This window comes from Paenalicyclobacillus macrosporangiidus, assembly GCF_900116805.1.
Classification (GTDB): Bacteria; Bacillota; Bacilli; order Alicyclobacillales; family Alicyclobacillaceae; genus Alicyclobacillus_H; species Alicyclobacillus_H macrosporangiidus.
Genome location: NZ_FPBV01000018.1, coordinates 1 through 57671, shown reverse-complemented (window position 1 = coordinate 57671; position 57671 = coordinate 1). Strand labels below are relative to the sequence as shown.

Here is a 57671-nt window from a genome sequence, read left to right as displayed (position 1 = left end):
CGGATGGAGAGGGTCAGGGCCGAGACCGCCTGTGCGGATTCCCGCAGGGCCACCATCCTGGCGTACAGCGGGGCCCCGAACCACATCAGGATGGCCAGAATCACCCCGAGCCGAACGACCGTCCGAACCGTGATGCGGTAAAGTCCCTCGACTTCTCCGTACCGGCGCAGGGCCAGCCGTTCCGACACCAGCTTCCCCATCGCGGTCGGGAATCCGGCCGTCGCCAAGGTCAACAGGATGACGTACAGGGCGTAGGCGTTTGAGTAGATGCCGATGCCTTCGTCGTGGATCAGGCGGGTGAGCGGGAACAGGTAGATGAGGCCGAGGAGTTTGGCCGCCGTCACGCTGGCCACCATGACGGACGCACCCCGGGTCAAGCTGGACGTCTTCCTCCCTTGCACGCCGTCCCCTCCTCGTTCCCGCATTCCGCCTCGCACGAAGGCCCTCTCTGGAAGCAAGAGCATTATAGCACGGAAACCCCCAAGCCGGCCGGACCGAAACAGCGACGAGCCGTGGCTCATAAGGTGTAAAGAGTCCACGGGGGGTGGAGCCGGATGGGTTCGACCGTTCTGACCATCTGCGCCATTGCGCTGGCGGCCAACCTCGACAATGCGAGCTTTGGCATCGTCTACGGAATCCGCAACATCCACATCTCGTGGTGGGCCAACGCCATCATCGCCCTCATCTCGGGGGTGGCGACGTTGGTGGCGGGCTGGATGGGCGCGGCCATCACGCGCTACGTCCCGCCCCATCTCGCGGCCTGGACCGGAGCGGCGGTGATGTGGCTGGTCGGCCTGTGGGTCCTCACCGAGCCCCTGCACGGCCGCCGCGAGATGCAGCCGGGAGAGGGGAACGTGGTCAAGCGGATCCTGCGCGATCCCGCCGCTGCCGACTTCGACCATTCGCACACCCTCAACCTGGGTGAGGCGGTGATCCTCGGCGTGGCAGCGGCTCTCAATGCGCTGGCGGGCGGCTTCGACGCCGGTGTCGTGCACATCGGCATCGTCTGGACGGCCGCCGCGGTGGCGGTCACGAGCTTTGTGCTGCTGGGCGCCGCGGCGTACGTGGGACGGCGCTACATCGCCAAGCGGCTGGGGAACTGGGCCACGTGTGTCGCTGGGTTGGTGATGATTGCCATCGGGATGCACCAAATTTGGTAGGTATGATTGCGAGCGGGGCAAGCCATACTGGCTGTTGGAGGCACCGGACGACGCGCGGCTTGGCGGCCGACGCTACGACCGGGGCTGCGGATGGGACGGGTGATAGGATTGGACGGAAAGCAGGCACCACAGTGCATCGTGTGTCAGCAGGAGAAGGCGGACGGCATCACGGTGTGCGGACAGTTCATCTGCACGGACTGCGAGCGGGCCATCGTCTCCACGGACGTCTCTGACGTCCGTTACAAACATTACGTGGATTGCATGAAGCGCATTTGGTGGCGGGTGTGTCCGTGACCGCTCCTGAGCCCGGCCGGGTACGGGCCGTCGTGCTGGACACCGTGGCACCGTGGGGGCGGTCCGCAGCCCGCGGCAGGCCGCCGAGAGCGGAGGCGCCGGCCTGTGCCGGCGCCGGATGCCTGGGCTTCAGTACGAGGGCACCGCGTGTTCGCGCCGCGCGACGCCGGTGCGGACCGCGGCCTCGGCGACCGCCCGGCTGACGGCCTTGACGACCGCTTCGTTAAACACGGACGGAATGATGTACTGTTCGTTCAACTGATGCTCCGGTACACAGGCCGCAATCGCTTCCGCCGCGGCCAGTTTCATCTCCTCGTTGATCTCCCGCGCACGCACGCGCAGCGCCCCGCGGAAGATACCCGGGAAGCAGAGGACGTTGTTGATCTGGTTCGGGTAGTCGGAACGCCCCGTGGCCAGGATGCGCACGTAGGGTTCGGCTTCCTCCGGCAGGATCTCGGGAATCGGATTGGCCATCGCGAACACAATCGGATCGCGCGCCATCGCCTGGAGGTGCTCCGGTTTGAGCACACCCGGTCCGGACACGCCGATGAACACGTCCGCCCCGGTGATGGCGGCCATCAAATCGCCCCGGCGGCCCTCCGGATTGGTGTGGCGTGCATACCAGTTCCAGATGGGATTCTCATAGGCGCGATCCCGTTCGATGATGCCGGCGCGATCGACGCCAATGACGTTCTTGACTCCCGCCGACAGCAGGATTTTCGTGCAGGCGACGCCGGCCGCCCCGATGCCGCACACGACCACCCGCAGGTCGGGCAACCGTTTGCCGACCAGTTTGACGGCGTTGAGCAGGCCCGCCAGGATCACCACCGCGGTGCCGTGTTGGTCATCGTGGAACACGGGGATGTCGAGCTCTTCGCGCAACCGTTGTTCAATTTCGAAGCAGCGCGGGGACGAGATGTCCTCCAGGTTGATGCCGCCGAAGCCGGGCGCGATGGCTTTGACGATGGCGACGATTTCGTCGGTGTCCTTGGTGTTCAGGCAGATGGGAAAGGCGTCGACGCCGGCGAACTGCTTGAACAGCATGGCCTTGCCTTCCATCACCGGCAGGGCCGCCTCCGGCCCGATGTCACCCAACCCCAAGACGGCCGTCCCGTCGGTGACGACGGCGACCGTGTTGCGCTTGATGGTCAGCTGAAATGCTTTCGAAGGGTCTTCGTGGATGGCTTGGCAAACGCGGGCCACTCCCGGGGTGTACACGCGGGAGAGGTCATCGCGGTTCTTGACCGGGGTCTTGGCCTGGACCTCAATCTTACCGCCCAAGTGGACCAAGAACGTGCGGTCGGAGACGTTGATCACTTCGATTCCGGGGCGCTGGGCGAGTGACTCGACGACGCGCTCGCGGTGGGCATCGTTGTGCACGTTCACGGTCACGTCGCGGATGACGTAGTCTTTCTCGACGTGGATCACGTCGACGGCAATGATGTCCCCGCCGGCTTCCCCGATGGCCGTCGCAACCTGGCTGAACGCGGCGTCCGTGCTGATCTTCAGGCGCAGGATGAGACTGAGCCCGTTTGTCTGTTGGATGGCCACCCTGATTCCTCCTCAGACTTCCTAGCAGCTTGATGTCCAACATTGTATCATAGGGGGCAGTCAATGCCGTGGACGGGAGGGTGACGATTGACCGGAACCGTTGACACGGACGGGAAGCCCGGGTGGGACGAGGCGGAAGCGCCGATTTTGGCGGCGCTGGTCCGGACGGCAGGCCGCATCCGGCTGCCGCTGTTCGTCCCGGGCCACAAACAGGGCCGGCTTTTGCCCGGGGTGCTGTCTTCGTGGCTGGGGGCAGCGGCGAAGATCGATTTGACGGAACTGCCCGGTTTGGACAACCTCCACCGCGCCGAGGGGTGCATCTTGCGCTCCGAGGCCTTGGCGGCGGCGCACTACGGGGCGGAGTGGTGTCTGTTCAGCGTCAACGGATCGACCGCCGGGGTGATGGCCGCCTTGCTCGCCGCGGCACCGGGCGGCAAGGTGGTGTTCGCGGGCCCCTTCCACGAGAGCGCGTGGCGGGGTCTCGTCGTCGCAGGGGCCGAACCGGTGTTGATCCCGGGCACGTGGGACGCCGAACGTCAGGTGGTTCGCCCGCCGGCTCCGGCCGAGGTGGCGCGGATGTTGGCGGACGCGCGGGGGATCCGGGCGGTGTACGTCACGTCGCCCACCTACGCGGGGGTGCGCGCCCCGGTGCGTGAGCTGGCGGAGGTGGCGCACCGACACGGGGTGCCGCTGATTGTGGACGAGGCGCACGGGGCGCACTTCGGGCTGGTGCCGGAACTGCCGCCGCACAGCATCCAAGAAGGTGCGGATGTGGTGGTGCAGAGCGTGCACAAGATGTTGCCCGGGTTGACGCAGACGGCTTGGGTGCTCGGCCAGGGCGGGCGGGTGGACCGCGCGGCCGTGGTGGAGGCGCTCTCCATGCTGCAGACCACGAGCCCGTCGTATCTGCTGCTGGCTTCCCTGGACGCGGCCCAGCTGTGGTTGCGCACCGAGGGGGCGGACGCGGCCGCCCGCGCGGTGGCGGCGATGGATGCCGTGTGGCAGGCGTATCCGCATCATCGCCTGGACGATCCGCTGCGCCACTTCCTGCCGACCGGCGGCATGGCGGCGAGCCGCCGCGTGCAATCCGCGTTGCAGGAGGCGGGCATCTGGGTGGAATACGCCGATCCGCTGGGGGTGCTCAGCGTGTTCGGATTGGCGGCCGAACCCACAGGGGTCGGCCGGTACCTCGACGCACTCACCGGGGTGGCGCCGCCGGTTGCCGGAGGGCCGGCTGCGGGTTCGGCCGCCGGCCTGGCATCGCCGCTGGTCCGGCTGACGGCGCACAGCGCCGCTCCGGTGGCCGCCGCGCCGCGCGAGGTGTTTCTCGCGCCCCGGACGTGGGTGCCCGCGGGTTCGGCCGCGGGACGTGTGGCGGCGGGGCTCATCACCCCGTATCCGCCGGGGGTGCCCGTGGTCCTGCCGGGGCAAACGCTCGACGAAGGGCTGTGTGCCGCCCTGTCGGAGCTGCTGGAGACGGGGTACGAGGTGCACGGCGTGGACGCGGCGGGGAGGATCCCCGTGATGCAGGAAGGAGGGGCCGCAGGTGTTCATCACGTTTGAAGGATTGGATGGCGCCGGGAAGAGCACGCAGATTGAACGCTTGCGCGCCCGTTTGGAAGGGTCCGGCCGGCGGGTGGTGTGCACCCGGGAACCGGGGGGGACGCCGCTCGGGGATTCGCTGCGGGCGCTTCTGCTCGATCCCGCCCGGCGGGACATTGCCCCGCGCACCGAGGCCCTGCTGTACGCGGCCTCGCGGGCGCAGCTGCTGTGGGAACGGGTGGGGCCGGCGCTGGCGCGGGGGGACGTGGTGCTCTGCGACCGGTACGTCGATGCCAGTCTGGCGTACCAGGGCGAAGGGCTCGGCCTCGGGATGGACGCGGTGGCTGCCGTTAACCGGTTCGCCACAGGCGGGCTGACGCCGGACCTGACGTTTCTGCTCGACGTGCCGGTGGCGGTCAGCCGCGGGCGCGTGCGGACGGGACGCGGACAGGCGGATCGCATCGAACAGCGCGGAGATGAATACTTTAGTCGTGTCAGGGACGCGTTTTTGCGCATCGCGACGGCGGAACCGGAGCGCGTCGTGGTCCTGGACGGCACCCTGGACGCGCAGGCCCTGGAGCAGGAGATCTGGTCCCGCGTGGAGAAGAGACTGTAATCGCGAATGGTCAACCCATGCGCGGAAAAAGGTGGTGTGTGGGATGAAGATGGTCATGGCGGTCGTCCAGGACAAGGACAGCCCGCGCCTTGCCCAGAATCTCGTCAAGGCCGGGGTGCGCGCCACCAAATTGGCGAGCACCGGCGGGTTTTTGCACGCAGGCAACACCACGTTCATGATCGGCACCGAAGAGGACCGGCTGGAAGAGGTGTTGGACATCATCCGCCAGAGTTGCCGGTCGCGCGAGCAGGTCGTGACGCCGATGGCGCCGATGGGCAATCAGATGGAGTCGTTCATCCCGTACCCGGTCAGCGTGCAGGTCGGCGGGGCCACCGTGTTTGTGTTGGATGTGGAGCGCTTTGAACACTTCTGAAGCGGGCGCCACACGCCGGGTTGCCCCATTGTCTGAGTGGCCGATTCAGACCGACCTGCTGGGCCGGCTGCGGGAGGACATCGCGTCGGGACGGGTGCCGCACGCCATGCTGTTCGTGGGGGAAGCGAGTCAGAACCGTAGATTTGTGAATTTTCTGTCTCAATTGCTCCTGTGCACCGGGGAGCCCGCCCCCTGCGGCCGGTGCGCCGCATGCGCCCAATTCGAGTCGGGCAACCATCCTGATTTGTATGTGCTCGATCGCGAGGGCACCGCGGTCAAAACCGGCCAGGTGGAGGCATTGCAGGAGCGGCTGAAACTGCGCGCCCACGCGGGCGGGCGCGTGGTCTACGTCGTGCACGGCGTGGACGAGATGACGCCGGTGGCGGCGAACCGGCTGCTGAAGACGCTGGAGGAACCGTGGCCCTCCGTGATCGCCCTGCTGACCGCAGGGAGCGTCCGGCGGGTGCTGCCCACCGTTCGATCCCGCTGTTTCCTTTTCCCCCTGCCGCAGGCCGGTTCGGCCCCTTGGGACGATGCCATGCCGGAGGAGAGGGGCGCGGAGCCGGAGGGAGATCCCTGGTTTGCCAGCCTGATTGAGCCGGTGATACAATGGACGGAGATCCTGTTGAAGGGCGCCGAGCCGGCCGTCATCCTGGCCGACCGGCTTGTTCGGGCGGCGGAGGATGCGGAATTCTCCGACGTGTTGTATGTCCTGGCGATGTGGCTGCGAGACCTGATGCACACGAGCGCGGGGGACAGCCGGCACATTCGGTTCGGCGAATACCGTGCGCAGTTGAAAGAGCAGTCGAGCATGACAAACGTGGCCGAACTGGCCAAGGCCGTCGCGGTGGTGCTGGAGACGAGAGTGCGGACACGCTCGCACGTCGCCGCTACGCTCAACGCGGAGCGCATGTGTGTTCGACTCCAGGAGGTTTTTGCCAGTGTATACGGTCATCGGCGTCCGCTTTAAGACGGCGGGCAAGATATATTACTTTGATCCGGGTCCTCTGACCCTCCGGCGCGGGGATCATGTCATCGTGGAGACAGCGCGGGGCATTGAGTACGGTGAGGTGGTGGTGGGCAACAAGTCCGTGGCGGAGGAGGACGTGGTGCTGCCGCTGAAGCAGGTCATCCGCGTCGCGGACACCAAGGATGCCGAGACCGTCGCCGAGAACCGCCGCCGCGCCAAAGCCGCGATGCAGGTGTTCCGCGACAAGGTGGCGTCCCACCAGCTGGAGATGAAACTGGTCGACGCCGAGTATACGTTCGACCGCAACAAGCTGATCTTCTACTTCACCGCCGAGGGGCGGGTGGATTTTCGGGAGTTGGTCCGGGACCTTGCCTCGGTGTTCCGGGTCCGCATTGAGTTGCGCCAGATCGGCGTCCGGGACGAGGCCAAGATCCTCGGCGGAATCGGGCCCTGCGGCCGCCTGTTGTGCTGCAGCACGTGGATGGGCGAGTTCGATCCGGTGTCCATCCGCATGGCCAAGGATCAGAGCCTGTCCCTCAATCCGACGAAAATCTCCGGTCTGTGCGGAAGGTTGATGTGCTGCCTGAAGTTCGAGAACGACACCTACCAGGACCAGGGGGTCGCCTCATCGCACTGAGGCGGCCCCGGGCGGTGGACCGGGAGAACGCGTATGGACAAACACTCGCTGTTCGTGCAGGTGGCGAACCTGGAAGAGCGAATCGGGGAACTCTATGAGGAACTGGGTGTCCTGCGCCAGAAGATCCTCGAACTGATAGAGGAAAATCAGCGCCTGTCCCAGGAGAACGCCCGCTTGCGTGAAGCGGGGAATTCTCCGGAGGAAGGGTATGACAATCTGCTGCGCATCTACCAGGAAGGCTTTCACATCTGCAATGTGAAGTACGGCAGCCTTCGAACCGAAGGCGAGTGTCTGTTCTGCATGTCGATTCTGGAGAAATGAGGACCCAGGGGCCCGTCCCGCAGCCGGGGGCGGGCTTTTGCGCACCTTGCGTACCTGCGGGCGGAAGGAGGGGATGGCGTGCAGATCCGAAGGAGCTTTACCGGGGAGGGACCCAGGTTGTACGTGTGCAGCACGCCCATCGGCAACCTGGCGGACGCCAGTTTCCGCCTGGTGGAGACGCTGCGGTCCGCCGACGTGATTGCGGCGGAGGACACCCGTCACACCCGCAAGCTGTTGTCGCACTACGACATCCACCCTCGCCGGTTGGTCAGCTATCATGAACACAACCGGCGCCGGCGGGCGGACGACCTGATCCGCTGGTGGCAAGAGGGCAAGACGGTGGCGCTCGTCACGGATGCCGGGACCCCGGGCGTCTCCGACCCAGGGGACGACGCCGTCGCGCTGGCCATCGAGCACGGCGTGCCGGTCATCCCGGTGCCGGGGGCCAGCGCGGTTCTGGCTGCGCTGACGGGGAGCGGATTCCCGGTGCAGCCGTTCACGTTCCTCGGCTTTTTGCCGCGCGGACGCACCCAGGCGCTCGACGTGCTGAGTCCCTACGCCGGCACGCCGGGGGCCCTGGTGCTGTACGAAGCGCCCCACCGGTTGGTGAAGACGCTTCGCCTGTTGGACGAATTGTGGCCGGAGCGCCGGGTGGTCCTGGCGAAGGAGCTGACGAAGCGCCACGAGTCGTTTCTCACGGGCATGCCGGGAGAGCTCGCCCGGCATCTGGAGGAGGAACCGCCGCTCGGCGAGTACGTGCTGGTCCTCGAGCCTGCGCGGACCGGCTCGGGGTGGCGCTCCCCCTTGCTGGACACCGTTCGGGCGAGCGGCGCGACGGCGTCTTCCGCCGGCGCATCGGCAGAGGCCGGTTCGTCTGCGGTCGCGGGCGGCCTCGGGCCGGACGGGGCAGCGCCGGCCGATCCGCTGGAGAACGCCATCGCCCTCGTCCGGCAGGCGATGGCGGAGGGGATGTCGCATGCCGACGCGGTCCGGGCCGTTTCCCGGCAGACGGGCGTCCGGCGGAAAGAGCTGTATCATGCGACCCTTGAAGGCGGATGCACAAGGGCTGGTCCGTGACGGACCAGCCCGCGTTGTCGAATCTCGTTGTTGAACTCGAATTCCCCTTGCCCCTGGCGCGGTCAGCCGCGCACGGCTGTCGTCAGGACTTCATCTCGGCGATACAGGCGGGACAGATGTTCTTCCCCTTGAAATGGATGATCTCGTCGGCATTGCCGCAGAAGATGCACGCCGGCTCATACTTCTTGAGGATGATCCGGTCGCCGTCCACGTAGATCTCCAACGCGTCCTTCTCGCCAATACCCAACGTCCGGCGCAGTTCGATGGGAATCACAACGCGTCCCAGCTCGTCCACCTTGCGCACAATCCCTGTAGATTTCACTGCACAGCACCCCCGCGATAAAAATGGATGTTTTTTTTCTTTGTTGTTCCCGCGCGAAGGCGGGCTTTGCATGCTGGCATGATAGGGAGTCGCTATCATCGCATGCAAAAACTTGAATTTTATCTAACTATACACGATCAGGCGGTTTTTGCAAGAGGCATGGTTGAGTTTGTTGTGATTTGGGCAAAATTCTCTTTTCCGCGTCCCGCGCACGAGTCGGACGCATTTGACCGGGCTGGTTACGGTATCCTGTTGTGTTCGTGAGTGGTTTTATATAAACTGTGAAAGCGGATTCGGTTGTCAATTCAGGGATGATTGGGGGGTTACACGTGAAGAAGGGGACGATGTTGGCGGCGCTGTTGTTGGCCGGCGCGACGCTCGCCGGATGCGGTGCGGGCGGCGGAAACGCGGCGAACTCGGCGGACAACGGCACCCAGAACGCGACGGCGGGTCAAGGTTCGCAACAGGAGACGATTCTCGTGGGCGCGGACACCACCTTCCCTCCGTTCGAGTCCATGCAGGGCGGCCAGGTGCAGGGGTTTGACATCGAGCTGGTCCAGGATATCGCTCAGGTGGAGAACCTGAAGATTGAGCAGATCAAGACGATGCCGTTCGAAGGCTTGATCCCCGCTCTGCAGACGGACCAGGTGGACGTGGCGGTGGCCGGGTTCACCATCAAGAAGAGCCGCCTGGAGAAGGTCAACTTCTCGAACGCCTACTACAAGTCCGGTCTTTCCATCTTGGTGAAGAAAGGATCCAACATCAAGGGCTTGGACGACCTGAAGAGCAAGGTGGTCGCCACTAAGAAGGGCACCTCTTCCGTCGACCTGCTGAAGAAAAACGGGATCACGAACATCAAGCAGTTCGACAACATCGACCAGGCTTACAGCGCGCTGGAGTCGGGCGGCGCGGACGCCGTGGTGTTCGATAACCCGGTCAACATCAACTTCAAGAACCAGCATGACGACGTAGAGATCGTCGGCGGCCTCCTCACCGGCGAGTACTACGGCATCGCGGTCACCAAGCAGAAGCCCGAGCTCCTGCAGAAAATCAATGATGGCCTGCAGAAGCTGCAGCAGGACGGCACCTATGAGAAGCTGTTCGACAAGTACCTCGGCGGCGACAAGTCGGGCTTGGTCGAAGGCGTGAAGGCGCCGGACGATGTCGCGCTCGACAGCTGAGCCAACGCTTCGTACAGCAACACGACCACACGGGGTGGCGTAGCAGGGCTCCGGCTACGCCACCTTTCTGCAGGAGGTGCAGGGAATGAGCCACATCTGGGAGCAGTGGCCGCAGATCTGGGCCGGTTTCCTGAGCACAGTTGAGTTTTCCGTGATCGCCATTCTCTTGGGTACCGTGATTGGTCTCATCGCCGCGCTGATGAAACTGGCCCGGTTCGCGCCGGCGCGTTGGCTCGCGACCGTCTACGTCGAGCTGTTCCGAGGCACGCCGCTGTTGGTGCAGCTGTTTTTCATCGCGCTCGGTCTGCCCGCCGTGCTGCCCTTGAACAAATGGTTCGGCCCCCAGACGTATCCGCTGGTGGCCGGTGCCGTCGGCCTCGCGCTCAACGAAGGGGCGTATATCACCGAGATCATCCGCGCCGGTATCCTCGGCGTCGACCGCGGGCAGTGGGAGGCGGCGGCCAGCATCGGCATGTCCCGCTACCAGACCATGCGCTACATCATCCTTCCGCAGGCGTTCAAGCGCATGATTCCGCCGCTTGTCAACCAGTTTGCGCAGACGGTGAAAGACACCTCCCTGTTGGCGCCCATTGCCATCACGGAGTTGGTCTACTCCGCGCAAGAGGTCATCTCGGTCTATTTCAACGCGTTCTCCATGTGGCTGATTGTCGCCCTGATGTACTTCGTGGTGATCTTCCTCATCACGCGGCTGGCCGCGTACCTGGAGAGGAGGTTGCAGATTGATAAGCGTTGAGAATCTGCACAAGTCGTTCGGCCGCCTGGACGTGTTGAAGGGTGTCACCACCCATGTGGATCCACAGGAGGTCGTGGTGGTCATCGGCCCCTCCGGCAGCGGCAAGAGCACGTTTCTCCGCTGTTTGAACGGATTGGAGACAGTGACCAGCGGCCGCATCGTGATCGACGGGGTGGAGCTGACCGATCCCAAGGTGGACATCACCAAGCTGCGCCAGCACGTCGGCATGGTGTTCCAACGGTTCAACCTGTTCCACCACCTGTCGGTGCTCGACAACATCACCATCGGGCCGCGCAAGGTGCTCAAACGTTCCCGGGAGGAGAGCGAACAACTGGCGTACGAACTGCTGGACAAGGTGGGGTTGCGCGATAAGGCGCACAGCTTCCCCGACGAGCTGTCGGGCGGCCAGCAGCAGCGCGTCGCCATCGCGCGGGCGCTCGCGATGAAACCGTCGGTGATGCTGTTCGACGAGCCCACGTCGGCGCTCGATCCGGAGATGGTCGGCGAGGTCCTGCAGGTGATGAAGGATTTGGCGCGCGAGGGCATGACGATGGTCGTCGTGACGCATGAAATGGGATTCGCCCGCGAGGTGGGCGACCGGGTCCTGTTCATGGACGGCGGCGTCATTGTCGAGGAGGGCAAGCCGCAGGAACTGTTCGCGAATCCGAAGGAGGAACGGACGCAGGCGTTTCTCAGCAAAATCCTGTAGCGAGTTGACACCCCCGGACGGAGTTGCTATATTGAAGCAAAGTTTCCGGGCAGCGGATCACACGTGCAGGCGGCGCTCGCCCCGAAAGGGGCGAGTTTTTTGGCGTTTGGCGTTGCGCGGGCATTTCACTCCGTTTGTGCTGCGCAAGTCACTTCGTGAAATGCCCGCGCAACGGGCGAGAGCGTGAATGCGGCGCCTACAGCACTCGCCGGGGCCTTGCGGATGGAGGGACTGTCGTGGGCGTTCGTGCTGACGCACGAACTACTCCGTTTGTGCTGCGCAAGTCACTTCGTGAAACGCCCACGCAACCGGCGAGGGAGTGAATCCGGCGCCTTTTTGGACACGCACTCGCTGGGGCCTGCTGAGGGGGGACTGTCATGGCGAAACCGACGTTTTATATCACGACGCCGATCTACTATCCGAACGACAAGCTGCACATCGGCCACTCCTACACCACCGTGGCGGCCGACGCGCTGGCTCGGTACAAGCGCCTGCGCGGGTACGATGTGATGTACCTGACGGGCACCGACGAGCACGGACAGAAGATCCAGCTGCGCGCTCAGGACGCGGGCAAGCCCGTCATGCAGTTCTTGGACGAGATCATCGCGTGGATCAAAGACCTGTGGTACAAGCTCGACATCTCGTACGACGATTTCATCCGCACCACCGAACCGAGGCACACCAAGGTGGTCGAGGAGATCTTCGAGCGGCTGATTGATCAGGGGGACATCTACCTGAGTGATTACGAGGGCTGGTACTGCACCCCGTGCGAGTCGTTCTGGGCCGAGCGCGAGCTGGTGGACGGCAAGTGCCCGGACTGCGGCCGCGAGGTGCAGTTCGTCTCGGAGGAGAGCTACTTCTTCCGGATGAGCAAGTACGTCGACCGCCTGCTGCAGTTCTACGAGGAGCACCCGGATTTCATCCAGCCGGAATCGCGCAAGAACGAGATGATCAACAACTTCATCAAGCCCGGTCTGAAGGACCTGTGCGTGTCGCGCACGTCGTTCGACTGGGGCATTCCGGTGCGGCGCGATCCGAAGCACGTGGTCTACGTGTGGCTCGACGCCCTGACCAACTACATCACCGCCATCGGCTACGGTTCGGACGATCCGGCGCAGCGCGCGAAGTTCGAGAAGTACTGGCCGGCCGACGTGCACTTCGTCGGCAAGGAGATTGTCCGCTTCCATGTCATCTACTGGCCCATCATCCTGATGGCGCTCGGCCTGCCGCTGCCGAAGAAGGTGTACGGCCACGGGTTCCTGCTCATGAAAGACGGCAAGATGAGCAAGTCGAAGGGCAACGTGATTGATCCGAAGTTGCTCATCGACCGCTACGGCAGCGACGCCATCCGCTACTTCCTGCTGCGGGAGATCCCGTTCGGGCAGGACGGCGTGTTTACGCCGGAGGCGCTGGTGGAGCGGCTGAATTTCGATCTCGCCAACGACTTCGGCAACCTCGTGCACCGCACGGCGGCGATGCTGCACCGCTTCCTCGGCGGCCGCATCCCCCAGCCCGGCCCGCGCACCCAGGCGGAGCTGGAGCTCGCGGAGCTGGCTGAGCAGACGGTGCGCGACGTGGAGCAACACATGGACGAAATGCAGTTCTCCGTGGCGCTGGCCGACATCTGGCGGCTCGTGCGGGCGGCCAACAAGTACATCGACGACATGGCGCCGTGGGCCCTGCACAAACAGGGCGACGAGGAGCGGCTGCGCACGGTGATGTACACGGTGGCGGAGACCATCCGGCTGGTCAGCGTGTGGGTGCAGCCGTTCATTCCGCGCGCGGGCGCACAGGTTCTGGATCAATATGGGATCTCGCCGGAGCACCGCACGTGGGACAGCACGCATCGGTTCGGCGCCGAGATTGGAGGCAGCGCTGTTGAGCAACGGCCGCCGTTGTTCCCGCGCCTCGACGTCGAGCAGGAGCTGGAGGCCTTGGCCGGCTTGACGCGCGGGCCGGCCCCGGCCGCGAAAGAACAGACCGAACCCCGGGCGGATGCGGGGGCCGGCGAAGACCGGCGGGAGAACGCAGGGCAGGAGGGACAAACGGTGGAGACGCAAGCCCCGGCGGGGGTTCAGACGAAAGACACCATCGGAATTGACGTGTTTGATCAGGTGGAGCTGCGGGTCGGCCAGATTCGAGCGGCCGAGCGGATTCCGAATGCCGACAAATTGCTGCGCCTGGAGGTGGACCTGGGGGCGGAGACACGCCAGATTGTCTCCGGCATCGCCAAACACTTCCAACCGGAGGAGTTGGTCGGCAAGAAGGTGGTGGTCGTGGTCAACCTGAAGCCGGTGAAACTGCGCGGGGTGGAGTCCTCCGGGATGATCCTCGCCGCCTCGACGGAGGATCAACTGCAGTTGGTGACGGTGCCCGACTTCATGCCCAACGGAGCCGTGGTGAAGTGATGCTGTTCGACACCCACTGCCATCTGTTTGACGAGCGGTTCCAGGACGACCTGGATGAGGTGGTGGCGCGCGCCCGCACGGCGGGTGTGCGCCACTTCGTCGTCCCCGGGGTCGACGTGGAGACCAGCCGGGCGGCCATCGCCCTGGCCGAGCGGTATGACGGGGTGTACGCGGCGGTCGGCGTGCATCCCGAGTCGTTGGCCGAATACCGGCCGGAGATGCTCGACGACATTCGGCGGTTGGCCGCGCATCCGAAGGTCGTGGCCATCGGCGAGATCGGGCTTGACTATTACTGGGACGTGGCGCCGCGCGAGGTGCAGAAGCAGGTGTTCCAGGCGCAGATGGACCTGGCGCGCGAATTGGGGCTGCCGGTCGTCGTCCACAACCGGGACGCCACCGAGGACGTGGTCCGCATCCTCGAGACGGGCGCGGCCGGGGTCACCGGCGTCATGCACTGTTTCACAGGGGACCTGGAGACGGCGATGCGGTGTGTGCGCTGCGGCTTTTTGATCTCGTACGGAGGCCCGCTGACGTTCAAGAACGCGGAGGGCGTTCGGCAGGCGGCGGCCGGGGTGCCGCTGGACGCGCTGGTGGTGGAGACGGACTCGCCTTACCTGTCGCCCCATCCCTTCCGCGGCAAGCGCAACGAACCGGAGCGCGTGCGCCTCGTCGCCGAGAAGCTGGCGGAGATCCGCGGCCTCCCGCTGGAGGAGCTGGCGGCCATCACGACGCAAAATGCCCTTCGCCTGTTCAGGCGGGTACCGGAATGACGCGGCGAGGCGAAGGCACGTCCGCCGCCGCGGAGCGGGTGCGCATCCGCGAGATCGTCGTCGTCGAGGGGTGGCACGACAAACAGGCGGTGGACCGGGCGCTCGAGGCCGACGTGTGGGTGCTCGGCGGCGATCGCGTCGCCCGGCGGACGCTGGCGGAGCTGCGCAGGGCCAGCCAGCACCGCGGCGTCATTCTCCTCACCGACCCGGACGGTCCCGGGGAGCGCATTCGCAGGAGGGTCGCCGAGGCGGTGCCGGGGTGCAAACACGCGCACCTGCCCCGTTCGAAGGCCCTCGGGCGCGGTCGCGTCGGCGTGGAGCACGCCGATCCCGCTGCCATCCGCGACGCGGTGCTGGCGGCGCGCCCTGAACGCGCCGGCGCGTTGCCGGAACCGGTGTTCCATCTCGTGGACCTGGCGGACGCAGGGCTGGCCCAGCACCCCCGGGCCGCGTTGCGGCGCCGGCGGGTCGGGGAGATGCTCGGCATCGGCTACGCCAATGCCAGGTCGTTTCTGAAAAAGCTCAACGCGTTGGGCGTCACCCGCGCCGAGTGGGATGCCGCCCTGGCGGCGTTGGCGTCGGAGGAGGACGGGCATGGAGACCCGCGTGGACGCGGCGAAGCCCGGTGAGTTGAAGGCGCTGTTGGCCGAACACGGGTTTCGGTTCAAGAAACAACTGGGACAGAATTTTTTGATTGACGAACGGGTGCTGCAGCGGATCGTCGACGCGGCGGAGGTGGGGGCCTCCGACGGCGCCTTCGAGATCGGACCGGGCGCGGGCGTCGTCACGCAGCGGCTGGCCGCGCGCGTCCACCGCGTGTTGTGCGTGGAGAAGGACGAGCGGCTTGGCGCGGTGTTGGCGCGCACCCTGGCGGGGTGGGACAACGTCGAGGTGCGCTTCGCCGACGTGCTCGAATTGGACCTGCAGGACGTGTGGCACCGCTTCGACGACTGCGCCCGGGTCGCCGTGGTCGCCAACCTGCCGTACTACGTCACCACGCCCATCCTGTTTCACGTCCTGGAATCGGGGGTGCGCTTCGACACCATGGTCATCATGGTGCAGCGCGAGGTGGCGGACCGGCTCTCCGCCCAGCCTGGCGGCAAGGCGTACGGGGCGCTGACCCTCGCCGTCCAGTACCGGGCCACCGTGGAGCCGGTCTGCCGGGTCGGTCCCGGGGCGTTCCTGCCGCCCCCCAATGTCGAGTCCACGGTCGTCCGGCTGCGCCGCCGTCCCAGGCCGGCGGTCGAAGTCCGGGACGAGCGGCTGTTCTTCCGGGTGATCCGAGCCGCCTTCGCCACCCGCCGAAAGACACTCCTCAACGCCCTGACCGGGCAGCTCTCGCTGCAGCGGGAAGCCTGCCTCGCGGCGCTGGCGGAGGCGGGCATTGATCCGGGGCGGCGCGGGGAGACGCTCAGCCTGGAGGAGTTCGCCCGGTTGGCGGAAGCCGTCGCCGTCGTCCCCGCAGGCCGCGGGGATGGGTGAATCCCGGCGGTCCGCCGCGCGCCCGGGGAGGCGGAAACGCGGCGGACGGTATATACTGATAGCCAAGCGATACGCAAGCGGTTCTGGCAAAGGAGCTGTGATCCATGTGGACGTTTGACAGCCCGAGCCGCGGCACCCTGACGCTGGACGAGGTCACGGAGGATGTTCGGTCGCTGGTGGCCCAATATCCCCAGGACGAGTTCCGGGTGATGGTGGGCACCGACTCCCAGCCCAAACCGGGGCGGCGCCATGTGACCTTCGTCACCGCCGTCATTATCCACCATGTCGGCAAGGGGGCCCGCTATTACATCCATCGGGAGCAACAGGAGCACATCTATTCCTTGCGCCAGCGCATGTTCACGGAGGCGTCGTACTCACTCCAGGTCGGCGGCTTGCTGTCGGAACAGTTGAACAAGCTGGGCGGGGACTGCCGGTTGGAGGTGCACCTCGACGTCGGGGAGCGGGGGCCCACCAAGCAGTGGGTGCGGGAAATCGTCGCGTGGATCACGCAGAACGGATATGACGCGCGCATCAAACCCGATGCGTTCGGCGCGTCCAAGGTCGCCGACCGATACACCAAGCATTGACGGGTTCATGACCCGTCCGGGTTCCATGAGGCACTGACGCGGCGGAGGATGTCCACGCGCCGCTGGGAGTGGTACCCGTCCCACCACACCCCCTGCCAGCGGCGCGTCGGCCGCCGTCCCGTCAGCAGGCAGCAGCCTTCCATCGCGTCCCCCCACAGCGTCTCCTGCATCCGCTTGGCGTGCTGGCGATCCCGCGTGCGATTCCCGGTGAGCCGGGCGTCCCAACCGCGCATGACGGCCAGGCGCAGGTCCGGACCGGCCGCGAGCACGCAACGCGCGAACCACTGGCCGGGATGGTGCAGCCAGAACGGAGAGAGATCGAGAAACGCGCGCCGGTGGATCAACCACGGACCCTCCGCGGGAGACACGTCCGTCCACTGGGGCCAGCGGACCCTCAGCACCCGGTGCCACAGCCACAGATCCGGCCGTGTGGCGGGCGGGGTGCGCCGTTCCGCCATCCGTGCGGCCGCCGGCCGCCCGACAAATACCATGTGGGCGCGGCTTCCCGTGGCACGAGCCAGCCACTCCTGCAGCATCGGGCCAAACCCACCGCCCCAATCCCCGTCCACGTGCAAAAACCAAGCGGTATCCGGAAAGGTCCGCATCGCCGCGTAGGTGCCGATGGCGCGCGGGACATCCGGGCCGAGGGCGGGTTTCCATTCCATCACCCGGGCTTCCCAGCGCAGCCGTCTCAGCGCCGTCTTCGCGGCGTCTGCACTCCCGTCCCGGCTCCCGTTGACGACCAGGATGGCTCTCCGGACGCCCGCCCGGTGCATCTGGGCCAGGGCGTTGCCGATGCGGTCGGCCTCGTTTCGAACCGGCACAATGGCGCACAATGGCAAGGCCATCTCTATCCCCCTTGAGCTTCCCGGCACGCGGGCTGGGCGGTCGTCCCGGTCCCCGTCACGCCCCTCTCCGGCGGGACGTATGCTATGGGAGCGACGAATGTCTCGAGGAGGGGCGCGCCTTGTGGAAACCCGGTGACATTGTGACCCGAAAGTCCTACGGACACGACCTGTGTTTCGTGATCGTCGAGGTGGATGAACCGTCGGCCACCGCCATTTTGAAAGGGCTTGACATCCGTCTGATGGCTGACGCGCCGTTCGACGACCTGGATGCGGTTTCCGAAGAGGAGATGAAGCGGTTTGAGGCCAACCGCAACCGGGTGGAGAGCGAGTGTCTCCGCCTCGTCCAGTCGCGGCGCGCGATGGAGTGGGAAAAGCGCGCACTCCGCAGAGAAGCCCGGTTTGAATCGAATCCCGATTTTTTTGAGCGGCCCGGGCGGGTTCTTCATTTGGACGGAGATGGCACATACCTTCAGAAGTGTCTCCACATGTACAGAGAACTCGGGATCCGGGCGATTGGGCAACATGTGCCGGAGTCGCAGATGCCGAACGTGATCGCCGGATTGTTGGAGAAGTACGCCCCCGACATCCTCATCATCACCGGTCACGACGGCGTGATCAAAAAGGGCAAGGACTGGTCGGATCTGTACAACTACCGGAATTCATGCCATTTCGTCAAGGCGGTCGAGGGCGCCCGCCGTTGCGTGCGCAGCATGGACGATCTCATCGTGATTGCGGGCGCCTGCCAATCCCACTTTGAAGCCATTCTGGAGGCGGGGGCGAATTTTGCGAGTTCACCGCAACGCATCATGATCCATGCGCTCGATCCGGTGTTCATCGCGGAAAAGATCGCCTACACCCCGATCAACGAGACGGTCAATGTCTATGATGTGGTCCGGTCCACCTACACGGGAACCGACGGCATCGGCGGCCTCGAATCACGCGGAAAATACCGTCTGGGGCTGCCGAAATCATTGTATTAGACCGCGGGGCGCCCTATGACGCGGCATGTTCGCCGGGCAGGCGGATGCCCAACCGTTAGGGATACCCATTGACAACGAAAAACATGCGTTGTTATAATTATAAACCTTTATTGACACCTCACCTTTCCGCGTGGTACAATACCGGGTGGAAAGAGGTGGTGTGTGTTGGCACGGAATGCGCTCCACGAGATCAAGCGCAGCCTGGACGGCCTGATTGGCGAAAGGGTGTTATTGAGGGCCAACGGTGGCCGCCGAAAGACCATTGAGCGGACGGGGGTTTTGGAAGAGACATACCCGTCTGTATTCGTGGTGAAATTGGACCCGCCCGACGGTTCTTTTAAACGGGTGTCCTACAGTTATGCGGACGTCTTGACGGAATCCGTCGAATTGATGGTGTACCGCAACGGAGACCAGGTCCGCGTGACCTACACACAGTCATAATTCCATGAAGAGTGAATCTCTGGACGGCCTTGCGGCCGTCTTTCTGTTTTTTATGGTGCGGGCGTGGTTACCGTTGGGCGCGTTCGTGCTGACGCACGAACTGCTCCGCTTCTTGCGCTAAAGCGAGACGCTTCGCGCAACGCACCCAACGTCAAAGAAGGGTGTGGCATGAGTCGTGCGGGCGTGTCGCGGAATGGCTCGCGTCAGCGGAGGAGTGGAGCGACACGCCCGCACACGTATGCCAACCATCCCCTGTGTGGACAGTGCTCAGGGCGCGCAACCTGTACATGGGCCGCAGAACGCGAGGAGGCGGTTTGCGATGGCGAGACGTGGAGGCACCATGTCGGAAGCGATGAAGATGGAGCTGGCGAAAGAGCTGGGGTTTTACGACACCGTCCAGCGCGAGGGATGGGGCGGCATCACCACGCGCGACGCCGGCAACATGGTGAAACGCGCGATCGAAATTGCAGAACGTGCCTTGGCGCAACAGGGAACGGACCGTTCTTAGGCGGACGATCACTGAGCTGCGGCCCCGGCCGGGGAGACCCCCGGCCGTTTTTGCGTGGGGTGCGTCGCGGCGCTCCGCTTCTGCCTCGCAAGCCGCTTCGCGCCGTGCCTCACCCCCCGCCGTCAGGTTCGCGGGCGTTTCGCGAAGTGTCTTGCGCAGCACAGACGTGGCGAAACCCCCGCGCAGCCCCTCCGAATAACCCGTCTGGGCCTGACGCATGATAAGGACGGTTTTTTCCATCCTCCGGAAAACGGAGAGAACGCCTGCCGCTGCGTCGCGCGGCCGCGGGTAGGGGGGACGGTTTTGCGCCGGAGATCCGGCACGCTCGTCATCATCGGCGGCAACGAGGATAAACAAGGCGAGTGCAAAATCCTGCGCGAGGTGATCCGGCTTGGCGGCGGCACGGAGGCGCGCGTGCTCGTGATCACGGTGGCCACCGAGTTGCCGATTGAGGTCGGGATGGATTACGTGGAGGTATTCAAGCGCCTCGGCGCCCGCGACGTGCGGACGTTCGACGTCTCCGACCGCAAATCTGCGAACCGCGACAGCGCGGTCGAGATGATTCGGGAGGCGACGTGCATCTTTTTCACGGGCGGCGATCAGATGCGCATCACCAAGCTGCTCGGCGGGACGCGCATCGATGCGGTCCTTCACGACGCGCTGGGCGGGGGGACGGTGCTGGCAGGCACCAGCGCAGGCGCGTCCATGATGTCCAGCACGATGATCGTCGACGGGGAGCCTCAGACCAATCCCCGCATCAGCGTCGTTCAGATGGCTCCCGGAATGGAGTTTCTGGATGGTGTCGTCATCGACCAACATTTCGCCCAACGGGGGCGTTTGGGGCGCCTGCTGTCCGCGGTCTCCCAGTACCCGCATCACCTGGGACTGGGCATCGACGAGGACACGGCCATCGTCGTCGAGGGCCAAGCGTTCCGGGTGCTCGGAAGGGGGGCCGTCAGCGTCGTCGACGCCGGGGCGCTGACGCACTCCAACCTGGACAGGGTCCGGTTCGACGACGCGTTGGCGCTGTGCGGGGTGAAGCTGCACATTCTTCCCGAAGGATACGGGTTCCACCTGCGGACGCGGGAACCCATCGTTCACTGGGAGCAGTGGCAGTCGAACCAGGGCAAGGAGTTGACGGAATGAACATCGTCTCGGTACGCCACTTGGATGGCCCGAACATCTATATCTACAAACCGGTCATGGTGGCCCGTGTGGACCTGGAAGGGTTGACAGAACGGGAGAGTTACGAGTTTCCGGGGTTTCCGGACCGGCTGTTGCGCACCCTGCCGGGGCTGCGGGAGCACCACTGCGCGAAGGGCGCGCCGGGCGGCTTCGTGGAACGGCTGTACGGCGGGACGTACTTCGGCCACATCGTGGAGCACGTGGCCATTGAATTCGCCTGCCTGGCCGGCGTCGATGTACACTTCGGCCGCACGGTGTACGCCGGCAGACCCGGGCTGTACGACATCGTGATGGAATGCAAGGCGTATCCCTGCCAGCGCTATCTCTTGCAGGCGGCCATCGGGCTGGTGGAGGACCTGCTGGAGGGGGTGTCGCCCTCCCTGGACGCCGTGCTGGCTGAGGCGGAGCGCATCCTGGCCGGGACGGAACTGGGGCCGAGCACCCGGGCCATCGCGGAGGCGGCGAGCCGGCGCAACATCCCGGTCCGCCGGTTGAACGAGGGCAGCCTCATTCAACTCGGTTACGGCAAGCATCGGAAACTGGTGGAGGCGACGGTCACGGAGCGGACCTCGGCGGTCTCGGTGGACATCGCCTGCGACAAGGAGCTGACGAAGCGCCTGCTGGCCGAGGCGGGCATCCCCGTCCCGGACGGAGAGGTGGCGGACGATGCCGAGGGCGCCGTGGCGGCCCTGCGGCGGATGGGCCCTCCCGTGGTCGTCAAACCGTTCAATGGAAACCAGGGGCGCGGGGTGAGCCTGGACCTCCATTCGGAACAAGAGGTGCGGGAGGCGTACGACATCGCCAGCGCCATTTCGCCGCGCGTCCTCGTCGAGCGGTACGTGCAGGGGCGGAACATCCGCTTCCTGGTGGTCGACGGACGATTCGCCGCCGCCAGCGAGCGCATTCCGGCCCGGGTGTTCGGCGACGGTGTGCACACGGTCCGGGAGTTGATTGAACGGGCCAACGCCGACCCCCTTCGCGGGATGGGGCACGAAAAGCCGCTGACGCGCATCCAGGTGGACGCCGTGGTGACCTCGACCCTGCGCCGGCAGCGCCTGTCCCTGTCCTCCGTCCCCGCGGCGGGGCAGGAGGTGTTGCTGCGCGCCAGCGCCAACCTGTCCACCGGGGGCGAGGCCATCGACGTGACGGGCGACGTGCACGAATCCTACGTCCGGCTGGCCGAACGCATCGCCCGCATCATCGGGCTGGACGTGTGCGGCATCGACATGGTCGTCGCCCGCCCGGAAGCCCCCTGGGACCGAAACGGGTGCACGGTTATCGAGGTGAACGCCGCGCCCGGCATTCGCATGCATGAGCACCCTTCCTACGGATTGCCCCGGGCCGTCGGGGAACGCATCGTCGAATCTTTGTTCCCAAACGGGGCCGACGGCCGCATCCCCATCGTGTCCATCACCGGCACCAACGGAAAGACGACGACGACCCGCCTCATCGCCCATGTTCTGGCGGCCACGGGCCGGACGGTGGGGATGACGACGACCAGCGGGGTCTGGATCGGCGGAGAACGGGTTCTGGAGGGGGACACGACGGGCCCGAACAGCGCCCGGGTGGTGCTCTCCGATCCCGCGGTCGAGGTGGCTGTCCTGGAGACGGCGCGGGGGGGCATCGTGCGCGGCGGGCTGGCGTACGATCGCGCGAACGTCGCCGTCATCACCAACATCCGCGTGGACCACTTGGGTCAGGACGGCGTGGAGACCCTCGAGGATCTGGTCCACATCAAGTCCCTCGTCGGCGAGTGCGTCTGGGAAGACGGCACCGTCGTCCTCAACGCCGACGACGAACACCTCGTCGAATTGGCGCCGCGGCTCCCTGCCCAAGTCGCTTACTTCTCGATGTCGGATCAAAACCCGGTGTTGAAGCGGCACCTGGCGTGCGGCGGCGTCGGGTATTACGTGTCGCGCGGATGGATTGTGGAAGGGCGCGGGAACCTCACCTGGGAGGTCGCGCCGGTCCGCGACATCCCGTTGACCATGCAGGGGCTGGCCCGGTTTCACACCGAGAACTGCCTGGCCGCCGTGGCCGCCCTGCGCGCCCTCGGATGCACACGCCAGCAGGTGGCCAGCGGCCTGACCACCTTCCTGCCGAGTGAACACAACCCTGGCCGGTGCATGCTCTACCGGCTCCCCGGCGGCGCGTACGCCGTCCTCGATTACGGCCACAACCCGGATGGCTTTCAGCGGATGGGGGAGTGGCTGAAGCAGGTCCCGCACCGCCGTCTGATTGGGGTGGTGGGCGTGCCGGGGGACCGGATGGACTCGGTGATCCGGCAGAGCGGCCGGCAGGCGGCCGAGATCTTCGACGCTTTTGTGGTCAAGGAGGATGCGGACAAACGCGGCCGACGGGACGGGGAGGTGGCGGCCCTCCTGGCGGAGGAGATCCAGGCGCTGGCGCCGGGGAAGCCGTGCACCGTGATCGCCCGTGAACCCGAGGCGCTGCGGTTCGCGCTGTCTCAAGCGGTGGCCGGGGACGTGGTGGTGATGTTTTTCGAACAACTGGCGCCGGCGCAAGAGGTGGTGCGGGCGTTCGACGGTGTGCCCGTGGCCGGCTTCGACGTGACGCCGGCGCAGCCGTTCGCCGCCATACCGCTGTGACTTGACTCCCCCGCCCCGCTCCAGCATGCTAGAGGGTGTTGTGGGGTGGGCGCATTGTTGGTCGAGCACGCGTTTGCGAAAATCAATCTCACCTTGGATGTGTTGGGACGGCGGGACGACGGGTATCACGAGGTCGACATGGTGATGCAGACGGTCGATCTCGCCGACGTCCTGACGCTGGAAGACGACCCTGGCGGGGACATCACCATCGACGCCAGCGTCTCCACCGTCCCTTTGGACGAGCGCAACCTGGCCCACACCGCCGCGCGCGTGTTTCGGATGCGCAGCGGTGTGGAGCGCGGGGTCAGGATCCATATCGACAAGCAGATTCCGGTGGCGGCGGGGCTGGCCGGCGGATCGGCCGATGCGGCGGCTGTGCTGCGCGGCCTGAACCGGCTCTGGGCGGCCGGCCGCCCGCTCGCGGAGTTGGCGGAGTGGGGGGCGTCCGTCGGCTCGGACGTGCCGTTCTGCGTGTGGCGCGGCTGCGCTGTGGCCCGGGGGCGGGGGGAGCGCATTGAACCGGTCCGGCATACCATGAACGCCTGGGTGGTGCTGGTGAGGCCGCCCGTCTTTGTCTCGACGGGAGACGTGTACGCCGCCCTGACGCGCGCGGACTACAGCGGGGCGCCCCGCAGCCCGTTGATGAAGGCCGCCCTGGTGGCGGGCGATTTTGAGGCTGTGCGGGCGAATGTGTTCAACGCGCTGGCTCCGGTGACGTTCCGCCTGTATCCGGAGGTCAGACGGGTGGCACAGCGCGTGCAGCAGGTGGCGCAGGTCCCGGTGTACATGTCGGGCAGCGGGCCCACCCTGTACTGCCTCCTGCCCACGCGCGGTGCGGCCCAGCGGGTGTACCACGCACTCCGGGGATTCATGCGCGAGGTCTATCTGTGCCGGTTCCTCACGGCGGCGCCCCTGCCGGCCCCGGCGGCCGGCGCCCTCCCTTGATCACGGCGCGCTTTTCCTGGTGGAGGCGGTGTGCTATATTCGCTTCGGACCTGCCCGCATCCCTGGGGCGGGGCCCGCGAGGAGGATGGATGTGCGCCGTTCGGAACGCTTGATTCGCATCACCAAAGACCTGCTGGATCACCCCAACCGCGCCTTGTCGCTGTCCGATTTGGCGGAACGCCTGGAGGCGGCGAAATCGTCCATCAGCGAGGACGTGGCCCTGGTGAGGGGCGTGCTCGAACGGGATGGCAGCGGCGTCGTGTGGTCCATCGCGGGCGCTGCGGGGGGTGTGAAGTACCAGGTCCGTGTGCCGCCCGCCCAGCGCGAGGCGTTCCAGCAGAACATCGTGGCCCGGTTGTCCGATCCCTCCCGCATCCTGCCGGGGGGATTTCTCTACATGTCCGACGTCCTCGGCGATCCGGACGTGTTGGACCTGGCCGGGCGCCTGTTCGCCGAAGCCTTCGCGGACCGGGACATCCAGGTGGTGGTGACGGTGGAAACCAAGGGCATCCCGCTCGCGGTGTCGGCCGCGCGCTACCTGCACGTGCCGGTGGCGGTAGTGCGCCGGGATCACCGAGTGACGGAGGGCGCGTCGGTGAGCATCCACTACATCTCCGGCTCCGAGCGGCGGATCCAGACCATGTCGATTTCGAAGCGCGCCATGCCGCAGCGTGCGCGGGCGTTGGTGGTGGACGACTTCATGAAGGCCGGCGCCACCGCCAAGGGCGTGGTCAACCTGCTCGCGGAGTTTGAGGCGCAGGTCGCAGGGGTCGCGGTGTTTGTGGCGACCCAGGAGCCGGCTGAAAAACTGGTTCCCGAGTACGTGTCTCTGTTCACCCTCGGCCCTCTGCAGGAAGGCGCGGGGGTTATCCTGGCGCCGGCGCTGCCGGTGCAATCGTGAAGGAGGTCTTCGCATGGACGAGATTTCAACCCAGCAGGCTCCTGCGGCCATCGGGCCCTACGCGCAGGCCGTTTCGGCAGGCCCCTACGTGTTCACCTCCGGTCAGATCCCGCTGCGGCCCGACGGGACGTTCGTCGACGGATCGGTGGACGAACAGGTGCAGCAGGTGTTGGCCAACCTGGACGCCATCCTGACGGCGGCCGGCGTGACGCGCAAGGACGTGGTGAAGGCGACGATTTACCTGACCGACCTGGCGAACTTCGAACGGGTGAACCAAGCCTACGGGGCGTATTTCGGGGATCACCGTCCGGCGCGATCGACCGTGCAGGTGGCGGCCCTGCCGCGGGGGGCGGCCGTGGAGATTGAGTTCATCGCGCTGCGCCCCTGACCCTTTCGGGTCCCCAACATGATTTTTTGAAAATTTGTACGTGACAAGCAGGAATTCGGCCACCCGCCGCGAATAGGGTAATCCAGGATCATTCGCGGACAACAAGGGTGGTGAAACAGGTGCAGATCACGGATGTCCGCCTTCGCAGAGTCAATGGCGAAGGCCGTATGAAAGCCATCGCGTCCATCACCATCGACAGTGAGTTCGTCGTCCACGACATCCGCGTCATCGACGGGAACAACGGCATGTTCGTGGCGATGCCGAGCAAGAAGACGCCGGATGGGGAGTTCCGCGACATTGCACACCCGATTTCTTCGGCGACTCGGCAAAAGATCCAGGAAGCGGTGTTGGCGGAGTACTACCGTACGGATGTGGCCCAGCCCACCGCGTGACGTTGTCCGTTCCTCTGCGTCAAGCAGGGATGGGGGACCCCAACGAACGTTGGGGTTTTTTGTTTGTCTTCTGAATTCGTTTCCAGACCGATGCGGCCCGTGCCGCGTAAATTGAAATCGCGGCGAGGCTTCAGGTACACTGGGATGGATAGCGGGGATGGAGGCGATGGTGTGGGCAGAGCGGCGATAGTGTTGGCAGCGGGACACGGCACGCGCATGAAGTCCAAGCGCCACAAAGTGCTTCACCCCGTCTGCGGCAAGCCGATGATTTTGCACATCCTCAGTCAGTTGGAACGCCTGCGGCTGGACCAAGTGGTGGTCGTGGTCGGGCAACACCGCGAGGCCGTGGAGGCCGCGGTGGCAGGGCGTGCAGACGTGGTGGTCCAGGAGGCGCAGCTCGGGACGGGACATGCCGTACAGGTGGCCTTGCCCGCGCTGGCCGGCGGAATCGACACCGTGGTGGTACTGTACGGGGATGCCCCGTTGATAGAGGCGGAGACGGTGGAGCGGCTGCTCTCGGAGCGCGAGGCGCGCGGGGCGGCCGCCTGCGTGCTGACCGCCGAGGTGCCGGATCCTACCGGGCTTGGACGCGTGGAACTGGGCCCGGACGGACAGGTGACGCGCATCGTTGAGGAGAAAGACGCGTCGCCCGAACAGCGGCGCAACCGGCTGATCAACACGGGCATCTACGCCTTTGCGCGGGCGGAGTTGGAACCCGTGCTGGCCCAGGTGCGCCCGGACAACGTCCAGGGCGAATACTACCTGACGGACACGGTCGCCATCCTGCGCGCGGCAGGCAAGGCGGTGTACGCGGTGCAGGCGGCGGATCCGGACGAGGTGGCGAGCGTCAACGACCGCTGGCAACTGGCGGAGGTGGAGCGCATCCTGCGCAGGCGCATCAACCGGCGCTGGGCTCGCGAAGGGGTGACGTTCATCGATCCGGATCACACGTACATCGGCACAGATGTCGAGATTGGGCCGGACACGGTGATCTACCCGGGCTGCGTCCTCGAGGGGGCCACGCGCATCGGTTCGGATTGCGTCATTGGGCCCAATACGCGGTTGGTGGACAGCGTGGTCGGGGACGGCGCCGTGGTGGAGCAGTCGGTGGTGCTGAACAGCGAGATCGGCCCTCGGGCGTCGGTCGGGCCTTTTGCGTACGTCCGGCCCGGCAGCCGGGTGGGGGCCGGCGTGAAGATCGGCGACTTCGTGGAGATCAAGAACAGCGTCATCGGCGAAGGGACCAAGGTCAGCCACTTGGCGTACGTCGGCGACGCGGACGTCGGCCGCCGGGTCAACGTCGGCTGCGGCGTCATCACGGTCAACTACGATGGGGAGAAGAAACACCGCACGGTGATTGGGGACGACGCGTTCGTGGGGTCGAATGTCAACCTGATTGCCCCCGTCACCGTCGGGGATGGTGCGTACTTGTGCGCGGGATCGACCATCACGGACGACGTGCCCGCGGACGGATTCGCCATCTCCCGCCCCCGCCAGGTGACCAAGCCCGGTTACGTGCGGGCGTGGAAAGAGAAACGACAAGCCAGGGTGCAAACGGAAGGGAGAACCGGGGATGCAGAAGGACGGTGACCTGAAGATCTTCACGGGCAACGCCAATCCGGCGTTGGCCCAGGAGATCGCAGACTACGTCGGGGTGGCCCTCGGCGACTGCGTGGTCGGCCGGTTTTCGGACGGCGAGGTGCGCATCAAGTTGGGGGAGAGCGTGCGCGGCTGCAACGTGTTCGTGGTGCAGCCCACGTCGGCGCCCGTCAACGAGCATCTGATGGAATTGCTGATCATGATCGACGCCCTCAAGCGGGCCTCGGCGCGGGCGGTCAACGTGGTCATCCCGTATTACGGATATGCCCGCCAGGACCGCAAGGCGCGCGCCCGCGATCCCATCACCGCCAAGCTCGTCGCCAATCTGCTGGAGAAGGCGGGGGCCAACCGGGTCATCTGCATGGACCTGCACGCTGGCCAGATCCAGGGCTTTTTCGACATTCCGCTCGATCATCTCGTCGGGCTGCCCATCCTGGCGAACTACTTCCTCGAGAAGGACATCCGCGATCCGGTGGTGGTCTCGCCCGACATGGGCGGGGTCACCCGCGCCCGCCAACTGGCGGAGCGCCTCGGGGCGCCCTTGGCCATCATCGACAAGCGGCGGCCGGACGCGAATGTGGCCGAGGTGATGAACATCATCGGCCAAATCGAAGGGAAAACAGCTATCCTGGTCGACGACATGATTGACACCGCGGGCACCATCACGCTCGGGGCGAAGGCCCTCTTGGAGCGGGGGGCGCGGGAGGTGTACGCCTGCTGCATCCACCCGGTGCTGTCGGGGGATGGCGTGGACAAGCTCCGCCGTTCGGAGATCCGCGAGATTGTCGTCACCAACACCATCGCGCTTCCGCCGGAGAAACAGTTGGACAAGATCACGGTGCTCTCGGTGGCGGAACTGATTGCCGAGGCCATCATCCGCGTGCACACCCAGCGGTCCATCAGCCAGTTGTTCGACTGATGGACGGGTGGAATGGAGGCGTTCGATGAAGGTCATCGTCGGTTTGGGCAATCCGGGGGCGATGTATGAAAAGACGAGGCACAACGTCGGCTTCTGGGTGGTGGACGAGCTGGCGCGCCGCCTCGGCGCCTCGTGGGGAAAGGTGAAGTGGCGCGCACACGTCGCCGAAGGCCGCGCGGGCGGGGAAAAGGTCCTCCTCGTCAAGCCGCAGACGTACATGAACGCCAGCGGCGAATCGGTGCGCGAACTGTTCGACTTTCACCGGGAGTTGGATGCGGCGCGGGATCTCATCCTGGTCTACGACGACATGGACTTCCCGCCCGGACAGATCCGCCTGCGCGAGCGCGGCAGCGGCGGCGGGCACAACGGGGTGAAATCGGTGATCCAACACCTCGGCAGCGAGGTGTTTCCGCGCGTGCGCGTCGGCATCGGGCGGCCGTCCGGGGACGTCCGGGTGGTCGACTACGTCCTCAGCCCGTTTTCCGCGGCGGATCTGGCGCCGGTTCAGGAGGCCGTGGCCCGGGCGGCGGACGCCCTGGAATGCGCGCTGGAACAGGGCTTTGCGGCCGCGATGAACCGTTTCAATGTGCGCCACGGGTGATCCCGCACTTGGCATGCGCATGATATGGGAGGGTTGGGCGAAGCGGCTCGCTTTAGCGCAGAAGCGAAGCCCAACCCTCCCATCGCTCAGCACGTATGGCTTTCCTCCCCCGCTTCCATACTAGTAGTGCGAACCGGCCGGCTGTTCACCGGCGGCACGGGGCGCAGAAGCGGAGGGATGGGCGTGCGCATCGAGTATTGGTGCGGTCACTGCAAGCATCTGATTGGGCAGGTGAACCGCCCGGAGTGGACGCTGGAGCAAGCGGAGTGGTTCTGTGGCTTGCACACCCTGTCACCCGTGGAACATTCCGAGTGGGTGGCGTATGATAAAAACAATGGGGTTCTGTCGGTACAGACGGTTTGCGATTATTGCCAGAGTGCGATAGAACGAAACCCAGAGTTGTTGGTAGAGGGCAAGCTGCTCCAGTAGGTCGATGCCAGCCAATGGTCATGGACGCTGTCAATCGCCTTGGCAGATGTGCTAAGGCGATTTTCAGATTGTCCGGGGTGTTGGGCTGCGAGGAGGGGTAACGTGATTGATCTGGTTCGCTACATCGCCGCCGACGCCGAGTTCCGCCGGACGTTCACGAGCCTGACACCGACCGGATTGGACGGTTTGGTCACGGGGACCAGCGGCAGCGCGCGGCATCTGTACTACGCTGCCTTGCACACCCTGCGCAAGGAGGGCAATCCCGGCGCTTCCACCGTGATTGTCACGCACAGCCAGTCCCAGGCGGGGCAGATTGCCGATGACTTGCGGGAGTTCCTGCCCGGCGAAGCGGTCTTCCTGTTCCCGGAACGGGAGTGGTCGCTCGTCGACGCGCTGGCCTACAGCCGGGAAGCGGTGGCGGACCGGATGCACGTGCTGCAGCACCTGGCGCAGGGCCGCCCGGCCGTGGTGGTGGCGACCATCCAATCGGCCGTTCAGCCCGTGATGACGCGGGATGTCCTGCGCAGTCTGCAGTGGGTCGTCAAGCCCGGCGATGTGGCGGACCTGGAGCAAGTGCAGCGGAACCTGGTCCAGAGCGGATACGAGCGGGTCGACATGGTGGAGACGAAGGGGCAGTTCGCCGTGCGCGGCGGCATCTTGGACGTGTTTCCGCTCACCGAAGAGATGCCGGTGCGCATCGAACTGTTTGACGACGAGGTGGATTCCATCCGCCGGTTCGATCCCGATACCCAGCGCTCCCAGGCCAATCTCGAGCAGGCCGTGATTGGGCCGGTGCTCGATTTCCTCGTGCCCGCCGCCCGCATGCAGGAGGCTTCCGAGCGCCTGCAGAAGGCGCTTGAGGAACGCGTGCGCCTCGCCACGGACCTCGAGGTCCGGGAGCGGCTGCAGACGGTCGTCGGGGAGGACATCCGGAGGCTCGCCGAAGGGCAACCCTTCGCCGGTCTGCTGCGCTACGACGCCCTGTTCCCGGGGGCCGTGCACACCCTGTTTGACTACCTTCCGTTCGGGACGTTGGCCTGTCTGGACGAGCCGACACGCCTGCAGGAGCGCCAGAAGGGGTTGGAACGGGAATTCCAGGAATGGCTCTCCAACGGGTTGTTGCGGGGCGAGTTGTTGTCGGGGACGCAGCGTCCGCCGCAGTACCAGTTGGTGTGGGAACACCGCGGCATGGCCGGGGTGGAGTTCTCCATGTTCGCCCGCAGCGGCGGGCATCGCCACCGGTTCGTGTGGAATGTGGCGGCCAAGCCCATGCAGCAGTTCCACGGCCAGATGAACGTGCTGAAAAGCGAGGTGCAGCGCTGGCAGCGCAGCGGGACGCACGTGGTGCTGACGGCTGCGACCGAGGAGCGGGCCGACCGGTTGGAGCGGGTGCTGGCCGATTACCGCATCGAGGCGGTGCGCGCCACCGCCTTCACGCCGTCGCGCACGCCGCAGATCCTCGTCGCGAGCCTCTCCTCCGGGTTTGAGCTGCCGATGCAGCGGCTGGCGATCATCGTCGAGACGGAGGTGTTCCCGTCCCGCAAGAAAGCGCGCCGGGTCCGCCGGGAGATGACCGACGCGGAGCGCATCCGCAGCTATCAGGAGCTGCACGTCGGCGATTACGTGGTGCACGTCAACCACGGCATCGGGAAGTACCTCGGCATCCGCACGCTCGAGATCGACGGCCGCCACCAGGACTATCTGCACCTGCAGTACGCCGGCAACGACAGCCTGTACGTCCCGGTGGACCAGATTGATCAGGTGCAGCGGTACATCGGCGCCGAGGACAAGGAGCCGAAGCTGTACCACCTGGGCGGCGGCGAGTGGAACCGCGTCAAGCAGAAGGTGTCCCGGTCGGTCCGGGACATCGCCGAGGACCTGGTCAAATTGTACGCCGCGCGGCAGGCCTCGCGCGGCCACGCCTTCTCTCCGGATACGCCGTGGCAGAAGGACTTTGAAGCCATGTTCCCGTACGAGGAGACCCCGGACCAGCTGCGCGCCATCGAGGAGATCAAGCGGGACATGGAAAAGCCGACGCCCATGGACCGGTTGTTGTGCGGCGATGTCGGCTACGGCAAGACCGAGGTGGCCATCCGGGCCGCCTTCAAGGCGGTGATGGACGGCAAGCAGGTGGCGGTGTTGGTGCCGACCACCATTCTGGCGCATCAGCACTATGAGACGTTCAAGGAGCGATTCGCCGGGTTTCCGGTGACCATCGAGGTGCTGAGCCGGTTTCGGACGAAGTCGGAGGCCAGCGCGGTCATCAAGGGGCTTAAGGACGGCAGTATCGACATCGTCATCGGCACGCACCGGTTGTTGCAAAAATCGGTGCAATTCAAGGACCTGGGGCTGCTCATTGTCGACGAGGAGCAGCGCTTCGGCGTCACGCACAAGGAGCGGCTCAAACAACTGAAGACCAACGTCGACTGCCTGACCCTGACCGCCACGCCCATCCCGCGCACGCTGCACATGTCCTTGCTCGGCGTGCGCGACCTGTCCGTCATCGAAACGCCGCCCGAGAATCGCTTCCCGGTACAGACGTACGTGGTGGAGTTTCACGAGGACCTCGTCCGCGAGGCCATAGAGCGCGAGCTCAACCGCGGCGGCCAGGTGTATTTCGTGTACAATCAGGTGCAGAACATCCACGCCATGGCGGAACGCGTTCAGCGCCTCGTCCCGGACGCGCGCATCGCGGTGGCGCACGGTCAGATGGCGGAGGACCAGTTGGAACGGGTGATGCTCGATTTCCTGGAAGGGGAGATCGACGTACTCGTCACCACCACCATCATCGAGACCGGGCTCGACATTCCCAATGTGAACACGCTGATTGTCTATGACGCCGACCGTTTGGGGTTGGCGCAGCTGTACCAACTGCGCGGCCGCGTGGGCCGCTCCAACCGCATCGCCTACGCGTACTTCACGTATCAGCGCGACAAGGTGCTGACGGAGGTGGCGGAAAAGCGGCTGCAGGCCATCAAGGAGTTCACGGAACTCGGCAGCGGCTTCAAGATTGCGATGCGCGATCTCGCCATCCGCGGCGCCGGAAATCTGCTCGGTGCCGAACAGCACGGCTTCATCAATTCGGTCGGTTTCGACCTGTACAACGACATGCTCGCCAAGGCGGTCAAGGAGATCCGGGGCGAACAGGAACAGGAGGTCCCCGAGCCGGTCATCGACCTCGGCATCGAGGCGTACATCCCGGACACCTACATCTCGGATCCCGCCCAGAAGATCGCCATGTACAAGAAATTCAAGTACGTGCGCAGCACGGAGGCCGCCGAGGAACTGGAGGAGGAGCTCATCGACCGCTACGGCGATCTGCCGGAGCCGGTGATGAATCTGCTCGATGTCACGCGCATGAAGAGCTACGCGGCCCGCTTCGGCGTCGAGGCCATCGCCGCGCAAGGGGGAGAGGTGGCGGTCCGCCTGCGGCCCGAGATGACGGCCGCGGTCGATCACGGCCGTCTGTTCAGCCTCGCCAAGCAGCATGCCGGCCAGTACCTGAAGCGCCCGAACGGCTCCCTTCAGGTGGTGTTCCGCAGCAAAGGGGTATCGGATCGCGAGCTTTGCAAGCGGCTGTTGAACTTTCTGGAGTCGTTCGCGGATGTGTTCAAATCTGCCAGGGAGGTCGAGGAATTTGCAAAATAAGCGAATGCACGCGCTGGTGGCATGCCTGCTCGGAGTGGCGCTCGTGGCCGGTTGCGGCGGCCCGGGAAAGGCCGCCAACCAGACCGGCAATGCGACGGGGACGCAGAATGCCACCGCCGCGGCGCCCATCCCGCCTGAACCCGCCTACACCGGCCCCGTGGTCGCCACCTATACCGGCGGCGAGGTGCGCAAGGACGAGCTGGACCGCCAGTACAACCTGCAGGTCGTCCTGCCCGGGCTGCAACAGCAGGAGAGCAAGAAAGATTTTCTCACCTACTATGTGGTCTGGTATAAATACTTGTATGGCAAAGCCCAACAGCTCACCGGCGTGAAGACGGATCCCGCCCAGGCCCGCCAGTTGGCGGATCAGGCGATTCAGGAGCTGGTCGGCTCCCAGTACAAGAGCGCAGACGAAGTGAAGCAAAAGATGCAGTCGCTCGGGGTCAGCGAAGACGACTTGGCCAGGCTGGCGCTCAAAAGCCAATACCTGCAGCAATACCTGCTCGACCAGACCAAGGACCTTCAGGTCACGGATCAACAGGCCGAGACGTATTACAATCAGCACAAGGACGATTATCTGCAGGTGACGGTGCATCACATCCTGGTCTCCTCCCTGGACCAGGCCAAACAGATTGAGGCCAAGTTGAAACAGGGCGCTGACTTCGAGAAGCTGGCCGATCAGTACTCCACGGACCCTGCCGTGAAGGACAATCACGGTCAGTACGCGGATCAGCCGGTATCCTCGTTTGATGCCGATTTTGCCAAGGCGGTCAAGACGCTGCCCATCGGCCAGATCAGCGATCCGGTGCACACCCAGTACGGTTACCATATCATCCGCGTGGACAAGCGCACCCAGATCCCATTCGACCAAGCCAAGGATGAGATCAAGCAGACGCTGCTGACGCAGGCGCAGAACGACAAGGAGAAGGCGATTTACGCGGACGCCCAAAAAGCCGCGCACATCCAGCTGAAGGTGGCGGAAGGGGACCTGTGATCGCCCACGGCTGCGCCTGGCCGGTAACGCCCGCCCTTGGCGTGGGGTGCATACGGGGATGGAAGCCGCAACATAATAAGTGCACGTCAGGAATCCGCAGAGGCGTCAGACACAAACTGGCATGTACCAGGTCTGTGCGGGAAGTCACGGTGCAGAGGTGAGCGAGCGAGAAGGGTTTTGCAACTTCAGGATAAAAAAGGTGGGGATCAACATTTGAAGGCAACAGGCATCGTACGGAGGATTGATGACCTCGGCCGGGTTGTGATTCCGAAAGAAATTCGACGGACGCTGCGCATTCGGGAAGGAGATCCCTTAGAAATCTTTGTCGATCGCGATGGAGAAGTCATCCTGAAGAAATACTCGCCGATCGGAGAACTCGGTGATTTCGCGAAAGAGTATGCGGAATCCCTGGCGGACTCGACGGGCCATATCGCACTCATTACCGACAGGGACGTCATCATTGCCGTGTCTGGCGCCCCCAAGAAGGACTTTTTGGACAAGCCCATCAGCGACGACGTCGAGCAGGCGATGGAAGATCGCAAGACCATCGTCAATGCGCAGGCGGGTGAGTACACGGTGGTGCGCGAGCGGAGCGAACGATTCACCTCCCGCGTGATCGCGCCCATCATCGCCGCGGGGGATCCCATCGGCGCGGTCATCCTCCTGTCCCGGGAAGAAGGCGTGAAGATGGGCGAGCTGGAGAAGAAGTTGTGCGAGACGGCGGCGGGTTTCCTGGGAAAACAAATGGAGCAGTGAGTTCTTCCGGAGCAAGCGGCCCGCTGTGACCAGCGGGCCTTTCTGTTTGGCGCTGGACTATCCTCCCCTGGCTGTCCATATAGATTAGCGATACGCTGGACACGAGGGGGGATTCGGCGTGCCGCCGCAGCGAGGGTTCGTCCACGGCGCCATGCTGTTGGCCGGGGCGGCGATGGTGGCCAAACTGCTCGGTTCTGTCTACACCATTGTGCTGCAGAACGTGATCGGGGACAGCGGGATGGGGTTGTTCCAGATGGCCTACCCCATCTATGCCACCCTGCTCGCCATCGCCACTGCCGGGTTTCCGGTCGCCGTCTCCAAATTGGTCTCCGAACAATTGGCCCGCGGCGAGGATGCGGAGGTCCGCCACACGCTCCGGGTCGCCGGATGGATGCTGACCGGGGCGGGGGTGGTGACGTTCGCCATCCTCTTTTTGGGTGCCGACCTGTGGGCCAAGGTCGCGGGGGACGCGCGGGCCGCCTGGGCCATCCGGGCGATTGCTCCGGCGCTCTTGCTGGTTCCCGTGATGAGCGCGCTCCGGGGATATTTTCAAGGATTTCAATGGATGTATCCGACAGCCGTGTCCCAGGTGGTGGAACAGTTCGTACGCGTCGCGACCATCCTGGTCATGGCGGTCTGGCTGATGCGGCAGGGATACGGCGAAGCGGCCGCGGCCGCCGGGGCGGCATTCGGCGCGGTCACCGGCGCCTTTGCCGGATTGCTGCTGCTCGGTTATTATTGGGTGACACGGCATCCCGAGACGGGCGCCGATCATCGCCTCCGGCGGGCGGGAGCGCGCCCGGGGGCGGCCCGCCGTCTGCTGTACTACGCGTTGCCCATCAGCCTCGGCGCGCTCGTGGTGCCGCTGATGAACAACGTCGACGTGGTGACGGTGGTCAATTTGCTGAAGCAATCCGGAGAACCCCAGGCCACGGCGACGGCGGAGTTTGGCCTGCTCACCGGCCGGGCGTTCAAGCTGATGATGCTGCCGACGACGCTCGCATCCAGCATTGGCATTGCGGTGATGCCGGCGGTGTCCGAGGCGTTCACGCTCGGTTTCCGCCGGTTGATGGAGGACCGGGTTGACCAGGCCGTCCGGCTCACCTTACTCCTGTCGCTGCCGGCGGCGGTGGGCTTGGCGCTCCTGGCCCGCCCTGTGGACCTGGCCCTGTTCAAGGACACGGCGGGCAGCGACGTCATTCAGGTGATGGCGTTCGCCACCGTGTTCGCCAGCCTTCAGACCACGTTGGCCGCCGTCTTGCAGGGCGCGGGATGGGTGTACCTCCCGGTCCTTCACCTGCTCGCCGGATCCGCCTGCAAGGTGGCGGGGAACCTGGCCTGGGTCGCCGGCTCAGGCATCCGCGGGGCGGCGCTGGCGACGGTGCTCGGCTACGCCGTGGCCACCCTGTTGAACCTGTGGGCCGTCCGGCGGTATCTCGGCGTGCGAATCGACTGGTTGAACTGGGCGGTGCGCCCGGGACTGGCCACCTTCGTCATGGGCGGGTTCGTTTTCGCCATGAGCCGCCAGTGGATGATGTGGGGCGGGCTGTCGCAACCGCGGGAATGGGTGGCCGTGGCCGCCGCGGCGATGGTGCTGGGCGGGGGGTTGATCTACTTCCTGGCTTTGGCGGCCTGCGGCGCCCTGTCCCGCGCTGAACTGGAGGCGGTGCCCAAGGTCGGGCCGCGCTTGGCCGCCTGGTGTTCCAAGCTCGGGTTGTTGCGCACTTAAGGACGCTGCGCGAGGAGGGCTTCCATGCCGAAGATCCACGTCATAGGCCTCGGCCCGGGAAGCTGGGCGGGGGTTCCGGTCGGCAGCCTGGAACTGCTCGGCGCCGGCTTGCCGGTGTTTTTGCGCACGGCAATGCATCCTGTCGTTCCGGAGCTGCGCCGGAGAGGCCTGAAGTTCCGGGCGCTGGACGACCATTACGAGCAAGGAGAGACGTTTGCGCAGGTGTACGCGCGCATCGCGCGCACGCTGCTGGACGAAGCGAAGCGCGCGGGCGGGCTGGTGTACGCGGTGCCCGGACACCCCGGCGTGGCGGAACAGTCGGTCCGCAATCTGTTGGCGGCCGCACCTGGGGAAGGGGTCGAGGTGGTCCTGGGGCCGGGCCAGAGTTTCCTCGACGGGGTGTTGAGCGCACTTGGTGTCGATCCGATTGACGGCCTCCTGATGCTGGATGCCACCGTCCTGCGGTCCGACCAACTGCAGCCCCGATGCCACACCCTCATCGCGCAGGTGTTTCAGCGCGCCGTCGCATCCGACGTCAAGCTGACGCTGATGGAGGTCTACCCGGACGACCATCCGGTGACCTTGCTGCGCGCCGCAGGTGTGCCGGGTGAGGAGCGGATGGAACGGATGCCGCTGTACGAGATCGACCGTGTGGACTGGGTGGACCACGTGACCACGCTGTACGTCCCGCCGGCCGAGCCAGGGGACGAGGCGCTGCGGAGAGACCCGTGGTACCTGGCGGGGCTGGTCCGCCGTCTGCGGGAGCCGGGGGGCTGTCCCTGGGACCGGGAGCAGACACACCGGTCGCTCCGCCGCTACGTCATCGAGGAGGCGTACGAGGTGGCGGATGCGATTGATCAGGACGATCCGGACGCGCTCGCGGACGAGCTCGGGGATCTCCTCCTGCAGGTGTTGCTCCACGCGCAGATCGGCGCGGAGGAGGGAGCCTTCGCATTGCGGGACGTGTATGCTGCCCTGGCGGACAAGCTGATTCGGCGGCATCCCCACGTGTTTGGCGACGGGACGGCGAAGGACGAAGCGGAGGCCGAACGGATGTGGCGTACGGCCAAGGCGCGCGAGCACGCGGGTGAGGACGAAGATGGGTCCGCCTTGGCGCGCCTGAAATGGGCCCGCCCGCCGGCCCAGGTGGCGGTCCAGGCGGGGCGCCTGGCGGCCGAGGCCGGGTTTGACTGGCGGCGGGCAGAGGACATCGTCGACAAAATCGAGGAGGAAGCGGCGGAACTCCGCGAGGAGTTGGTGCGGGGGGACCGGGATCGGCTGGAGGAGGAGTTCGGTGACCTGTTGTTCGCCGCGGCCAATCTGGCCAGGCGTTGCGATCTCGATATGGACCGGGCGCTCCTTCAGGCCACCCGGAAGTTTGCCGCCCGTTTCCGCCAGATGGAGCGCATCGCGGCAGCGGATGGGGTGAAACTGGCCGATCTCCCGGATGATCGCCTGGACGCGCTGTGGCGGCGGGCCAAAGCGGGGGCGCCCGGGCGCGGAAATTCCTCGTTCGGGGCGCGACGGTAGCAGGATTTCCGGGGAAGAAGACGAATAGATCGTCTGACATGCAACGAAGGGGGCATTGAGACGTGAATAAAGTGGATCTCATCAATAAGGTTGCCGAGCAGACGGGACTGAAGAAGAAGGACGCCGAAGCGGCGGTGAACAGCGTGTTCAGCGCCATCGAGGAGGCCCTGGCGGCTGGCGAGAAGGTCCAGGTCATTGGGTTCGGCACGTTTGAGACGCGCAAGCGTTCCGCTCGCTCCGGCCGCAACCCGCAGACCGGCGAGGTGATCTCGATTCCCGAGTCCACCGTTCCCGCGTTCAAGCCTGGCAACCGCCTGAAGGAACTGACCAAGTAAGTTGCGGATCGACAAGTTCCTCAAGTCGTCCCGGTTGGTCAAACGGCGGACCGTGGCCAAAGAGTTGGCGGACGCCGGCCGGGTCTCGGTGAACGGACGCGTCGCCAAGGCGGGTACCGAAGTGGCGCCCGGCGACATCGTCACCCTCCGGTACGGAAATCGCACGGTCGAGGTGAAAGTGCTGCGGTTGTTGGACAATCCGCGCAAGGAATCGGCCGGCGAGATGTACGAGCTGTTGAGCTCGACCGGGCCGGGGGTGGCGGAGGACGCGGACGCGGAGGACGAAGAAGAATGACGATTCCAAGACCGGCGCATGGGCCGGTCTTTTATGGTTGTGGCCGCGTATCTGATTGAGTTTTGGGCTGTGGTCAGCCGACCCGGATCCGGTCTGTCCCAGGTGTGACGACGCCGGGGGGTTCCGCTCCCCTCCTTGTCTGCCTCCGGCGGCGATGTTCTATCCCGGTGCATGGGATCATACACTGAAGCAGAGACGGGACAGGTTGGGGGGCTGACACATGGCTTCTGCCGAGCCGCACGACATCTCCATCAAAGGCCGCAAGTGGGTGCAGGTCACCGGTGTCTCCAGTGTCGAGAGCTTCGACGCCCACGCGTTTTCGCTCGTGACGTCCGCCGGACCGTTGACCATCCAGGGGACCAACCTGCACATGAAACACCTGGACTTGGACCAGGGGATTGTCGAGATTGAAGGCACGGTGTCCAGTCTGACGTACGTCAGCGAGCAGGCCCAGAAAAAACGGGTCGTCGGGCGGTTGTTCCGGTAAACGCCATGGCGGCGCAGTGGACTTACCTGACGGCTCTGATGGCGGCCGGCCTGTTGATGGGCACTGTGTTTGACCTCTACAACACCGTGACGGGAGCCAGCCGGTGGTTCCGGTGGATGCGCCCGGCGCTCGACCTGTTGTTTTGGCTCGTCTCGGCCGCTGTGGTGTACCATTTGGTGTTCCGTTTCGACGACGGGCGCGTCCGGCTGTACGTGTTTCTCCTGCTGGGCGCCGGGTACGTGTTGTACCGAGCGACGGTGCGCACCCTGGTCATCCGGAGCGCGTTCGCCGTCGTCCGCGCGGTCCGCGGACTGATTCATCTGGTCTGGCGCGCCGTGTACGCGCTGTTGGTGGCTCCCGTCCTGCTGTGGTTCCGCCTCCTGTGGCGGTTGTTGCACCTGGTGTACCAGGTGCTCTGCCGCGCGGAGGACGCGCTGTTTGGGTTGCTCGGCCTTGCAGCCCGCCTCACGGGTTTGAAACGCCTGCTGAACACCGCATTCATGAGGCGAATTTTCCACACCATTCACACCCATTGGGAGGACTTTTGGACGGCTGCGTCGAAATGGGTAAAATCAAAGTGCGTTCGGGACTGACCGGCCGCGCCAATCCTTATCAAGGGGCTGACCATGGTCGTGGGAAAAATCGCTACGCTCACTTCCCGGACTCCCTCCAGAGGGCCGGCGGAGAAGTCGGTGCGTTCCCTGCGCAGATTCAAGCTCCGCTACCTGATGTTGGCCACGGTGTGCGCTTGGGCGGCGTACCATTACTGGCACGTGCAGCGGCCCCAGTTGACTCAGCTCTCCGCCAAACAGGCGCAGCTGGAACAGCAACTGGCCGCTCTGCAGAAGCAGCACGACAGCTTGGCCAAACAGGCTCAACAACTGCAGGATGACCGGTACGTCGTGCGGTACGCCAGCGACCATTACAATCTGGCCTTGCCTGGCCAGGTCCTGTTCGACGTGCAGGAGAAACAACCCTGACAGGGGCGGTGGAAGCGGGGAATGTGCACGCCACCGCAGTGGGACGCTTGATGCATCATCGTGGATCTGTGTATGATATGGATGGGAGTCTTAAACCTTAAGGGAGGAACCGCCTTTTTATGACCATTGAGGTCGGCAGCAAATTGGAGGGCAAGGTCACCGGTATCACGCATTTTGGCGCGTTTGTTTTGCTGCCGGGAGGTGTCACGGGCCTCGTGCATATCTCGGAAATTTCCCACAACTACGTGAAGGATATACATGACCATCTGAAGATCAACGACTCGGTGACGGTGAAGGTCATCCACGTCGACAAGGATGGGAAGATTGGCCTCTCCATCCGGCAGGCGATGGACAACCCGAATCCGTCCCCGGGCGGCCGGCGCCGGCCGGGCGGCCGCTATGGCGGCGGGAGCCGGCAGTCGTTCGAAGATAAACTGCTGCGGTTCATGAAGGACAGTGAGGAGCGGCTGCAGGCGCTTCGACGGAGTGAATCCAAGCGCGGCGGGCGTGGCGGCCGCCGGGGCTGAACACCGTGCAGACATACAGAGCGGGGCACCGCGGTGCCCCGCTCGCGTCATCTGGGGAGGGCACCGTGGAACGCTACTATTTGGAGTATGAGTTGAGCGACGGGACGCGCGTCATGTTGGCGTTCGACGACATCAATGATCGGGACGGCTGCCATATTTCGCTCGATATGTACAAGGTGCAGCTGGGACCTGTGGACATGGAGGTGCTGTTGCGGGTGGTCGGAAAATTCCGCGGCACGCTCCTCGCGCCAAAATCCTGAGACCGCTTTCAGATTGGCGCTTCAGACGATTTTGACCATCCGTGCCCGGTTCATTATAATTGCTGTCGTGGTCTTGGGACGTTGCAATCGGATGAGGCGGAGGTGAGGCGTGGTGGAACACTACCTGCATCCTTGGGTGGTTGCCGTCTTCCTGTTGGCGTTTACCGTGATGTCCTTGGTGGGCCTGATCCGTCTGCTGCGGGATCGGAACCTGTTCGGGAGCGTATTGCTGTTGCTGTCCACGTGCATCTTCGGCTACAGCACCTGGATTGCCGCCACGCTCCACGTGACCGGCTGACATCGCGCCGGCACAGGGCCGGCGCCGAGCCGGCGATGCGTGAGGGCCTGCGCGACCGTGATCACGGCTGCGTGAGGCCCTTGGTGTTCCGGTAACGAAAAAAGGCTTGGTTCAACATTTGAATGGAGCGCGTGTCGTGGTTGAGGAACGCCCTCCGAAGTTGGCTGCACAGCCACTCTGGCATCCTCTTCCCCCTCGCTTTCCCGAGCTGACGCCCGCCCAACCCGGATGGCAGGCGTTTACTTATGTATATGGGGGAGATCCAGTCCATGCTCCTGTCTGGCGAGGGCGCGCAACAGGGCGTTGAGGTCGCTGTGCACCTGCTCCACCGGGATCCCCGCGAACTCGAACAGTTCCGCCGCATAGGGATCCGGACGGTACACCTCCTCGTAATACACGCGCCGAATCCCGGCTTGAATGATGCTCTTCGTGCACTGCAGGCAGGGCAGATGCGTCACGTACAGGTCCGCGCCTTCCGTTGAGATGCCGAACCGGGCGCACTGCAACAGGGCGTTTTGTTCGGCGTGAATCGCCCGCACGCAATGGCCGTCCACCATCTTGCATCCGACGTCCAGGCAGTGGACATCCCCCCGGATGGACCCGTTGTACCCGCTGGCGATGATCCGCTTGTCGCGGACGATCACGCACCCCACCGCCAGCCGGCGGCACGTTGAACGCAGCGCCATCACCCGGCTTTGGGTGGCAAAAAACGTCTCCCACGACATGCGCGCCTTCTCTTCAGGAAATCCCTGTTCCATCATTGATGCCCCGTTTCCGCAAAGGTTTTTGGTCCATTATAAAAAACTTTGTCCGGCACCGCGCGGATCGCCCGGGAGCGACACGCCGCCCCGTCCCCATCGCGGGAACGGTGTCGGCTCGAGCACATCGGCGGCGATAAGTGTCGGAACATTTCTTTCATTCGACACCGCGAACTGACAAAATCCACCCATTCCCTCTCCGTATAATGGCCCTACACCTCACAGAGGGGGAAGGAACGATGGCTTACCAAGTCGTGGTGACGGGCAAGGGGAAGAACCTCCTGAAGGGTTCGTTCCCGTCGCAAGCGATGCCCCTGGCGCGGACATGGTGGGTGCGTACGGGAGCGCTGTTGCTGCTGGCGTTGCTGCTCGGCCGCGCGGACATCGAACACGTGATCTCGCCGTTTGCCGTGGCGTACTTCGCCGTGCTGGTGGAACTGTTGGGAATCCGGCGCAGCTGGCCTGCGCTGGCGGCACTGGCCGGCGCCTATACACGCGGCGGTCTGGGAGCTGCCGGGTTGCTCGCCGCCGACATGGCGTTGTACCTGTTGTGCCGCAAGGCTGTGTCTCCGCGCCGGCCGCCCGACCTGCACTGGGCGCCGTTCATCGCTGGCGCCGTCGATACCACCGCCCGGCTGGCCGCGGTCGGAACCGTGTGGACCCGTTATGATCTGATGATCGCGTTCGCCGACGGCGCCCTGGCGGCGGTACTGGCCCTCATCTTCATTCAGTGCATGCCGATCTTCACCGGCCATGCGGGCGGCCGCACCCTGCGATTCGAACAATGGGTCAGCATCTCCATCCTGATGGGATCGGTCATCACCGGGCTGGCAGGCCTCACGGTCGCCGGCATACCGGTGGCAGGCGTCGCGGTGGACTGGCTGGTGTTGTTGATGGCCTCCGCCGGAGGCGCGGGGGTGGCCACCACGACGGCGGTCGTCACGGGCACGTTGGCGGTGGTCCACCACACCAGTGGGCTGGCCGATGTGGCGGTGTTGGCCTTCGCGGGACTGCTCGCCGGCGTCCTGAAGGAGGCGGGCCGGCTGTGGGGAGCGGTGGCGTTCACCGGCAGCTCCGTGCTGCTCGGCGCGGCTGCCGCGAACAGCTTCGCGGCGGCCGAGGCGAGCGCGCTGGCGAGCGGTGTCGCCTGTCTGCTGTTCCTGTTCACTCCACAGCGGCTACGGCGCGAATTGGCCTCCTACGTCCCGGGAACGGCGGAACACCGGGAGTCGGAGCGGGCTCACGCGCGCAGGGTGCGCAAACTGCTGTGGGAGCGGGTCGACGGCCTGGGAAAGGTGTTCGACGAATTGTCGGCCACGTTCGCCGAGGGCGGCGCCAGCCCGGCGGCTTCCGCGCAGCAGTTGATGGACCACACCGTGGGCCGGGTGGCCACGACGGTCTGCCAGGCCTGCTCGCGGCGCGAGAAGTGCTGGGGAAAAGAGGCGTATCTCACGTATCAGGCCATCGCGCACACCCTCGAGCGCCTGGAAGCGGACGGATCGCGTTTCGCGCCGGCGACGCCGGACCTCCGGGAGCGCTGCGTCCGTCTCGACACGATGATGTCCATGCTGCGCCAAAACCTGGAGATCACCGACCGGGACGCCAAGTGGCTCGCGAAGCTCAACGAACAACGGCAGCTCGTCTCCCAGCAGTTGGCCGGCGTGGCGGAGGTGATCCGGGCCGTGGCACACGAGATCGACCGGCGCAACGAGTCCACGCTGTGGGGCGAAGAGCAGATCCTGGCCGCCCTCGAGCAGCTGGGGCTGTACGTGGACGATGTGCACATCGTCAGCCTCGACCCGGGGAAGGTGGAGGTGGAGGTCACGCAGCCGTCCCAGGGCGCGCACGAAAACTCGGCCCGGGTCATCGCCCCGCTGCTGTCCGGCATCGTCGGCGAGCACATCACCGTGCACGAGGTGAGCGAAGGGCCCGGTCCCTGCCGCGCCGTGTTCCGGTCCGCGCGCCTGTTCGACGTCCAGACCGCTGTGGCCACCGTCGCCCGGGACGGCCGCACCGTGTCCGGCGACTCGTGCACCGCGCTCGACATCGGCAACGGCCGGTACGCCGTGGCGGTCAGCGACGGCATGGGCAACGGTGAACGTGCGCAGCGCGAGTCCAAAGCCGCGATTGACCTGTTGGGGCGCCTGCTCCAGGCGGGGTTCGACGAGCGGTTGGCGGTGCGCACGGTGAACTCCGCCCTCTTGTTGCGATCCCGCGACGAGGTGTTCACCACCCTCGACATGGCCTTGATTGATCTGTACAGCGCACGGGCGGAATTCCTGAAGATCGGGTCCGTGCCCTGCTTCATCAAACGCGGCGGCGACGTGCACACCATCAGCGGCAGCAGCGTACCCATCGGCATCTTGCGGGACATCGAGGTCCAGTCCATCGTCAAACAGTTGGAGGCAGGGGACATCCTCATCCTCGTGTCCGACGGCGTCTACGACGCGCCGCAGCACACGGAGGACAAGGAGGCTTGGTTGAAACACCGGATCGCGCAGTTGGAGACGACCGATCCGCAGGCCATTGCGGACACGCTTCTGGAATCGGCCGTCCGGCTCAACCACGGGGAGATCCGGGACGACATGACGGTGATGGTGGCATTGGTGTCCGCTCATCAACCGGAGTGGGCGGCCATCTCCCTGCCGAATATCAGCGGGCTTCGCCAAGAAAAGCGCCGCGGGGCGTGACCGCCGGAATGACGCCCGAAAAATCCGTCCATACTGGCTACTAGTCCGTATGGGGGGTGGAAGATTTGGGAGGCCAGCAAGCCGTCATCCGGCAATTGTTGGTGATCACCGACGGGTGTTCGAACGTCGGGATCGATCCGGTCGCCGCCGCGGCCGAAGCGCGCCGCCGGGGCGTGGTGGTCAACGTGATCGGCGTCGTCGACAAGGGAGACATGGGGCGCCACGGGCGCGAGGAGGCGATGTCCATCGCCGACGCGGGGGGCGGCATGTGCAGAGTGGTGGAACCGTCGCTGCTGTCGGCCACCGCGCAGATGATGACGCAGCAGACGGTGCAGATGACGTTGCAGCAGGTGGTCAACCAGGAGCTGATGCAGGTCATGGGCAAGTCGGCCGAGGATCTGCCTCCGGTGGAGCGGTCGCGCGTGATGCAGGTGGTGGACAAGTTGGAGGAGGAGCTGTCCCTGCACGTGGTGGTCGCGGTCGACACCAGCGCGAGCATGAAGGACAAGATGGCGACGGTGCGGGAGGCGATCCGCGATCTGGCCTTCTCCCTCCAGGCCCGGCAAGGGGAATCCCGGGTGGCCGTGCTGGCGTTCCCCGGCAGCGGAGATGAGCCGGTCCGCCTGGTTCAGCCGTTCTCCGAACAATTGAACGTGACAGCGCTGGAGAACATGCTGGTGGCGCGCGGGGGCACGCCGACGGGGCCCGCCATCGAGCGGGGGCTGGCGCTGTTCGACGAGATCCGCGGGCGGGACGAGGAAGACCGTCCGCCGACGGCGGACGACCAGCCGGTGCGCCGTTGGGGCGACGAGGCGGTCGCGCCGTGACGTGAGGAGTTGGCCTGTGTGCAGTGCGGCGATTGGGTGGTGGGCAAGTGGACCGGCGAGCCGTTTCAGGTGGAACGCCCGCTCGGCACCGGGGCCAACGGCGAGGTGTACCTGGTGCGCACGCGCCGGGGCCTCGCCGCGGTGAAGGTCTGCCCCAACGCCTCCGACATCGCCTTGGAGTGGGCGGTGTTGGAGCGTCTCCACCGTGTGTCGGGGACCTTCCCGAAGCCGATGTGGATTGATGATCACGGCCCATCGGCCTTTTTTTATGTCATGGAGTGGATCCCGGGGACCCCCCTGTCCCAAGCGGCCGCCCGGCTGACCGGCCACGCGGCCGCCGCGGTGGTGCGTGGCATCGCCGAAGGGTTGGCGGAGCTCCACGCCGCGGGGTACGCCTTCTGTGATTTGAAACCGGACAACATCGTGATCGCGGGGGACCCGCCGCACGTGCGCTTTGTGGACGCGGGCGGGGTGACGCCGTTCGGGCGGTCCGTCCGGCAATTCACCCCGTACTACGACCGGGCGTTTTGGGGCCTGGGCACCCGGCGGGCGGAACCGTCGTACGACGTGACGGCGTTGGCCCTGGTCATCGTCATCTGCTTGGGCGGGCTGGCGCCGCCCGTGTCGTTGACCGGGCAGACGCCGGCCCAACGTCAGTCATGGCTGCGCCGAGGGATCCGCCGGTGGCCAGAGGGCGTGCGCCCATTGCTGGAGCAGGCGCTCGCGGGCAGGATGGACGCGCGGCAGTTCGCCGCAGCCTGGTGTCGGCAGGCTGCGGCACGGCCGGCCCGACCCGGGCCGCGCGTTCCAACCGCCCCTGGGCACCCAACCGCTTCCAGGGGCCGGCCGGCGGTCGCAGGCGCATCCGCCTCCGTCGCCGCGGGTCGGGGCCCTGGGGCTGGGCGGAAACGGGGCCGGGACTGGACGGAGTGGCTGATGTGGATCTCGCTCATCGGCGCGTTGACGTCGACCGCCTGTGCTTGGCTGACGTCTCTCGGCTGGCTGCGGTGATGCCGCGGCAGGGTCGCGGGGGCGTCACGCCGCCGTGGGACGAGGGGTGTACGCCCGGGCGGTTTCCCCGTGGTATGATCGCCGCAGAAGCGAGGACACCCGCCGCGCGGGCGGTTTGGCGGGATGGCAAAGGGGGGACCCCAGGTGGTTCCAGGTGCGCCGGGGCGGCGCGTGACGGAGGCCGTGCGACGGGCGTGCGCAGATTGGGCCGCCGTGGACCGCGGGGCGGGGCGGCCGTGGCTCGTGGCGGTTTCGGGCGGCGTGGACTCCGTGGTGCTGCTGCACACGTTGTGGCTGCTGCAGCCGTGGCATGGCGTGGCACTGCGGGTGGTGCACGTGCACCACGGGCTGCGGGCGGCCGCGGACGAGGATGCCCGGTTCGTGTCGGAACTGGCGCGGGCATGGGGGATTCCTGCATCCGTGGAACGGGTGTCTGTGGAATCCATCCCCAGCCGCGAACGCCGGGGCCTGGAAGCGGACGCCCGCCGCGTCCGGCGCCAAGCCATCCGGCGGGCGGCCAAGCGCTTTGGGGCCGAGCGGGTGTGGCTCGCGCACCATGCGGATGACCAATTGGAGACCATCCTGTTGCGGCTGGCGCGGGGCGCGTCCCTGGGGGGACTGGGGGGCATTCGCCCCGTCGCGGACGACGGCGGGCTGACGTGGGTGCGTCCGCTGCTCGGCGTGGAGCGCCGGGACATCGAGGCGTACGCAGAAGCGCACCACCTCCGCCACGTCGAGGACGAGACGAACCGGTTCACGGATCCGCTGCGCAATTACCTGCGCCACGAAGTGATCCCGCGCTTGCGGGAGCGCCAACCGCGGATCGCCGCCACGGTCGCCAGGGCCGCCCTCGGCGTCCAGGACGAGGATGCCCACTTGGAAGCGGAGGGCCGGCGCGTGTTCGAGCGTTGCTGCACCCTGGAGGCGGGCGGCGCGACGGTGGACGTCGCGGCGCTCGCGGCTGAGCCTGTCGCTTTACAACGGCGGGCGATTAAAATACTATTGTATTGTTTAACCTCCAGAGGGAACCCCGTTCTCGATTGGACGTTCGCGCACATCGAAAGCGTGCGGCGGCTGTGCGTGCAAGGCCGGCCATCGGCTGCGGTGCACCTGCCGGGCGGCTGGGTGGTGCGCCGGTCCTACGGCCAGTTGCACGTCGAGCCGCAGTCACACGCTTGCCCAATATCGGACGTGTCCACGTTTTCCCCGGTGGAGTGGCGGTTGGCGGACGGCGCGGAACTGTGTCTCCCGGCCGCGGGGCGGGCCGAATGGCGATTCGTCTGCCGCGCGTGGCACGGGAGAGAAGGGGTGCACGTGGCACCGTGGACCCTTCTGCTTCCACAGTGGCCCACCGTGGAGGTGCGGCCGGGTCGTCCCGGAGAGCGCATCGCGCCTCTTGGCCTGACCGGCACGAAAAAGGTGCAGGACGTGTTCGTCGACGCCAAGGTCCCGCGTTCCCTGCGCGCGGGTTGGCCCAGGTTTGCGCGGGAAGGCGAGATCCTCTGGCTCCCCGGCTTGTCGCGCGCCCGCCACGGGCTGCTCGATCCGGAGGCCGGGCCGGGATGGCGGATCGACACGGTCCGGGCACCCGAGGCCGTCCGGGCGTTCATGCCGCCGGGGTGAGGCGCGGATGGGCAGATGAGGGACTTCGCAAGACACGGGAGGCTTGTATGCATCCAGATTTGGAGAAGGTTCTGTTCAGCGAGGAGGAGATCCTCGCGTGTGTTGATCGCATGGGCCGGCAGTTGTCCGCGGACTACGATGGCAAGAATCCGCTCTTTATCTGCGTCCTCAAGGGCGCCGTTCTGTTCATGGCAGACCTCGTCAAACGCGTGACCATCCCGCTCGAGATGGATTTCATGGCGACGTCCAGTTACGGGGCCGCTTCGAAGTCCTCGGGCGTGGTGCGGATCCTAAAAGATTTGGAACGGCCCGTGGAGGGGCGTCACGTCGTCATCGTCGAGGACATCATCGATACCGGGCTCACGCTGGCCTATCTGAAAGAAGTGCTGCTGCACCGGCGGGCGGCCAGTGTCAAGGTGGCCGCATTGTTCGACAAGCCGGAGGGGCGGAAGATGGAGATCGAGGCAGACTACCGGGGGTTTGTCGTGCCCAACGAGTTCATTGTGGGATACGGGCTCGACTACGCGGAGCGCTATCGAAATCTCCCCTATGTCGGTGTCCTCAAACCCGAGGTGTACGAACGCTGAGATCCTGGCCGGATCTGTGTCCGTCGCCGCTATCGGAGCGGGTGCGCGGTATGATACAATGAGGGCGCCATGGCCGGGAGGAGGTAAGGCATGAACAGGTTCTACCGCAGCATTGTCTTCTACGTCCTGATCTTGCTTCTCATCGTGGGCGTTGTGGACTACATCACCGGTCAGGATCACACCCGGAAAGTCCTCTCCTACACGGAGTTCGTCAATAAAGTTCAGAACCACGAGGTCAAGGGCCAGGTCTATGTGACACCCGAAGGTCTGACGGCCACCATCGACGGCACGTTGACGGACGACACCAAGTTCACCACGCGCGCCTTGCTCGACCACGATGTATCCGATTTTCTCGTCAACAACAAACTCGACGTCGTCAACGAGGCGCAACCGAAGGCGTCCGTCTGGATTCAGGTCCTCGAATCGGTCGTGCCGTTCATCTTCATCCTCATTCTCATGTTCTTCCTGTTCAACCAGGCGCAGGGCGGCGGTAGCCGCGTGATGAACTTCGGCAAGAGCCGGGCCCGGTTGTACTCGGAGGAGAAACGGAAGGTGACGTTCCGCGACGTTGCCGGTGCGGATGAAGAAAAGGCCGAACTCGAGGAGATCGTCGAATTCTTGAAGGACCCCAAACGTTTCTCGGCCTTGGGCGCGCGGATCCCGAAAGGGGTCCTGCTCGTCGGCCCGCCAGGAACCGGGAAGACGCTGTTGGCGCGCGCCGTGGCCGGTGAGGCAGGCGTACCCTTCTTCAGCATCAGCGGCTCCGATTTCGTCGAGATGTTCGTCGGCGTCGGCGCTTCGCGCGTGCGCGACCTGTTCGAGACCGCCAAGAAGAACGCTCCCTGCATCATCTTCATCGACGAGATCGACGCCGTTGGTCGCCACCGCGGGGCGGGACTCGGCGGGGGCCACGACGAGCGCGAGCAGACGCTGAACCAACTGCTGGTGGAGATGGACGGTTTCGCGGCGAACGAAGGCATTGTCATCATCGCGGCGACCAACCGTCCGGACATCCTGGACCCGGCGTTGCTGCGGCCGGGCCGCTTCGACCGGCAGATTGTCGTTAACCGCCCGGACGTCAAGGGGCGGGAGGAGATCCTCCAGGTCCACGCGCGCAACAAGCCGTTCGCGCCGGACGTGCGACTGGACGTCATCGCCAAGCGGACTCCCGGGTTCACGGGTGCCGATCTGGAAAACGTGCTGAACGAAGCGGCGCTGCTGGCGGCCCGCAAACAGCAGTCCCAGATCACCTGGGAGGACATCGACGAGGCCATCGACCGCGTCATGGCCGGGCCGGAAAAGCGCAGCCGCGTGATGTCGGAGAAGGAACGGAAGCTGGTCGCCTATCACGAGGCGGGTCACGCGGTGGTGGGATACTTTCTCCAAAACGGCGAGACGGTTCACAAGGTGACCATTATCCCGCGCGGCATGGCGGGCGGATACACCATCACGCTGCCGAAGGAAGACCGTTATTTCGCCACCAAGCAGGAGATGCTCGACCGCATCTGCGGGCTCTTGGGCGGGCGGGTCGCCGAAGAGATCGTGTTCAATGAAATCAGCACCGGTGCGTCGAACGACTTGCAGCGCGTGACCGGGATCGCCCGTCAAATGGTCACCGAATACGGGATGAGCGAGCGGCTGGGACCGATGCAGTTCGGGAGTCGCCAGGGGACGGGCCAGGTCTTCCTCGGCCGCGATCTTTCCCTCGAACCCAACTACAGCGATCGCGTCGCCTACGAGATCGACGAGGAGATGAAACGCATCGTCGAATCCTGTCATCAGCGGACGAAACAAATCCTGACGGAGCGGCGGGACAAACTCGAGGCGCTGGCACAGCTGCTCTTGGAGAAGGAGACGGTCGACGAAGAGGAGATCCGCGCGTTGATGGAGTCGTGAGCACGCGTGGGAAGGGGGCCCTCGAATCTCTTCGGGGGTCCTTTCCTCGTTCTCGGCGCGTGCCATCCACGGGCGGGAGAACCGGCGGTCTGTCGGGACCGCCGGCTGGGAGCAGGAGGGGTTTGCTTGCGGTGGGTGTCGCTGCGCACCATCGAACCGAACCGGATTCTGGCCAGACACATTCTGGACGAGCGCGGACGCGTGCTCTTGGCGCGCGGGGTGACGCTGACGCCTCACTGGGTGGATCGACTGCTGGCGCTCGGGATCTCATCGGTGTGTATCGAAGATGACCGGACGGACGACATCGAACCGGCGGAGCCAATCACCCCGGAGATGCGGCAGCGGGTGTTGGCCGCCACGTACGACACATTGACGGAGCTCGCCTCGCCCCCCTCGCCCCACCGTATCCGGCCCAGTCGCGTGCGAGGACGGCTGCGGCCGTTGGTGGAGGAGATCATCGCCCAATTGCGCGACCTTGGGCAGGTGGGGCAACATTTCGGCAACGTGTATCTGACCGACGGGGAGCTGTACCACCACTCGGTGAATGTGACGCTGTATGCGCTCGGGCTCGGCATCGGGTTGCGCCTCTCGCACGACGACCTGGTGAATCTGGGGCTCGGCACGCTGCTGCACGACGTCGGCAAACTGCGGGTCCCCAAATCCATCCTGAAAAAGCCCGGGCGCTTGACGGATGAGGAGTACGAGACGGTCAAACTGCACACCGTGTACGGATATGAACTGCTGCAGGAGACGGGTGAACTGGCCTCGGCGTCCACCATCATCGCCCTGCACCATCATGAGCGGATAGACGGGTCTGGGTATCCGCACGGACGGGTGGGGGCGGACACACATCTGTTCGCGCGCATCGCGGCGGTGGCAGACGTGTACGAGGCGCTGACAGCCAACCGGGTGTACCGGCCCGGCTATCTGCCGCACGACGCCTACGAGATGCTTCTGGCTGGAAACGGGACCCTGTTCGATTCGCGCGTGATCGAGACGTTCATTCGCACGATTGCCGTCTATCCGGTCGGGATGACGGTGCGGCTGTCGAACGGCTTCAAGGGCGTGGTGGTACACAGCACGGGCCGGCAAACCCATAGGCCGGTGGTGCGGTTGCTGGAGGGGCCGACGGGGGAACCGGTGCAACCGCCGGTGGACCTGGACTTGGCGAAGGAGCTGTCCGTGGCCATCGTCGGCTGCGAAGTGTAGAGAGGAGCCGAAACACCGCCTGGCGTGGCGCGGGCAGGATGGAAAGGAGCGCTGGGATGACGGCGGAAGACGTGGTGGTTCGTGCGACCGTGCCGGGACGGCCGGTCCGCGGTTTCGCATGCCGGACGACGGAGTTGGTGAACACGCTGCAGCGGTTGCACGGAACATGGCCCGTGGCCACGGCCGCGCTGGGCCGCACGGCCAGCATCGGCGCGATGATGGGCATGTTGTTGAAGGACGCGGAACGGTTGACGCTGCAGGTGGACGGAGACGGACCGCTCGGCAAGATTGTCGTCGATGCCGACGCGGCGGGGCACGTGCGGGGGTATGTCGAACATCCGCATGTGCATCTCCCCAACAACGCGTTGGGGAAGCTCGACGTGGGCACGGCCGTCGGCCGCGGCATGCTGTACGTGATGCGCGACATGGGGTTGCGCGATGTCTACCGGGGCAGCGCGGAGCTGCAGACGGGGGAGATCGGCGACGATTTCACGTATTACTTCGCGGTCTCGGAACAGACACCGTCGGCGGTCGGGGCCGGGGTGCTGGTGGACACGGACCACTCCGTCCTGGCGGCGGGCGGGTTCATCGTCCAGCTGATGCCCGGTCACACGGAGGCGGATGTGGAAATGGTGGAACAGTGCCTGGCGGGGCTCGGGAGTGTCACGGACATCCTGAAAACCGGGGCCTCGGCCGAGGACCTGCTGGAGCGGGTGTTGCCGGGTGCGAAGGTGTTGGAGCGGCGCCGGGTGATGTACCGGTGCACCTGCGAACGGGATCGCATCGCGTCTGTCCTGCGGAGCCTCGGCCGCGCCGAACTGGAGGGGATGATCCGGGACCAGGGTGGGGCCGAGGTCGTCTGCCACTTTTGCAACAGCCGGTACACGTTCACGGCGGAGGAGTTGTCAGCTCTGATGCCGTCCGAGTGAGCCGGCAGGGAGGTGGAGAATGTGCCGGAGAGGAATCGGCGGGATGGGTTGACAGGCGGCGGGACGCCGTCCAAGACGTTGGTGATGGGGATCGTCAACGTGACGCCGGACTCGTTTTCGGACGGGGGACGGTTTTACCATCCGAAGGATGCCATCGCGCACGCGTACCGTCTGGTGGAGGAAGGCGCGGACGTGATTGACGTCGGCGCGGAGAGCACCCGCCCGGGGCACACGCCGGTACCGGAAGACGAAGAGTGGCGGCGGTTGGAACCGGTCCTGCGGGAGCTGTGCGCGCACGCGCCCGTACCGGTTTCCGTGGACACGTTCAAGGCGTCGACGGCCGTGCGGGCCCTCGAGTTGGGGGCGGACATCATCAATGATGTCTGGGGCGGCTTGGCCGATCCCCGCATGTTGCAGGTCGTGGCCGACGCCGGCTGTGTGTACATCTGGATGCACAACCGTCCGGAACCTGCCCCCGAGCGGGCGTTTGATGTCCTGATGGAGGAGACGCGGAGAGGCGTCGCCCGCTGCCTGGAAGCGGGGATCGCGGAGGACAAGCTGTGGATCGACCCGGGGATCGGATTTGCCAAGACGTACGAGCAAAACCTTCAGATCTTGCGCCGCCTCTCCGAATACTGTTCACTGGGATGGCCGGTGCTCCTGGGCACGAGTCGCAAGGGCGTGATCGGCAGAACGTTGGGGACGAGCCCTGCCGACCGTCTGGAAGGCTCGCTCGCGACGGTGGCTTGGGGGGTCGCCGCAGGGGTGCAGATGGTCCGTGTCCACGATGTTTTGGCGACGGTGAGAACGTGCAGAATGGTGGAGGCCATCCGGGATGTGCGGGAGTGATCCGGCGCTGCACACGGTGTACCTGGGTCTGGGCAGCAATCAGGGCTCGCGTGTGCGCAACCTGCTCGGCGCCTTGGATGAATTGCAGCGCATGGCGGTGGGGCCGGTGGCCTGTTCCCGAGTGTATGAAACGCGGCCGGTCGGGTATCTGCAGCAACCCGATTTCTTGAATTTGGTGGTGCGCATGCAGGTCACCCTGCGCCCGCTGCCTCTGCTCGGCGCGCTCCACGCGATAGAACAGCGGTTCGGCAGAGTCCGCGAGGTCCGGTTCGGGCCGCGGACGCTGGATGTGGATATTCTTTTGTACGACCGGGAGTACGTTTGTTTTCGTACGTTGCAGATCCCGCATCCGCGGATGTGGACGCGCGGCTTTGTCCTCATTCCGTTGGCGGACCTGGCGCCGGGGCTGCGCGGGCCCGGCGGACGGACGGTTCGGGAAATGGCGGACGCGATGGCCAAGGACGGGGGGGTGCGCGATGTCGGACGTATTTGCTAGGCGGTTGCGGGCGTACCGCAAACTGAAGCATTGGACCCAGGCGGAATTGGCGGCCGCCGCCGGCGTGAGTGTCGCCATCATCGGCGGATTGGAACGGGGGACGCGCGCGCCGACGCCCGCCTTGGTACAGCGGCTGACCGAGATTCTGCAGGTGACCGAGGCGGAACTGCTCGGGACCTCGCCGCAGGTGGGCGGAGCGATGGCGCCGGGGGCGGAAGCGCGCCAACGGGAGGACCCGGGTGGCGATCACGGCCGGGGCGACGTGTGACGCCGGGATCGACGCCGGCATCGTCAATGGACAAAGGCGGGGATTGACCGGTACGACCGGATGAATTTGGCTGATTCTTCTCACCGGAACTTTAAGAGAGTTTTACAACTACCGGTCTTTGGCTGCACATGAATGCGTTGACATCCCGGGGACCGCTCTCTATAATTGCGCATAGACGACGCAACCGACCCGTGATCGCAACACTGTTAGTACGCTTTCGGTACTGGCAGTGTTTTCACACTGAGGGACAAGAATATTCAGATGTCACCATGGCATATGTACAAGGGGTATCACAGCGGTTGCAAAGGAGAGACCTGAATGGCTGACAAGGAAGTCCTGCTGACGCCGGAAGGCCTGCAGAAACTTGAGGAGGAACTGGAGCACCTGAAGAGCGTGAAGCGCCGCGAGGTGGCGGAACGGATCAAGCTCGCCATCAGCTACGGTGACATCAGTGAGAACTCCGAGTATGAAGACGCGAAGAATGAACAAGCCTTCATCGAAGGGCGAATCATGACGCTGGAAAAAATGCTGCGCAACGCGCGCATCATCCAGGACAACGACGTGAACACCGACGTGGTCAGCATCGGATCGACGGTGCGGCTGCGCGACATCGAGTTCGACGAAGAAGTCGAATACACCATCGTGGGGTCCGCCGAAGCGGATCCGGCGAGCAACAAGATCTCCAACGAATCTCCGGTGGGGCGCGCGCTGCTTGGCAAGTCCATCGGATCGGTGGTGGAAGTCGCGGTTCCGGCCGGGACAATTCAGTTCAAGATCCTCAGCATCAAGCGCTGACCGTCCGTGAGCGGACGGCGGATCACCGCCGGTTGAGGCACTTCGTCCCGCCGGCGTGTCCGCAGGCGGACAGGCTTCGTGGTATGATGAACATCAGACTGAGTTGTGACGGGCGAGGGTGGGAAGCTCCACGACCTCGTCCGTTTCGTTGGACTGGAGAGGTGAGTTGTGGACGAGCGGGACCTGTATCAGACGCGTATCAATAAGCTGAGGGAATTGGAATCCCGCGGGATCGATCCGTTTGGGCACCGTTACGAAGTGACCCATCACGCGGCCGAAATTCTGGCGTTTGGGGCGGACAAGTCCAAAGAAGAATTGGATGAAATTGGGCTGCGCGTGCGGATCGCCGGCCGCATGATGGTGCGTCGGGGCCACGGAAAGGCGACGTTTGCCGTCCTTCAGGATCGCACGGGGAGCATTCAGATTTACGCCAAGTACGACGTCCTGGGGCAGGATATGTACGAGGTGTTTCAACTGCTGGATCTGGGCGACTTCCTGGGGGTGGAAGGTCCGGTGTTTCGGACCCACCGGGGCGAGATCACGGTGCTGGCGGAGTCCGTCACGGTGCTCGCCAAGTCGCTCCGGCCGCTCCCGGAGAAGTGGCACGGTCTGAAGGACGTCGAACGCCGTTACCGGCAACGGTATCTGGATCTCATTGTGAATCCGGATGTCCGCGAGACGTTCATCGCCCGGTCGAAGATCGTGCAGGCGATGCGCCGCTTTTTGGATGACAGGGACTTCCTGGAAGTGGAGACGCCGACCCTGCATACGGTGGCCAGCGGTGCCCACGCCCGGCCCTTTGTGACGCATCACAATGCGCTGGATATGACGTTGCACCTGCGGATCGCGCTGGAGCTGCATCTGAAGCGGCTGATCATCGGCGGCCTGGAACGGGTGTACGAGATCGGGCGGGTGTATCGGAACGAAGGCGTGTCCACGCGGCACAATCCGGAGTTCACGATGCTGGAGCTGTATCAGGCGTACGCAGACTTCCACGACATCATGGATTTGACGGAGGACATGATCCGCTACGTCGCGCAGGAGGTCAACGGCACGCTGGACATCCCCTACGGGGACGAGGTGGTGCATCTCGGCGGACCGTGGGCGCGCCGGCACATGGTCGATCTCATCCGCGAACACACCGGCGTCGATTTCTGGAGCGTCCATTCCACGGAGGAGGCGCGGGCGCTGGCGGCCGCGCACGGGGTGCACATCACCCCGGGGATGGAATACGGGCACATCGTCAACGAGTTCTTCGAGCAGAAGGTCGAGGACAAGCTCATTCAGCCGACCTTCGTGTACGGTCATCCGGTCGAGGTGTCCCCGCTGGCGCGAAAAAACGCGCAGGATCCGCGGTTCACGGACCGCTTCGAGCTGTTCATCGTCGGCCGGGAGCATGGCAACGCGTTCACTGAGCTGAACGATCCCATCGACCAACGGCAACGGTTTGAACAGCAGGCGCGCGAGAAGGCGGCGGGGAACGACGAGGCGCTCGAGATCGATGAGGATTTCCTGACGGCCATGGAACACGGAATGCCGCCGACGGGCGGGCTGGGCATCGGCGTGGATCGCCTGGTCATGCTGCTGACCAACCAGCCCTCCATCCGTGACGTGCTGTTGTTCCCGCTGATGCGGGAGCGGACCGAGGAGTAGGGCGAGCGCGAGAACCCGCCGGCCGACGGCGCTATCCTCCTGCGGCGGATGTATCCTGCCGTTGATGCGCCGCTCATGCGGAGCGGACTTGAAGAGTCGAGTGAGCGCGGCCTCCGAGGTGTACCCTCGCGTACCCTTGCGGACCGTACGGGGGCTGGACAGCGCAGGGTCTGGGCAGGCGGGGAGACGGCCTGGAGGGGCTCTGGACGGGAGCCGGATGGGTCCCGGCGCGGCAAGGGAATATGGGAAAAGGCGTCGGGCGAGCTGCGGATGGACTGTGGATGAACTCTGAATGAGTTCGGAACGGGCTCTGTGTCGCCTTGAATATGCGGGACGTCGCAGTGCGGCGTCCCGTTCTGTTCACAGGAAGGGTTAGGGCCGCATAAGCGATTTTGATGGACGACGGACGATGGCTATGGGGTTTGCCTGGGATGTGTGGTTTACCTGATTTTACCCTGTTGATCTCGCGGCCCAGGCGTGGTATAGTACTCGACGTCGCTGCTGCGACGGCTTCGCCGCATCGGCCACAGCGCCAGTCAGGCGCTCGGGGGCGAGCGGTTCGGATGTCGGCAGCGGAACCATCCAATAGGATCAGCCGGTGTAAGCCTTCCAGTGAGGGCTGCCAAGTGAAGGTCTTCCAAACACTCCCGCTTCCCTTCGGGGTTGCGGTGTGGTAAGATGAATGGCGCCGCTTGACGGCAGAGAAAGCGACTGGTTCCTTGAAAACTGAACACGCCCTGAG

The 57671-nt window shown here is 65.2% G+C and carries 61 protein-coding genes and 1 pseudogene (1 of these 62 running past the window's edge); 56 read left to right on the top strand and 6 right to left on the bottom strand.

Features of this window, described 5'->3' with window-relative positions; translation table 11 throughout:
- On the bottom strand, positions 1-401 hold the 5' portion of the coding sequence (locus BM357_RS14150) for a putative polysaccharide biosynthesis protein (RefSeq protein WP_245784006.1). It extends 1252 nt beyond the left edge of the window; only the first 401 of its 1653 coding nucleotides appear in the window; the start codon lies at positions 399-401; its stop codon lies off the left edge, out of view.
- Between the two features lie 153 nt (positions 402-554).
- Here BM357_RS14150 and BM357_RS14145 point away from each other — a divergent pair, with 153 nt between their 5' ends.
- Both BM357_RS14145 and BM357_RS14140 read left to right on the top strand, forming a co-directional pair.
- Entirely contained in the window at positions 555-1160 is a 606-nt protein-coding gene (locus tag BM357_RS14145) for a manganese efflux pump (RefSeq protein ID WP_074954797.1), read from the top strand.
- A gap of 99 nt (positions 1161-1259) precedes the next feature.
- Positions 1260-1454, top strand: a complete 195-nt coding sequence (locus BM357_RS14140) for a sigma factor G inhibitor Gin (RefSeq protein WP_245784005.1) — start codon at positions 1260-1262, stop codon at positions 1452-1454.
- Positions 1455-1583: 129 nt separating this feature from the next.
- Here BM357_RS14140 and BM357_RS14135 read toward each other — a convergent pair whose 3' ends face one another.
- Positions 1584-3005 (bottom strand): NAD-dependent malic enzyme, encoded by a 1422-nt coding sequence (locus BM357_RS14135; protein ID WP_083430543.1) that lies wholly within the window; start codon positions 3003-3005, stop codon positions 1584-1586.
- 87 nt (positions 3006-3092) lie between these two features.
- Between BM357_RS14135 and BM357_RS14130 the strand changes: the two genes are divergently transcribed.
- The 7 genes and pseudogenes from BM357_RS14130 to rsmI all read left to right on the top strand — a co-directional run bounded on the left by BM357_RS14130 (position 3093) and on the right by rsmI (position 8541).
- A complete protein-coding gene (locus tag BM357_RS14130; protein ID WP_074954791.1) occupies positions 3093-4568 on the top strand; it encodes an aminotransferase class I/II-fold pyridoxal phosphate-dependent enzyme in 1476 nt (491 codons plus the stop codon).
- Complete coding sequence (tmk, locus tag BM357_RS14125) at positions 4552-5163, top strand: dTMP kinase (protein WP_074954788.1); 612 nt, start codon at positions 4552-4554, stop codon at positions 5161-5163. Before BM357_RS14130 ends, tmk begins: the two co-directional genes overlap by 17 nt.
- 43 nt (positions 5164-5206) lie before the next feature.
- Positions 5207-5536, top strand: a complete 330-nt coding sequence (locus tag BM357_RS14120; RefSeq protein WP_029421966.1) for a cyclic-di-AMP receptor — start codon at positions 5207-5209, stop codon at positions 5534-5536.
- Positions 5523-6506 carry a hypothetical protein gene (locus BM357_RS14115; protein WP_175511546.1) on the top strand — a complete coding sequence of 328 codons (984 nt, stop codon included), beginning with the start codon at positions 5523-5525 and terminating at the stop codon, positions 6504-6506. Before BM357_RS14120 ends, BM357_RS14115 begins: the two co-directional genes overlap by 14 nt.
- Positions 6478-7116: pseudogene (locus tag BM357_RS14110) on the top strand (PSP1 domain-containing protein); the annotation flags it as partial. The gene BM357_RS14115 and the pseudogene BM357_RS14110, both read left to right, overlap by 29 nt.
- A 60-nt stretch (positions 7117-7176) precedes the next feature.
- Positions 7177-7464 carry an initiation-control protein YabA gene (locus tag BM357_RS14105; RefSeq protein WP_074954779.1) on the top strand — a complete coding sequence of 96 codons (288 nt, stop codon included), beginning with the start codon at positions 7177-7179 and terminating at the stop codon, positions 7462-7464.
- A gap of 78 nt (positions 7465-7542) precedes the next feature.
- Entirely contained in the window at positions 7543-8541 is a 999-nt protein-coding gene (gene rsmI / locus BM357_RS14100) for a 16S rRNA (cytidine(1402)-2'-O)-methyltransferase (RefSeq protein WP_245784004.1), read from the top strand.
- An 82-nt stretch (positions 8542-8623) separates the two neighbouring features.
- Here the strand turns inward: rsmI and BM357_RS14095 are convergent, their stop codons facing one another.
- Positions 8624-8863 carry an AbrB/MazE/SpoVT family DNA-binding domain-containing protein gene (locus BM357_RS14095; RefSeq protein ID WP_029421961.1) on the bottom strand — a complete coding sequence of 80 codons (240 nt, stop codon included), beginning with the start codon at positions 8861-8863 and terminating at the stop codon, positions 8624-8626.
- 329 nt (positions 8864-9192) lie between these two features.
- On the opposite strand from BM357_RS14095, the gene BM357_RS14090 reads away from it, so the two are divergent.
- From BM357_RS14090 to BM357_RS14055, 8 genes are all read left to right on the top strand, one after another.
- Complete coding sequence (locus BM357_RS14090; RefSeq protein WP_175511545.1) at positions 9193-10044, top strand: basic amino acid ABC transporter substrate-binding protein; 852 nt, start codon at positions 9193-9195, stop codon at positions 10042-10044.
- An 85-nt stretch (positions 10045-10129) separates the two neighbouring features.
- Positions 10130-10798 carry an amino acid ABC transporter permease gene (locus BM357_RS14085; protein WP_029421959.1) on the top strand — a complete coding sequence of 223 codons (669 nt, stop codon included), beginning with the start codon at positions 10130-10132 and terminating at the stop codon, positions 10796-10798.
- Entirely contained in the window at positions 10785-11507 is a 723-nt protein-coding gene (locus tag BM357_RS14080; protein ID WP_074954773.1) for an amino acid ABC transporter ATP-binding protein, read from the top strand. Before BM357_RS14085 ends, BM357_RS14080 begins: the two co-directional genes overlap by 14 nt.
- 377 nt (positions 11508-11884) lie before the next feature.
- Positions 11885-13915 (top strand): methionine--tRNA ligase, encoded by a 2031-nt coding sequence (gene metG, locus BM357_RS14075; RefSeq protein WP_074954770.1) that lies wholly within the window; start codon positions 11885-11887, stop codon positions 13913-13915.
- Entirely contained in the window at positions 13915-14685 is a 771-nt protein-coding gene (locus BM357_RS14070) for a TatD family hydrolase (RefSeq protein WP_074954853.1), read from the top strand. Before metG ends, BM357_RS14070 begins: the two co-directional genes overlap by 1 nt.
- Positions 14682-15314, top strand: coding sequence for a ribonuclease M5 (locus BM357_RS14065; RefSeq protein WP_074954767.1), 633 nt, complete (start codon positions 14682-14684; stop codon positions 15312-15314). The genes BM357_RS14070 and BM357_RS14065 overlap by 4 nt, the downstream gene beginning before the upstream one ends.
- Positions 15280-16167, top strand: a complete 888-nt coding sequence (gene rsmA / locus BM357_RS14060; protein ID WP_074954764.1) for a 16S rRNA (adenine(1518)-N(6)/adenine(1519)-N(6))-dimethyltransferase RsmA — start codon at positions 15280-15282, stop codon at positions 16165-16167. The genes BM357_RS14065 and rsmA overlap by 35 nt, the downstream gene beginning before the upstream one ends.
- Before the next feature lie 104 nt (positions 16168-16271).
- The gene (locus BM357_RS14055) at positions 16272-16754 is read left to right on the top strand and encodes a ribonuclease H-like YkuK family protein (RefSeq protein ID WP_074954761.1); all 483 of its coding nucleotides are present in this window, start codon (positions 16272-16274) and stop codon (positions 16752-16754) included.
- Positions 16755-16759: 5 nt separating this feature from the next.
- Here the strand turns inward: BM357_RS14055 and BM357_RS14050 are convergent, their stop codons facing one another.
- Entirely contained in the window at positions 16760-17602 is an 843-nt protein-coding gene (locus BM357_RS14050) for a glycosyltransferase family 2 protein (protein WP_074954758.1), read from the bottom strand.
- A 119-nt stretch (positions 17603-17721) separates the two neighbouring features.
- Here BM357_RS14050 and yabG point away from each other — a divergent pair, with 119 nt between their 5' ends.
- The 26 genes from yabG (at position 17722) to BM357_RS13920 (ending at position 41338) form a co-directional block, all read left to right on the top strand.
- A complete protein-coding gene (yabG, locus tag BM357_RS14045; protein ID WP_074954755.1) occupies positions 17722-18582 on the top strand; it encodes a sporulation peptidase YabG in 861 nt (286 codons plus the stop codon).
- Between the two features lie 165 nt (positions 18583-18747).
- Entirely contained in the window at positions 18748-19023 is a 276-nt protein-coding gene (gene veg / locus BM357_RS14040) for a biofilm formation stimulator Veg (protein ID WP_029421950.1), read from the top strand.
- 319 nt (positions 19024-19342) lie between these two features.
- Complete coding sequence (locus BM357_RS14035; protein WP_074954752.1) at positions 19343-19531, top strand: small, acid-soluble spore protein, alpha/beta type; 189 nt, start codon at positions 19343-19345, stop codon at positions 19529-19531.
- A 303-nt stretch (positions 19532-19834) separates the two neighbouring features.
- Positions 19835-20677, top strand: coding sequence for a cyanophycinase (locus tag BM357_RS14030; RefSeq protein ID WP_074954749.1), 843 nt, complete (start codon positions 19835-19837; stop codon positions 20675-20677).
- Positions 20674-23325 (top strand): cyanophycin synthetase, encoded by a 2652-nt coding sequence (gene cphA, locus BM357_RS14025; protein WP_074954746.1) that lies wholly within the window; start codon positions 20674-20676, stop codon positions 23323-23325. The genes BM357_RS14030 and cphA overlap by 4 nt, the downstream gene beginning before the upstream one ends.
- 45 nt (positions 23326-23370) lie before the next feature.
- A complete protein-coding gene (ispE, locus tag BM357_RS14020) occupies positions 23371-24270 on the top strand; it encodes a 4-(cytidine 5'-diphospho)-2-C-methyl-D-erythritol kinase (RefSeq protein ID WP_342741630.1) in 900 nt (299 codons plus the stop codon).
- Between the two features lie 91 nt (positions 24271-24361).
- Positions 24362-25171 carry a pur operon repressor gene (purR, locus tag BM357_RS14015; protein ID WP_074954848.1) on the top strand — a complete coding sequence of 270 codons (810 nt, stop codon included), beginning with the start codon at positions 24362-24364 and terminating at the stop codon, positions 25169-25171.
- A gap of 13 nt (positions 25172-25184) precedes the next feature.
- Positions 25185-25559 (top strand): Rid family detoxifying hydrolase, encoded by a 375-nt coding sequence (locus tag BM357_RS14010; RefSeq protein WP_074954743.1) that lies wholly within the window; start codon positions 25185-25187, stop codon positions 25557-25559.
- Positions 25560-25678: 119 nt separating this feature from the next.
- Entirely contained in the window at positions 25679-25951 is a 273-nt protein-coding gene (spoVG, locus tag BM357_RS14005; protein WP_029421944.1) for a septation regulator SpoVG, read from the top strand.
- Positions 25952-26122: 171 nt separating this feature from the next.
- Entirely contained in the window at positions 26123-27541 is a 1419-nt protein-coding gene (gene glmU / locus BM357_RS14000; protein ID WP_083430541.1) for a bifunctional UDP-N-acetylglucosamine diphosphorylase/glucosamine-1-phosphate N-acetyltransferase GlmU, read from the top strand.
- The gene (locus tag BM357_RS13995; protein ID WP_074954737.1) at positions 27525-28469 is read left to right on the top strand and encodes a ribose-phosphate diphosphokinase; all 945 of its coding nucleotides are present in this window, start codon (positions 27525-27527) and stop codon (positions 28467-28469) included. The genes glmU and BM357_RS13995 overlap by 17 nt, the downstream gene beginning before the upstream one ends.
- A 25-nt stretch (positions 28470-28494) precedes the next feature.
- Positions 28495-29070 carry an aminoacyl-tRNA hydrolase gene (gene pth / locus BM357_RS13990; protein WP_074954734.1) on the top strand — a complete coding sequence of 192 codons (576 nt, stop codon included), beginning with the start codon at positions 28495-28497 and terminating at the stop codon, positions 29068-29070.
- Positions 29071-29253: 183 nt separating this feature from the next.
- Positions 29254-29499 carry an anti-sigma-F factor Fin gene (locus tag BM357_RS19935; RefSeq protein ID WP_074954732.1) on the top strand — a complete coding sequence of 82 codons (246 nt, stop codon included), beginning with the start codon at positions 29254-29256 and terminating at the stop codon, positions 29497-29499.
- A 102-nt stretch (positions 29500-29601) separates the two neighbouring features.
- Positions 29602-33147 (top strand): transcription-repair coupling factor, encoded by a 3546-nt coding sequence (gene mfd, locus BM357_RS13980; protein ID WP_083430539.1) that lies wholly within the window; start codon positions 29602-29604, stop codon positions 33145-33147.
- Complete coding sequence (locus tag BM357_RS13975) at positions 33137-34141, top strand: peptidyl-prolyl cis-trans isomerase (protein WP_175511544.1); 1005 nt, start codon at positions 33137-33139, stop codon at positions 34139-34141. The genes mfd and BM357_RS13975 overlap by 11 nt, the downstream gene beginning before the upstream one ends.
- Before the next feature lie 213 nt (positions 34142-34354).
- Positions 34355-34897, top strand: a complete 543-nt coding sequence (gene spoVT / locus BM357_RS13970; RefSeq protein ID WP_074954726.1) for a stage V sporulation protein T — start codon at positions 34355-34357, stop codon at positions 34895-34897.
- A 118-nt stretch (positions 34898-35015) separates the two neighbouring features.
- Positions 35016-36626, top strand: a complete 1611-nt coding sequence (locus BM357_RS13965; protein ID WP_083430537.1) for a putative polysaccharide biosynthesis protein — start codon at positions 35016-35018, stop codon at positions 36624-36626.
- A 24-nt stretch (positions 36627-36650) separates the two neighbouring features.
- Positions 36651-38156 (top strand): bifunctional methyltransferase/pyrophosphohydrolase YabN, encoded by a 1506-nt coding sequence (gene yabN / locus BM357_RS13960; protein ID WP_074954723.1) that lies wholly within the window; start codon positions 36651-36653, stop codon positions 38154-38156.
- A gap of 62 nt (positions 38157-38218) precedes the next feature.
- Positions 38219-38491, top strand: coding sequence for an HU family DNA-binding protein (locus tag BM357_RS13955; RefSeq protein WP_029421934.1), 273 nt, complete (start codon positions 38219-38221; stop codon positions 38489-38491).
- A 1-nt stretch (position 38492) separates the two neighbouring features.
- The gene (locus tag BM357_RS13950; protein ID WP_074954720.1) at positions 38493-38786 is read left to right on the top strand and encodes an RNA-binding S4 domain-containing protein; all 294 of its coding nucleotides are present in this window, start codon (positions 38493-38495) and stop codon (positions 38784-38786) included.
- Positions 38787-39006: 220 nt separating this feature from the next.
- Complete coding sequence (gene yabP, locus BM357_RS13945; protein WP_074954717.1) at positions 39007-39273, top strand: sporulation protein YabP; 267 nt, start codon at positions 39007-39009, stop codon at positions 39271-39273.
- A gap of 5 nt (positions 39274-39278) precedes the next feature.
- Complete coding sequence (yabQ, locus tag BM357_RS13940) at positions 39279-39866, top strand: spore cortex biosynthesis protein YabQ (protein WP_074954715.1); 588 nt, start codon at positions 39279-39281, stop codon at positions 39864-39866.
- 33 nt (positions 39867-39899) lie between these two features.
- Positions 39900-40253, top strand: coding sequence for an FtsB family cell division protein (locus BM357_RS13935; RefSeq protein ID WP_083430536.1), 354 nt, complete (start codon positions 39900-39902; stop codon positions 40251-40253).
- 119 nt (positions 40254-40372) lie between these two features.
- Complete coding sequence (locus BM357_RS13930) at positions 40373-40780, top strand: S1 domain-containing RNA-binding protein (RefSeq protein WP_074954710.1); 408 nt, start codon at positions 40373-40375, stop codon at positions 40778-40780.
- 65 nt (positions 40781-40845) lie between these two features.
- Positions 40846-41040 (top strand): hypothetical protein, encoded by a 195-nt coding sequence (locus BM357_RS13925; protein ID WP_074954707.1) that lies wholly within the window; start codon positions 40846-40848, stop codon positions 41038-41040.
- Between the two features lie 109 nt (positions 41041-41149).
- Entirely contained in the window at positions 41150-41338 is a 189-nt protein-coding gene (locus BM357_RS13920; RefSeq protein WP_035462182.1) for a DUF2759 family protein, read from the top strand.
- A gap of 61 nt (positions 41339-41399) precedes the next feature.
- Here the strand turns inward: BM357_RS13920 and cmpA are convergent, their stop codons facing one another.
- Both cmpA and BM357_RS13915 read right to left on the bottom strand, forming a co-directional pair.
- Entirely contained in the window at positions 41400-41522 is a 123-nt protein-coding gene (cmpA, locus tag BM357_RS19440) for a cortex morphogenetic protein CmpA (RefSeq protein WP_139234732.1), read from the bottom strand.
- Between the two features lie 55 nt (positions 41523-41577).
- Positions 41578-42096, bottom strand: a complete 519-nt coding sequence (locus BM357_RS13915) for a ComE operon protein 2 (RefSeq protein WP_217647698.1) — start codon at positions 42094-42096, stop codon at positions 41578-41580.
- Positions 42097-42335: 239 nt separating this feature from the next.
- On the opposite strand from BM357_RS13915, the gene spoIIE reads away from it, so the two are divergent.
- The 13 genes from spoIIE to lysS all read left to right on the top strand — a co-directional run bounded on the left by spoIIE (position 42336) and on the right by lysS (position 56929).
- Complete coding sequence (spoIIE, locus tag BM357_RS13910; protein WP_074954701.1) at positions 42336-44786, top strand: stage II sporulation protein E; 2451 nt, start codon at positions 42336-42338, stop codon at positions 44784-44786.
- Positions 44787-44851: 65 nt separating this feature from the next.
- Positions 44852-45613: a vWA domain-containing protein gene (locus tag BM357_RS13905; RefSeq protein WP_074954698.1), complete on the top strand. Its 762-nt coding sequence runs from the start codon at positions 44852-44854 to the stop codon at positions 45611-45613.
- An 18-nt stretch (positions 45614-45631) separates the two neighbouring features.
- Positions 45632-46624: a protein kinase domain-containing protein gene (locus BM357_RS13900; RefSeq protein ID WP_175511543.1), complete on the top strand. Its 993-nt coding sequence runs from the start codon at positions 45632-45634 to the stop codon at positions 46622-46624.
- Positions 46625-46768: 144 nt separating this feature from the next.
- Positions 46769-48247 (top strand): tRNA lysidine(34) synthetase TilS, encoded by a 1479-nt coding sequence (gene tilS / locus BM357_RS13895; protein WP_074954692.1) that lies wholly within the window; start codon positions 46769-46771, stop codon positions 48245-48247.
- A gap of 47 nt (positions 48248-48294) precedes the next feature.
- The gene (hpt, locus tag BM357_RS13890) at positions 48295-48834 is read left to right on the top strand and encodes a hypoxanthine phosphoribosyltransferase (protein ID WP_074954689.1); all 540 of its coding nucleotides are present in this window, start codon (positions 48295-48297) and stop codon (positions 48832-48834) included.
- Between the two features lie 90 nt (positions 48835-48924).
- Complete coding sequence (ftsH, locus tag BM357_RS13885) at positions 48925-50730, top strand: ATP-dependent zinc metalloprotease FtsH (RefSeq protein ID WP_074954688.1); 1806 nt, start codon at positions 48925-48927, stop codon at positions 50728-50730.
- A 135-nt stretch (positions 50731-50865) separates the two neighbouring features.
- Positions 50866-51939: an HD-GYP domain-containing protein gene (locus BM357_RS13880; RefSeq protein ID WP_245784008.1), complete on the top strand. Its 1074-nt coding sequence runs from the start codon at positions 50866-50868 to the stop codon at positions 51937-51939.
- 56 nt (positions 51940-51995) lie between these two features.
- On the top strand, positions 51996-52868 hold the full coding sequence (gene hslO, locus BM357_RS13875) for an Hsp33 family molecular chaperone HslO (RefSeq protein ID WP_139234731.1): 873 nt from the start codon (positions 51996-51998) through the stop codon (positions 52866-52868).
- Positions 52869-52889: 21 nt separating this feature from the next.
- Positions 52890-53717 (top strand): dihydropteroate synthase, encoded by an 828-nt coding sequence (gene folP / locus BM357_RS13870; protein ID WP_074954678.1) that lies wholly within the window; start codon positions 52890-52892, stop codon positions 53715-53717.
- Positions 53704-54213 (top strand): 2-amino-4-hydroxy-6-hydroxymethyldihydropteridine diphosphokinase, encoded by a 510-nt coding sequence (gene folK / locus BM357_RS13865; RefSeq protein WP_074954674.1) that lies wholly within the window; start codon positions 53704-53706, stop codon positions 54211-54213. Before folP ends, folK begins: the two co-directional genes overlap by 14 nt.
- Positions 54194-54481 carry a helix-turn-helix domain-containing protein gene (locus tag BM357_RS13860; protein WP_083430534.1) on the top strand — a complete coding sequence of 96 codons (288 nt, stop codon included), beginning with the start codon at positions 54194-54196 and terminating at the stop codon, positions 54479-54481. The genes folK and BM357_RS13860 overlap by 20 nt, the downstream gene beginning before the upstream one ends.
- Before the next feature lie 318 nt (positions 54482-54799).
- Positions 54800-55276, top strand: coding sequence for a transcription elongation factor GreA (greA, locus tag BM357_RS13855; RefSeq protein WP_029421914.1), 477 nt, complete (start codon positions 54800-54802; stop codon positions 55274-55276).
- Between the two features lie 168 nt (positions 55277-55444).
- Entirely contained in the window at positions 55445-56929 is a 1485-nt protein-coding gene (gene lysS, locus BM357_RS13850; protein ID WP_074954668.1) for a lysine--tRNA ligase, read from the top strand.
- Positions 56930-57671 lie beyond the last annotated feature (742 nt).

What these genes read in the sequence shown, in the direction of transcription:
- BM357_RS14145 (WP_074954797.1), top strand. Translation starts at nt 555, where the DNA reads ATGGGTTCGACCGTTCTGACCATCTGCGCCATTGCGCTGGCGGCCAAC.
- BM357_RS14120 (WP_029421966.1), top strand. Translation starts at nt 5,207, where the DNA reads ATGAAGATGGTCATGGCGGTCGTCCAGGACAAGGACAGCCCGCGCCTT.
- BM357_RS14105 (WP_074954779.1), top strand. Translation starts at nt 7,177, where the DNA reads ATGGACAAACACTCGCTGTTCGTGCAGGTGGCGAACCTGGAAGAGCGA.
- BM357_RS14085 (WP_029421959.1), top strand. Translation starts at nt 10,130, where the DNA reads ATGAGCCACATCTGGGAGCAGTGGCCGCAGATCTGGGCCGGTTTCCTG.
- metG (WP_074954770.1), top strand. Translation starts at nt 11,885, where the DNA reads ATGGCGAAACCGACGTTTTATATCACGACGCCGATCTACTATCCGAAC.
- BM357_RS14070 (WP_074954853.1), top strand. Translation starts at nt 13,915, where the DNA reads ATGCTGTTCGACACCCACTGCCATCTGTTTGACGAGCGGTTCCAGGAC.
- BM357_RS14065 (WP_074954767.1), top strand. Translation starts at nt 14,682, where the DNA reads ATGACGCGGCGAGGCGAAGGCACGTCCGCCGCCGCGGAGCGGGTGCGC.
- rsmA (WP_074954764.1), top strand. Translation starts at nt 15,280, where the DNA reads ATGGAGACCCGCGTGGACGCGGCGAAGCCCGGTGAGTTGAAGGCGCTG.
- BM357_RS14055 (WP_074954761.1), top strand. Translation starts at nt 16,272, where the DNA reads ATGTGGACGTTTGACAGCCCGAGCCGCGGCACCCTGACGCTGGACGAG.
- BM357_RS14050 (WP_074954758.1), bottom strand. Translation starts at nt 17,602, where the DNA reads ATGGCCTTGCCATTGTGCGCCATTGTGCCGGTTCGAAACGAGGCCGAC.
- BM357_RS14035 (WP_074954752.1), top strand. Translation starts at nt 19,343, where the DNA reads ATGGCGAGACGTGGAGGCACCATGTCGGAAGCGATGAAGATGGAGCTG.
- cphA (WP_074954746.1), top strand. Translation starts at nt 20,674, where the DNA reads ATGAACATCGTCTCGGTACGCCACTTGGATGGCCCGAACATCTATATC.
- BM357_RS14010 (WP_074954743.1), top strand. Translation starts at nt 25,185, where the DNA reads ATGGACGAGATTTCAACCCAGCAGGCTCCTGCGGCCATCGGGCCCTAC.
- BM357_RS13995 (WP_074954737.1), top strand. Translation starts at nt 27,525, where the DNA reads ATGCAGAAGGACGGTGACCTGAAGATCTTCACGGGCAACGCCAATCCG.
- pth (WP_074954734.1), top strand. Translation starts at nt 28,495, where the DNA reads ATGAAGGTCATCGTCGGTTTGGGCAATCCGGGGGCGATGTATGAAAAG.
- yabN (WP_074954723.1), top strand. Translation starts at nt 36,651, where the DNA reads ATGCCGAAGATCCACGTCATAGGCCTCGGCCCGGGAAGCTGGGCGGGG.
- yabP (WP_074954717.1), top strand. Translation starts at nt 39,007, where the DNA reads ATGGCTTCTGCCGAGCCGCACGACATCTCCATCAAAGGCCGCAAGTGG.
- yabQ (WP_074954715.1), top strand. Translation starts at nt 39,279, where the DNA reads ATGGCGGCGCAGTGGACTTACCTGACGGCTCTGATGGCGGCCGGCCTG.
- BM357_RS13935 (WP_083430536.1), top strand. Translation starts at nt 39,900, where the DNA reads ATGGTCGTGGGAAAAATCGCTACGCTCACTTCCCGGACTCCCTCCAGA.
- BM357_RS13930 (WP_074954710.1), top strand. Translation starts at nt 40,373, where the DNA reads ATGACCATTGAGGTCGGCAGCAAATTGGAGGGCAAGGTCACCGGTATC.
- cmpA (WP_139234732.1), bottom strand. Translation starts at nt 41,522, where the DNA reads ATGCCAGAGTGGCTGTGCAGCCAACTTCGGAGGGCGTTCCTCAACCAC.
- BM357_RS13915 (WP_217647698.1), bottom strand. Translation starts at nt 42,096, where the DNA reads ATGGAACAGGGATTTCCTGAAGAGAAGGCGCGCATGTCGTGGGAGACG.
- spoIIE (WP_074954701.1), top strand. Translation starts at nt 42,336, where the DNA reads ATGGCTTACCAAGTCGTGGTGACGGGCAAGGGGAAGAACCTCCTGAAG.
- hpt (WP_074954689.1), top strand. Translation starts at nt 48,295, where the DNA reads ATGCATCCAGATTTGGAGAAGGTTCTGTTCAGCGAGGAGGAGATCCTC.
- ftsH (WP_074954688.1), top strand. Translation starts at nt 48,925, where the DNA reads ATGAACAGGTTCTACCGCAGCATTGTCTTCTACGTCCTGATCTTGCTT.
- hslO (WP_139234731.1), top strand. Translation starts at nt 51,996, where the DNA reads ATGACGGCGGAAGACGTGGTGGTTCGTGCGACCGTGCCGGGACGGCCG.
- folK (WP_074954674.1), top strand. Translation starts at nt 53,704, where the DNA reads ATGTGCGGGAGTGATCCGGCGCTGCACACGGTGTACCTGGGTCTGGGC.
- BM357_RS13860 (WP_083430534.1), top strand. Translation starts at nt 54,194, where the DNA reads ATGTCGGACGTATTTGCTAGGCGGTTGCGGGCGTACCGCAAACTGAAG.
- greA (WP_029421914.1), top strand. Translation starts at nt 54,800, where the DNA reads ATGGCTGACAAGGAAGTCCTGCTGACGCCGGAAGGCCTGCAGAAACTT.